The sequence below is a fragment of the Adhaeribacter rhizoryzae genome (assembly GCF_008629685.1).
GTDB lineage: Bacteria > Bacteroidota > Bacteroidia > Cytophagales > Hymenobacteraceae > Adhaeribacter > Adhaeribacter rhizoryzae.
Window position 1 is genome coordinate 346,030 of record NZ_VWSF01000001.1, and the last position, 57,671, is coordinate 403,700.

Annotated in this window: 54 protein-coding genes and 1 pseudogene; 28 read left to right on the plus strand and 27 right to left on the minus strand. The window is 45.4% G+C overall.

Annotation, left to right across the window (positions count from 1 at the left end):
* Positions 1-33 precede the first annotated feature (33 nt).
* Both F0145_RS01250 and rpmB read left to right on the plus strand, forming a co-directional pair.
* The gene (locus F0145_RS01250) at positions 34-258 is read left to right on the plus strand and encodes a DUF5522 domain-containing protein (RefSeq protein ID WP_190277460.1); all 225 of its coding nucleotides are present in this window, start codon (positions 34-36) and stop codon (positions 256-258) included.
* 80 nt (positions 259-338) lie between these two features.
* Positions 339-578, plus strand: coding sequence for a 50S ribosomal protein L28 (rpmB, locus tag F0145_RS01255; protein WP_150086246.1), 240 nt, complete (start codon positions 339-341; stop codon positions 576-578).
* Between the two features lie 354 nt (positions 579-932).
* Here rpmB and F0145_RS01260 read toward each other — a convergent pair whose 3' ends face one another.
* Positions 933-1,697 carry a glycosyltransferase family 2 protein gene (locus tag F0145_RS01260; RefSeq protein WP_150086247.1) on the minus strand — a complete coding sequence of 255 codons (765 nt, stop codon included), beginning with the start codon at positions 1,695-1,697 and terminating at the stop codon, positions 933-935.
* Positions 1,698-2,008: 311 nt separating this feature from the next.
* Between F0145_RS01260 and rpmG the strand changes: the two genes are divergently transcribed.
* From rpmG to F0145_RS01280, 4 genes are all read left to right on the plus strand, one after another.
* Complete coding sequence (rpmG, locus tag F0145_RS01265; protein ID WP_146904124.1) at positions 2,009-2,191, plus strand: 50S ribosomal protein L33; 183 nt, start codon at positions 2,009-2,011, stop codon at positions 2,189-2,191.
* Between the two features lie 2 nt (positions 2,192-2,193).
* A complete protein-coding gene (locus tag F0145_RS01270; protein WP_146904121.1) occupies positions 2,194-2,349 on the plus strand; it encodes a DUF4295 domain-containing protein in 156 nt (51 codons plus the stop codon).
* A 112-nt stretch (positions 2,350-2,461) separates the two neighbouring features.
* The gene (ftsY, locus tag F0145_RS01275; RefSeq protein ID WP_150086248.1) at positions 2,462-3,418 is read left to right on the plus strand and encodes a signal recognition particle-docking protein FtsY; all 957 of its coding nucleotides are present in this window, start codon (positions 2,462-2,464) and stop codon (positions 3,416-3,418) included.
* A 23-nt stretch (positions 3,419-3,441) separates the two neighbouring features.
* A complete protein-coding gene (locus F0145_RS01280) occupies positions 3,442-3,912 on the plus strand; it encodes a carboxypeptidase regulatory-like domain-containing protein (protein ID WP_150086249.1) in 471 nt (156 codons plus the stop codon).
* Between the two features lie 70 nt (positions 3,913-3,982).
* On the opposite strand, the pseudogene F0145_RS26955 reads toward F0145_RS01280, so the two are convergent.
* Positions 3,983-5,088: pseudogene (locus F0145_RS26955) on the minus strand (ISAs1 family transposase).
* A 337-nt stretch (positions 5,089-5,425) separates the two neighbouring features.
* Here F0145_RS26955 and F0145_RS01295 point away from each other — a divergent pair.
* From F0145_RS01295 to F0145_RS01320, 6 genes are all read left to right on the plus strand, one after another.
* Entirely contained in the window at positions 5,426-5,962 is a 537-nt protein-coding gene (locus F0145_RS01295) for a pyridoxamine 5'-phosphate oxidase family protein (protein WP_150086252.1), read from the plus strand.
* A gap of 436 nt (positions 5,963-6,398) precedes the next feature.
* Positions 6,399-7,709 carry a 30S ribosomal protein S12 methylthiotransferase RimO gene (rimO, locus tag F0145_RS01300; protein ID WP_150086253.1) on the plus strand — a complete coding sequence of 437 codons (1,311 nt, stop codon included), beginning with the start codon at positions 6,399-6,401 and terminating at the stop codon, positions 7,707-7,709.
* Positions 7,710-7,897: 188 nt separating this feature from the next.
* Positions 7,898-8,446, plus strand: coding sequence for an REP-associated tyrosine transposase (locus F0145_RS01305; RefSeq protein WP_150086254.1), 549 nt, complete (start codon positions 7,898-7,900; stop codon positions 8,444-8,446).
* 257 nt (positions 8,447-8,703) lie between these two features.
* A complete protein-coding gene (locus F0145_RS01310) occupies positions 8,704-9,507 on the plus strand; it encodes a hypothetical protein (protein WP_150086255.1) in 804 nt (267 codons plus the stop codon).
* A 338-nt stretch (positions 9,508-9,845) separates the two neighbouring features.
* Entirely contained in the window at positions 9,846-11,405 is a 1,560-nt protein-coding gene (bshC, locus tag F0145_RS01315; protein ID WP_150086256.1) for a bacillithiol biosynthesis cysteine-adding enzyme BshC, read from the plus strand.
* Between the two features lies 1 nt (position 11,406).
* Entirely contained in the window at positions 11,407-11,985 is a 579-nt protein-coding gene (locus F0145_RS01320; RefSeq protein WP_150086257.1) for a 5-formyltetrahydrofolate cyclo-ligase, read from the plus strand.
* Between the two features lie 429 nt (positions 11,986-12,414).
* Here the strand turns inward: F0145_RS01320 and mnmD are convergent, their stop codons facing one another.
* Positions 12,415-13,083 (minus strand): tRNA (5-methylaminomethyl-2-thiouridine)(34)-methyltransferase MnmD, encoded by a 669-nt coding sequence (gene mnmD / locus F0145_RS01325; RefSeq protein WP_150086258.1) that lies wholly within the window; start codon positions 13,081-13,083, stop codon positions 12,415-12,417.
* A gap of 252 nt (positions 13,084-13,335) precedes the next feature.
* Between mnmD and F0145_RS01330 the strand changes: the two genes are divergently transcribed.
* From F0145_RS01330 to rlmN, 3 genes are all read left to right on the plus strand, one after another.
* Positions 13,336-13,773, plus strand: a complete 438-nt coding sequence (locus F0145_RS01330; RefSeq protein ID WP_150086259.1) for a thioesterase family protein — start codon at positions 13,336-13,338, stop codon at positions 13,771-13,773.
* A gap of 148 nt (positions 13,774-13,921) precedes the next feature.
* Positions 13,922-14,113, plus strand: a complete 192-nt coding sequence (locus F0145_RS01335; RefSeq protein WP_150086260.1) for a DUF1682 domain-containing protein — start codon at positions 13,922-13,924, stop codon at positions 14,111-14,113.
* Positions 14,114-14,313: 200 nt separating this feature from the next.
* Positions 14,314-15,375, plus strand: a complete 1,062-nt coding sequence (gene rlmN, locus F0145_RS01340) for a 23S rRNA (adenine(2503)-C(2))-methyltransferase RlmN (protein WP_150086261.1) — start codon at positions 14,314-14,316, stop codon at positions 15,373-15,375.
* A 345-nt stretch (positions 15,376-15,720) separates the two neighbouring features.
* On the opposite strand, the gene F0145_RS01345 is transcribed toward rlmN, so the two are convergent.
* From F0145_RS01345 to F0145_RS01365, 5 genes are all read right to left on the minus strand, one after another.
* Positions 15,721-16,473 (minus strand): hypothetical protein, encoded by a 753-nt coding sequence (locus F0145_RS01345; RefSeq protein ID WP_223815760.1) that lies wholly within the window; start codon positions 16,471-16,473, stop codon positions 15,721-15,723.
* Positions 16,474-16,512: 39 nt separating this feature from the next.
* Positions 16,513-17,853, minus strand: a complete 1,341-nt coding sequence (locus tag F0145_RS01350) for an LVIVD repeat-containing protein (protein WP_150086263.1) — start codon at positions 17,851-17,853, stop codon at positions 16,513-16,515.
* Between the two features lie 130 nt (positions 17,854-17,983).
* Complete coding sequence (locus F0145_RS01355) at positions 17,984-18,391, minus strand: hypothetical protein (protein WP_150086264.1); 408 nt, start codon at positions 18,389-18,391, stop codon at positions 17,984-17,986.
* A gap of 421 nt (positions 18,392-18,812) precedes the next feature.
* Positions 18,813-19,217 (minus strand): hypothetical protein, encoded by a 405-nt coding sequence (locus tag F0145_RS01360; RefSeq protein ID WP_150086265.1) that lies wholly within the window; start codon positions 19,215-19,217, stop codon positions 18,813-18,815.
* A gap of 58 nt (positions 19,218-19,275) precedes the next feature.
* Positions 19,276-20,244, minus strand: a complete 969-nt coding sequence (locus F0145_RS01365) for a YihY/virulence factor BrkB family protein (protein WP_150086266.1) — start codon at positions 20,242-20,244, stop codon at positions 19,276-19,278.
* A gap of 209 nt (positions 20,245-20,453) precedes the next feature.
* Here F0145_RS01365 and F0145_RS01370 point away from each other — a divergent pair, with 209 nt between their 5' ends.
* Positions 20,454-21,251, plus strand: a complete 798-nt coding sequence (locus F0145_RS01370; RefSeq protein WP_150086267.1) for a hypothetical protein — start codon at positions 20,454-20,456, stop codon at positions 21,249-21,251.
* Positions 21,252-21,441: 190 nt separating this feature from the next.
* Here F0145_RS01370 and F0145_RS01375 read toward each other — a convergent pair whose 3' ends face one another.
* The 4 genes from F0145_RS01375 to F0145_RS01390 all read right to left on the minus strand — a co-directional run bounded on the left by F0145_RS01375 (position 21,442) and on the right by F0145_RS01390 (position 25,563).
* Positions 21,442-22,899 carry a DUF4403 family protein gene (locus tag F0145_RS01375; RefSeq protein WP_190277441.1) on the minus strand — a complete coding sequence of 486 codons (1,458 nt, stop codon included), beginning with the start codon at positions 22,897-22,899 and terminating at the stop codon, positions 21,442-21,444.
* A 156-nt stretch (positions 22,900-23,055) separates the two neighbouring features.
* The gene (locus F0145_RS01380; protein ID WP_150086269.1) at positions 23,056-23,757 is read right to left on the minus strand and encodes an outer membrane beta-barrel protein; all 702 of its coding nucleotides are present in this window, start codon (positions 23,755-23,757) and stop codon (positions 23,056-23,058) included.
* 111 nt (positions 23,758-23,868) lie between these two features.
* A complete protein-coding gene (locus F0145_RS01385) occupies positions 23,869-24,594 on the minus strand; it encodes a DUF3891 family protein (protein WP_150086270.1) in 726 nt (241 codons plus the stop codon).
* Between the two features lie 3 nt (positions 24,595-24,597).
* Positions 24,598-25,563: an NAD-dependent epimerase/dehydratase family protein gene (locus F0145_RS01390; protein ID WP_150086271.1), complete on the minus strand. Its 966-nt coding sequence runs from the start codon at positions 25,561-25,563 to the stop codon at positions 24,598-24,600.
* A 173-nt stretch (positions 25,564-25,736) separates the two neighbouring features.
* On the opposite strand from F0145_RS01390, the gene F0145_RS01395 reads away from it, so the two are divergent.
* From F0145_RS01395 to F0145_RS01405, 3 genes are all read left to right on the plus strand, one after another.
* Positions 25,737-26,936: a hypothetical protein gene (locus F0145_RS01395; protein ID WP_150086272.1), complete on the plus strand. Its 1,200-nt coding sequence runs from the start codon at positions 25,737-25,739 to the stop codon at positions 26,934-26,936.
* 78 nt (positions 26,937-27,014) lie between these two features.
* Positions 27,015-28,205 carry a glycine C-acetyltransferase gene (kbl, locus tag F0145_RS01400; RefSeq protein WP_150086273.1) on the plus strand — a complete coding sequence of 397 codons (1,191 nt, stop codon included), beginning with the start codon at positions 27,015-27,017 and terminating at the stop codon, positions 28,203-28,205.
* Between the two features lie 125 nt (positions 28,206-28,330).
* Positions 28,331-30,142 carry a glycoside hydrolase family 9 protein gene (locus F0145_RS01405; RefSeq protein ID WP_150086274.1) on the plus strand — a complete coding sequence of 604 codons (1,812 nt, stop codon included), beginning with the start codon at positions 28,331-28,333 and terminating at the stop codon, positions 30,140-30,142.
* A gap of 54 nt (positions 30,143-30,196) precedes the next feature.
* Here the strand turns inward: F0145_RS01405 and F0145_RS01410 are convergent, their stop codons facing one another.
* Positions 30,197-33,751: a DEAD/DEAH box helicase gene (locus F0145_RS01410; protein WP_190277442.1), complete on the minus strand. Its 3,555-nt coding sequence runs from the start codon at positions 33,749-33,751 to the stop codon at positions 30,197-30,199.
* A 152-nt stretch (positions 33,752-33,903) separates the two neighbouring features.
* Here F0145_RS01410 and F0145_RS01415 point away from each other — a divergent pair, with 152 nt between their 5' ends.
* On the plus strand, positions 33,904-34,281 hold the full coding sequence (locus F0145_RS01415) for a hypothetical protein (RefSeq protein ID WP_150086276.1): 378 nt from the start codon (positions 33,904-33,906) through the stop codon (positions 34,279-34,281).
* Between the two features lie 232 nt (positions 34,282-34,513).
* Here the strand turns inward: F0145_RS01415 and cdaA are convergent, their stop codons facing one another.
* Positions 34,514-35,350, minus strand: coding sequence for a diadenylate cyclase CdaA (gene cdaA / locus F0145_RS01420; RefSeq protein ID WP_150086277.1), 837 nt, complete (start codon positions 35,348-35,350; stop codon positions 34,514-34,516).
* Entirely contained in the window at positions 35,347-36,207 is an 861-nt protein-coding gene (gene folP / locus F0145_RS01425) for a dihydropteroate synthase (RefSeq protein WP_150086278.1), read from the minus strand. The genes cdaA and folP overlap by 4 nt, the downstream gene beginning before the upstream one ends.
* Before the next feature lie 44 nt (positions 36,208-36,251).
* On the opposite strand from folP, the gene F0145_RS01430 reads away from it, so the two are divergent.
* From F0145_RS01430 to F0145_RS01450, 5 genes are all read left to right on the plus strand, one after another.
* On the plus strand, positions 36,252-36,809 hold the full coding sequence (locus tag F0145_RS01430) for a DUF1599 domain-containing protein (RefSeq protein WP_150086279.1): 558 nt from the start codon (positions 36,252-36,254) through the stop codon (positions 36,807-36,809).
* Positions 36,796-37,896: a BT_3928 family protein gene (locus tag F0145_RS01435; RefSeq protein WP_150086280.1), complete on the plus strand. Its 1,101-nt coding sequence runs from the start codon at positions 36,796-36,798 to the stop codon at positions 37,894-37,896. Before F0145_RS01430 ends, F0145_RS01435 begins: the two co-directional genes overlap by 14 nt.
* Positions 37,893-38,951 (plus strand): ABC transporter permease, encoded by a 1,059-nt coding sequence (locus tag F0145_RS01440; protein ID WP_317133162.1) that lies wholly within the window; start codon positions 37,893-37,895, stop codon positions 38,949-38,951. Before F0145_RS01435 ends, F0145_RS01440 begins: the two co-directional genes overlap by 4 nt.
* Positions 38,952-39,102: 151 nt before the next feature.
* Positions 39,103-39,636 carry a shikimate kinase gene (locus F0145_RS01445; RefSeq protein ID WP_150086281.1) on the plus strand — a complete coding sequence of 178 codons (534 nt, stop codon included), beginning with the start codon at positions 39,103-39,105 and terminating at the stop codon, positions 39,634-39,636.
* A 108-nt stretch (positions 39,637-39,744) separates the two neighbouring features.
* Positions 39,745-40,353, plus strand: a complete 609-nt coding sequence (locus F0145_RS01450) for a sterol desaturase family protein (protein WP_150086282.1) — start codon at positions 39,745-39,747, stop codon at positions 40,351-40,353.
* Between the two features lie 86 nt (positions 40,354-40,439).
* On the opposite strand, the gene F0145_RS01455 is transcribed toward F0145_RS01450, so the two are convergent.
* On the minus strand, positions 40,440-40,625 hold the full coding sequence (locus F0145_RS01455; protein WP_150086283.1) for a hypothetical protein: 186 nt from the start codon (positions 40,623-40,625) through the stop codon (positions 40,440-40,442).
* Positions 40,626-40,796: 171 nt separating this feature from the next.
* Here F0145_RS01455 and F0145_RS01460 point away from each other — a divergent pair, with 171 nt between their 5' ends.
* The 3 genes from F0145_RS01460 to F0145_RS01470 all read left to right on the plus strand — a co-directional run bounded on the left by F0145_RS01460 (position 40,797) and on the right by F0145_RS01470 (position 43,515).
* Positions 40,797-41,981: a hypothetical protein gene (locus F0145_RS01460; RefSeq protein ID WP_223815761.1), complete on the plus strand. Its 1,185-nt coding sequence runs from the start codon at positions 40,797-40,799 to the stop codon at positions 41,979-41,981.
* 491 nt (positions 41,982-42,472) lie between these two features.
* Positions 42,473-42,925, plus strand: coding sequence for a dual specificity protein phosphatase family protein (locus F0145_RS01465; RefSeq protein ID WP_150086284.1), 453 nt, complete (start codon positions 42,473-42,475; stop codon positions 42,923-42,925).
* Positions 42,926-43,326: 401 nt separating this feature from the next.
* Positions 43,327-43,515, plus strand: a complete 189-nt coding sequence (locus tag F0145_RS01470; RefSeq protein ID WP_150086285.1) for a hypothetical protein — start codon at positions 43,327-43,329, stop codon at positions 43,513-43,515.
* 227 nt (positions 43,516-43,742) lie between these two features.
* On the opposite strand, the gene F0145_RS01475 is transcribed toward F0145_RS01470, so the two are convergent.
* The 11 genes from F0145_RS01475 to nuoC form a co-directional block, all read right to left on the minus strand.
* Positions 43,743-45,167, minus strand: a complete 1,425-nt coding sequence (locus tag F0145_RS01475) for an NADH-quinone oxidoreductase subunit N (RefSeq protein WP_262719537.1) — start codon at positions 45,165-45,167, stop codon at positions 43,743-43,745.
* A gap of 13 nt (positions 45,168-45,180) precedes the next feature.
* Positions 45,181-46,758: an NADH-quinone oxidoreductase subunit M gene (nuoM, locus tag F0145_RS01480; RefSeq protein ID WP_150086287.1), complete on the minus strand. Its 1,578-nt coding sequence runs from the start codon at positions 46,756-46,758 to the stop codon at positions 45,181-45,183.
* Positions 46,755-48,647 carry an NADH-quinone oxidoreductase subunit L gene (gene nuoL / locus F0145_RS01485; protein WP_150086288.1) on the minus strand — a complete coding sequence of 631 codons (1,893 nt, stop codon included), beginning with the start codon at positions 48,645-48,647 and terminating at the stop codon, positions 46,755-46,757. Before nuoL ends, nuoM begins: the two co-directional genes overlap by 4 nt.
* Positions 48,648-48,649: 2 nt before the next feature.
* Positions 48,650-48,958 (minus strand): NADH-quinone oxidoreductase subunit NuoK, encoded by a 309-nt coding sequence (gene nuoK, locus F0145_RS01490; RefSeq protein ID WP_150086289.1) that lies wholly within the window; start codon positions 48,956-48,958, stop codon positions 48,650-48,652.
* Entirely contained in the window at positions 48,955-49,482 is a 528-nt protein-coding gene (nuoJ, locus tag F0145_RS01495; RefSeq protein WP_150086290.1) for an NADH-quinone oxidoreductase subunit J, read from the minus strand. The genes nuoK and nuoJ overlap by 4 nt, the downstream gene beginning before the upstream one ends.
* Before the next feature lie 4 nt (positions 49,483-49,486).
* Positions 49,487-50,002: an NADH-quinone oxidoreductase subunit NuoI gene (gene nuoI, locus F0145_RS01500; protein WP_150086291.1), complete on the minus strand. Its 516-nt coding sequence runs from the start codon at positions 50,000-50,002 to the stop codon at positions 49,487-49,489.
* Between the two features lie 122 nt (positions 50,003-50,124).
* Entirely contained in the window at positions 50,125-51,093 is a 969-nt protein-coding gene (nuoH, locus tag F0145_RS01505; protein WP_150086292.1) for an NADH-quinone oxidoreductase subunit NuoH, read from the minus strand.
* The gene (gene nuoG / locus F0145_RS01510; RefSeq protein WP_150086293.1) at positions 51,063-53,798 is read right to left on the minus strand and encodes an NADH-quinone oxidoreductase subunit NuoG; all 2,736 of its coding nucleotides are present in this window, start codon (positions 53,796-53,798) and stop codon (positions 51,063-51,065) included. Before nuoG ends, nuoH begins: the two co-directional genes overlap by 31 nt.
* 3 nt (positions 53,799-53,801) lie before the next feature.
* The gene (gene nuoF / locus F0145_RS01515; RefSeq protein WP_150086294.1) at positions 53,802-55,076 is read right to left on the minus strand and encodes an NADH-quinone oxidoreductase subunit NuoF; all 1,275 of its coding nucleotides are present in this window, start codon (positions 55,074-55,076) and stop codon (positions 53,802-53,804) included.
* 33 nt (positions 55,077-55,109) lie between these two features.
* Positions 55,110-55,574: an NADH-quinone oxidoreductase subunit NuoE gene (gene nuoE / locus F0145_RS01520; protein ID WP_150086295.1), complete on the minus strand. Its 465-nt coding sequence runs from the start codon at positions 55,572-55,574 to the stop codon at positions 55,110-55,112.
* Positions 55,575-55,642: 68 nt separating this feature from the next.
* Complete coding sequence (gene nuoC / locus F0145_RS01525) at positions 55,643-57,394, minus strand: NADH-quinone oxidoreductase subunit C/D (RefSeq protein ID WP_150086296.1); 1,752 nt, start codon at positions 57,392-57,394, stop codon at positions 55,643-55,645.
* Positions 57,395-57,671 lie beyond the last annotated feature (277 nt).

Consider the following 57,671-nt stretch of genomic DNA (forward strand, 5'->3'; position numbering starts at 1 on the left):
GGCATCCGGGCAAGGTTGGTGTTACCCGAAAATATGGCTTACTTTTGCCTCCAAATAACCCTGATAGAAAACCTAAGCTGCCCCAGATTGAGTAAGTCTAAACAACCGCCTTTAGCGCCCGAAGATTATTATTTTAACGAACAGGGCCTGCTGGTTTTTACAGAAAATTATCTTCGGAAACGCGGTTATTGCTGTAAAAACGGCTGTAAACACTGCCCGTATGGGTTTACAAAACCGCAACCATCCGGGGCAGATTAGAAAAATATTTAACCTGCTATTGGGTTTTACCGGATAAATTCCGATATTTGCGTCCCTTTAGATAAACTGACAATATTACAATGGCACGAGTTTGTGATTTAACCGGAAAAAGACCACAGGTAGGTAACAATGTTTCGCACGCGAACAATAAAACAAAACGCAAGTTTTATCCTAACCTGCAAAAAAAGAGATTTTATGTTCCTGAAGAAGATGCCTGGATTACTTTAAAAGTATCTACTTCTGCAATCAGAACTATCAATAAAAACGGTATTTCTGCTGTTTTGAAAAAAGCAGTAGCAGACGGTTACATCGTATATTAATACGAAAAGGCAGTGCCGGTAATAATCGGTCTGATGCTGCGCACCTGCCTGTTTCTGTAGCCTGTGTCCGGTAAGTCGGGCAAGCCTGCCGTTTTTTGATAAAATATTATCCGGCAACGGAGAAAACAAGCTGTTTTATTAGCTGTTTTCTCCGTTGCTTTTTTGTTTTAGGCAAGTGGCGTTGGGTTAAATAAAATTTGCTTGCAGGGTATTTAAACTGATCTTGTAACCGGGAAGTAATATAAAGTAGGCGGTTCGATTGGTAAATATTACTCAATGTTTGGCTTGTGACTTTTAGTAGTTAGTGTTCATTTCGGCCTTCCAGAAGAAAGAAATGAAAAAACAAATGCCCGGTTAGTGGCCGGGCATTTGTTTTAGTATTGTTGAAAAGCTGGGTTTGTGTTGTAAGCTTCTTTTCTTGTGGTTTTCTTCTGATTCTACTTCTTTGGTGGCAAAGAAGGTTATTTGTTTAAAAATGTTTTTGAGGCCGGCATACAGCACAATGTCCTTAAACATCTCAAATTCTTTTTTATAGCCTTCTACTATTCCTATTTTTTTAGATTTATAGGTATTCGTAGCCGACCAGGGCATCCAGCGAACAGCCCGTTTATGCTTTTGCATGTATAAATTAATAGCTAGCTCCAGTTGATAACCGTTTACCTGCTGATTCAGGATTTTAGCCAGATCTTTCTTCTTTACAATGCGCTCGCCGGACAATAGAATATCGCCCCGATCGAACTTAACAAACCAGGGCGCGTTAATGCGCCGCAGTATAAGCATATCCAGGTTGTGGCAGGCAATGGCCTGAATAGCATTTTCTACTTCTTCTTTATTAATAGATTGCAAATCGGCATCCATTAATAAAATATGCTCGTTTTGTGCTTTTTGTACGCCGTGCCGGATAGCGGCGGCTTTGCCTTTATTTTCGGGTAACCTGTATAATTCTACGGTTGGCCAGTTATCCTGAATCAGTTCGGCTGTGTTATCGGAAGAACCATCGTCGATACAAATAACCTGGGTAATGCTCTTAATCTGCGTTACAACTTCCAGCACCTCAAAAACCCGGTATCCTTCGTTGTAAAACGGAATTATACATGATACCTGTGTATTTATTATCATAGTTTGTTACCAGTAGACAAAGGGGTAATTCATAATTAAGCGGCAAGCGCTGCCAGAAAATAACCTACAAAACTAGTTATATTCCTAAGCAATGCAAAGGCTTATTATATTACCGAAAAACTGTCAGAAAGTTTTTGCACTAAGGTAATATTAGCCAATATAGTGCCAAATGTTTTTTTAGGGCCAGAATGCTATTGCCGGAGGTAGTATTTATGCCAATATTAGCTATGAAAGTTTTTAAACCAAGATGGTTGCTATTACCAATTTAATCAATTATATTTGCAGTCCCAAAATAAAAATATCTAGTTGAGATGGCTAAAAAAGGAAACCGCGTACAGGTAATAATGGAGTGTACGGAGCAGAAAAATTCCGGTGTACCGGGTACATCCAGATACATCACTACCAAAAACCGGAAAAATACTCCGGAGCGTTTGGAGATGAAGAAATATAATTCAAATCTGAAAAAAGTAACTGTACATAAAGAAATTAAATAACCATGGCTAAGAAAGTAGTTGCGACCCTGAAAACCGCCACCGGTAAAGATTGGGCAAAAGTAATTAAAGCAGTGAAGTCCGAAAAAACCGGTGCTTACACCTTTAGAGAAGAAATGGTGCCTGTAGATAAAGTACAGGAGTTTTTGGCTGCCAAATAATAGCATCCGGTATCTTATAAAAATATCAGGAAGTCCCGCTTTTACCGGGACTTTTTTGGTTTATAGATTTTTTTAACGATTTTACATTTTATTCGCGCACAGCAGAGCATTTATGGGAATTTTTGATTTCTTCAATAAAGAGAAAAAGGAGTCGCTGGACAAAGGACTGGAAAAAACCAAAACCAGTTTTTTCGACCAGTTAAGCAAAGCCGTTATTGGTAAATCCAAAGTAGATGAGGAAGTGCTCGATGACCTGGAAGAAATGCTGGTGCACGCTGATGTGGGAGCCGAAACAACCATCCGGATTATCCGGCGCATAGAAGACCGCGTAGCCCGCGATAAATACGTGAGCACCAACGAACTGGACCGGATATTGCGCGAAGAAATAGCTGCTTTACTCGAAGAAAATAATTCCGGCAAAAATACCGAAGAGTTTGTTCTGCCTGCCAATATTAAGCCATACGTAATTATGGTAGTAGGGGTAAACGGCGTAGGTAAAACCACCACCATTGGCAAACTGGCCGCGCAGTTTCATAAAGCCGGCAAAAAAGTAGTATTGGGTGCTGCCGATACCTTCCGGGCTGCCGCCGTAGACCAATTGATTATTTGGGGCGATAGGGTAGGCGTCCCGGTAATTTCGCACGGCATGAACACCGATCCCGCTTCGGTGGCTTTTGACGCCGTAAAAAAAGGCGTAGAAATGGAGGCTGACGTAGTAATAATTGATACAGCCGGTCGCTTGCACAACAAAGTAGGCCTCATGAACGAACTCTCGAAAATAAAGCGGGTAATGCAAAAGTTTATTGATGCCGCACCGCACGAAGTTTTGTTGGTATTGGATGGCAGCACCGGCCAAAATGCGGTACAGCAAGCCCGCGAATTTACCAAAGCTACCGATGTTACCGCCCTGGCCATTACCAAACTAGATGGTACTGCCAAAGGTGGCGTGGTGATTGGTATTTCTGATGAATTTAAAATTCCTGTAAAATATATTGGTGTTGGCGAAAAAATTGATGATTTACAGGTGTTTAATAAGCACGAATTCGTAGATTCACTTTTTACCAAATAAAAATAACTTTAGTAAGCAGTAGCATGAATATGTTAGCCCAATTATTTATAAGCCTGCTACTACTGGCTTTTGCCGCCACCAACCAACAAACCCCTGCTGGTAACCAAGGTATATTGGGTACCATAACCGTGCGCGAAGGTAATTTTATGCCGGGTCCAGACCGCAAAGATAAAATGCAGCCGGTAGCCGCTCCGGCCGGTAAAGTTGCTCCCCGCGAAATTTACGTTTACGAACTAACCAACTTAAAACAGGTAAAGGCCAGCGGTCCGTTTTACAGCGAATTTAAAACCAACCTGGTAGCCAAAGTAACTTCTGGCCTCGATGGCTTATTTCGGGTAGAGTTAAAACCCGGCAAATATTCGGTTTTCTCGAAAGAACCCAATGGCTTTTTTGCCAACCGCCTGGATGGTGATGGCAATATTTACCCCGTAGAAGTAACCGAAAGCCGCCTCACCCTGATTGATTTTATTATTGATTACAATGCCAGTTATTAAAACTAGCTGATTAGGCATAATTGCTACTTGCTTTCCGCTAATTTTTTGTCCCCCTTCGGAGGCAGGGCTGTTAAGTTCTAATTAGCTTAGCCATGATTTTAATTTTATTAGCAAAAGCTATAATAGCCTCTTTGATAGAATTATACCCACTTTTACGCGCAAGGTTAATCGCCATATTCTTTAATAAAGACAGGTTCTCCGGTGCTTGACCCTTTCGAATCCCGTTGCGGTCTTCCTTTAGGGTTACATCTTTCTCCCAATGCAGGCGGTTTTCAATGCCCCAGTGCCCCCGGATAGCTGCTGCTAACATGGCAGCATTAGCTTTTTGATAACTGCAAATGTAATAGCTGACCCGTTCAAAGGCTTGTCCCTGCCGCTTTCCTTTGCGCACCAGGCGGATAAACCACTCCAAACCCGGCCACTCCGCTTTAGCTGCTTGACTAGCCTTGAACAGCTCCAACACCCGCTCTAACTGCCGCCCGCGGCTTTGTTCGCTTGTCTGACAATATTGGACGGCTACACTGCTAGCAGCAGTCTGCCTGATGGCTGCTAAAAGCTTTGGCTGATTAGCTTTCACCTTTATCAGATAATGCTGCCGCTGCTTGATAATGAGGGAGACTGTTTTTTTTGGCAGTGCAAAGCATCCAACGTCAGCAGCAGACCCCGTTCTTGAAGCCGTCCCAGCAACTCCCAGACACTACTTATTTCACTTTGCTTGCCATTCTCAAACCGTGCTACTGCTTCTACCATCCCGGTCTGTTGGCAGAAAGCACTCACCAGCACAACAAAATTCTGCTGCGCCTTGTCATACTCGCTTACTGTGGACTTGAGGCTCTTGCCATCTATACTCAACCACCGCCCGGTCAATCCTGCGCCCATTGCCGCTACCCAACACCGGAAGGCGGCTGATAAGGCTGTAAAATCCACGTGCATGAGCACCTGTCGGATGGTCACATAACTGGGTAGTTGTTGCCGCTGTAGTTTCAGGAAAGTAACTAAATCCTGTTGGTTGTACCGGATAAAGCGGCCTATCTCCCGGTAGCCACAATACCCGCTCATAATCCCCATTACCACCATACATAAAGTCTCGGCCAAAGGATAACGACGGCCTTGTGCCCGCCGAAAATCAGGTACTGTCCGTAAATAATCCAGTAAACTCGCTCTCCCTCTTGCCATTCTTCGCCTCCTTGTGCTTTTTATTTTAGTCTACGATTTTTAGAACTTAACAGCCCTGCCCCTTCGGAGGGGGTAGGGGGAGGAAAATATTCATCTGATTTTTATTAAAAAATTATATTCTGAAAAATCCTCCCCCTGCCCCCTCCGAAAGGGGACGTTCAATAACTTTACAAAAATCTGATGTATGTTCACTAGGCTAGGCATCAGCAATAGCAACCTTGGGCTTTGGTTTAAGTAACGGCAATATTTTGGTGTCTCCCCAAATAATTTAGGTTACGCCATAACATTTAGGAATATTTAAGGTTTTTACCATTGTACACCTATTAAGCCTAGAACAATGGACAGCATAAACCAACAACAACCAGAAAAAAACCATGAAGATTTGCAGGGCCAATTGGCGGGCAAAAAAATAAAAGAATTAGCCAGTAAAGCCGATACTTGTTTTTTCTGTACCAAAATAATTTCCGGGCAGCCGCTGAAAGTACGTCCTATGGCCATCCGGAAAGTAGATGAAGAAGGAAATTTTTGGTTTTTAAGTGCTTCCGACAGCCATAAAAATGCCGATATTCAGACCGACCGGCTGGTACATCTGTTGTTTCAGGGTTCTACGCACAGCGATTTCCTAAGTATATCGGGCATAGCTTCTATCAGCACCGACAAACAAAAAATAAAAGAACTTTGGAGTCCTATTTTAAAAACCTGGTTTACCGAAGGCTTGGATGACCCTCGCATTACTGTAATAAAAGTAGATGCCCGGGAAGGATATTATTGGGATAACAAGCACGGCAACACAGTAGCTTTTGCCAAAATGCTGGTAGGAGCCGCCATTGGTAAAACCCTAGACGATTCTATTGAAGGCAAGCTTAAAGTGTAAGCGCTTTTACAATAGCCAATATTTATTCCAGTAAAAGGCTTAAAATTATAGGCGTGAAAAGAATCTGCCGATTAAAAAGTTACGGCCAAAAAGGTTTTAGCCTAGTTATATCCGGCTGTTTCTAAATTGTATAAGACTTTTGCTAAATTATTGAAAGTCCCCCTTTGGAGGGGGGAGGGGGAGGATTTTCAAGGTTAAAAAACTACTATGCAAAAGCGCTCCTATATTTTAATTCGATTTTGCCCAATGCTGCCGGTTAATATTGATTTAGAATTTAGCCAAAAGATTCTAAAATAACTGCGGTCCTGAAGAGTAGCGGTTATGCTGATTTTACCCAAACAAATCGTACCTTTGCAAATTATTTGCCAAGCGAACCATTCTGGAACCCAGGGGGTTTAGAAATGAGCTTGATAGTGCCAATTTTGCCAAAAGATACGTGAAAGTAAGAAGTTTAAAAAAAGATAAAGTAAACGTTATTACCTTAGGTTGCTCTAAAAACCTGGTAGATTCCGAAGTGCTGATGGGGCAGTTACGCGCCAACGATATGGCCGTGGTGCATGAGTCGGAGAAAGACGATGCCAATATTATTATTATAAATACCTGCGGCTTTATAGATAATGCCAAGCAGGAATCTATTGATACCATTCTGCAATACGCCGACGAGAAAGAAGCCGGCAATATTGATAAGTTATACGTAACGGGTTGCTTGTCGCAGCGCTACAAAGATTCTTTAGAAACCGAAATTCCGCAGGTAGATGCTTTTTTTGGTACCCTGGAATTGCCGCAACTTCTCAAAACCTTAGAAGCTGATTACAAACACGAATTAATTGGCGAGCGGTTGCTGACCACGCCCAAACATTACGCCTACTTTAAAATTGCCGAAGGCTGCAACCGGCCTTGTTCGTTTTGCGCCATTCCGCTGATGCGCGGCAAGCACGTAGACCGCCCTATAGAAGATTTGGTGAAAGAGGCCACGCGCCTGGCCCAGATGGGTACCAAAGAATTAATATTAATTGCCCAGGATTTAACGTATTACGGTCTCGAAAAATACGGCGAGCGCAAGTTAGCCGAATTAATGAGCCGGCTTTCGGATGTAAACGGCATCGACTGGATTCGTTTGCAGTATGCTTATCCGTCGCAGTTCCCGATGGACGCGTTGAAAGTAATGGCCGAGCGGGAGAATATTTGTAAATATTTAGATATGCCGCTGCAGCATATTTCGGATAACATGCTCAAAACCATGCGCCGGGGCATCAGCAAACGCCGCACCATAGAGTTGGTAGATTCTATTCGCCAACAAGTACCGGATATTGCCCTGCGTACTACGCTTATTGCCGGCCACCCCGGCGAAACCCAGCAGGATTTTGAAGAACTCTACCATTTTGTGGAACAAACCCGTTTCGACCGGTTAGGCATTTTTACCTACTCGCACGAAGAAAGCACCCACGCCTTTACCTTACCCGACGATGTGCCGGCCGAAGTAAAACAAGAACGCGCCGATGCTATTATGGAATTGCAGCAAGGTATTTCGTTAGAACTGAACGAAGCCCGCGTAGGCCAGACCTATAAAGTATTATTCGACCGGAAAGAAAGCGGTTATTACGTGGGCCGCACCCAATACGACTCGCCAGAAGTAGACAACGAAGTGCTGGTGCCCGCTAAAAACGCTTACCTGCGCATCGGCGATTTTGCTAACGTGCGTATTACCGACTCTACTGATTTTGATTTGTACGGCGAGTTAGTTTAGTCGGAATATTTTGAATAAAAGAAAATCCTCTTCGGAAACGGAGAGGATTTTTTGTTTTTAAGTATTTTCAGAATAAGCAGTACAGTTATTTTTTGTTTAATTTATTTCTCTTACTAACCTTATCGCTAGTTTACGCGCAGTGTTTATTGGTGGTAAAAATACCGGTAAGTTTGTAAATTGCTTTTACCATGAGCCGCCACTACAAAATCCGGGACCAGTCTAAATTATACTTCCTGTCGTTTGCTACCGTAAACTGGATAGATGTGTTTATCCGGCCTTTGTACCGCGATATAGTAGTAGATAGCCTGAACTATTGCATTAGTCAGAAAGGTCTGGAAGTATATGCCTGGTGCATTATGAGCAGCCACGTGCACCTGATAATTGGTTCGCAGGGAAACCCAATGGAAGATATTATCCGGGATTTGAAAAGGCATACCGCTAAAGCAATTTTAAAAGCTATTGCGGAAAACGGACAGGAGAGCCGGCGCGAATGGATGTTGTGGTTATTCGAAAGAGCCGGTAAACGCAATAGCAACAACCAGCAATATCAGTTCTGGCAGCAACATAACCATCCTATTGAGCTCAACTCAAATTACCTGCTGAACCAGAAACTACATTATATTCATCAGAACCCCGTAGAAGCCGGGTTTGTACGCGAACCCGAAGATTACCCCTACAGCAGCGCCGCCGATTATGCCGGCCAAAAAGGTTTGGTTAATTTAAGCTTATTAGAATAAAAACCACCATACACCACCATACTTCAAGTTTGAGCGCAGCGGTAACTTGGAGTAGAAACATTGGCAGGTTTTCAACCTGCGCCAGTTGAAAACTGGCTGTTAAAAAAGCCACAAGTTACCGCTCCGCTCAAACTTGCGGCATGTGAGTAAAAAATAACGATACGCTTATACTTGTAGCGTGAGACAAATTTGGAAGGCAGAAATTTAAATTAACTATTTTTTTATTAAACGATTGTATTAATAAATTCTAGAAAGATATGTTAACAAGGCTAGCGCATGTAAAGAGTAATGAGATAAATGCTTTTAAAGAAATTTCAGATAAAGAAAATAATAAAATTATATCAAATTTTAACCTTGTCAAATCATTCTATAAGCTTAATACTAATTACGATACTATTTATAACATTTATCAGGAAATTCTAAATACTATAAATAATAACGATGCTTTTAATTTAAGCAGGTTATTAAACGAATTTTTTTCTGCTTTCAAACCCTTTCTCGAACATTGGAACAAATATTTAAATAATGAATTTGAAACATTAGACAACTTTAATATATTTAACGAAGCCACTAATATTGAATACGATAGTTTTTTTGCCTACCGCTTTATTTATAATTTTAGGAATTACCTTCAGCATTGCAGTTTTCCTAGGATTTCAATCACAGCAAAAATTTCAGAAAATGGGGAAACCCAATATTCTCTATTTTTAGATAAAAATGAGTTATTAACTCAATACAATAGATGGCAGCGGATAGTAAAAATTGACTTAATCAGTCAACCAGGCCGAATTGACCTATATCCGTTAATTGTTACATTCATGGATTGTTTGCATAGAATAAATTCTACAGCCCTAAATGCTTGTTTGAATTTTAAAGAATTACTGCTTGTTAGTAAAGAAATCATGGTTTACAAGAAATTAATTAAAAGTAGTGAGTATGATCTGGCATTACTTGAATACAAAGAATTTTATGCATCTGGAACACCTAAAAGCTTTTCAATACATGTGTTTCCTTTTGAAATAGCAGAACATTTAATTAAAAATATTTCAGTTGTCCTATAAATTATTGATTAATTATTATACTATTAATTTTTAAGTTTAGAACAGTAAATACAAAATTTATACTTTTTTAATAAACTTAGACCCTACACACTTTGGAGTTTCCCAATGGAAGATGCCAAACTTTTGATAAAATTGGAGGAACTCTGTTCCGGTAAATAGCGGCTTGTATGGTTAAGTGCTGGAAGTGGTTTTTATATCCAATCTGAATGTGCGTAGAAAGAATAAAATCAAAAGCGCAGATACTTTAAATATTTCCCTAGCCCCTAACACTGCTAATTAAATTTTTAGCCGTTACTTTGTGCTTTTCGTTAGTACACCCGATGCTAGCTCCCTTTAGGATGAAAATATTCAAAACTGACTATAGCGCTACCGGCGCCTTTTCTTCGCTTATTACCGATTACCTGGCCCAGAATCCGAAGTTGCAGCCGTTTTACAACCGTTTTCCGGCACTGGAAAACTTTGGCGAGCAGCTACAGGAAAAACAACAAGCGCCCATAAACCGCGAATTGCTTTGTCGGGTGTTGCAGGAACAATACGCCCATTTGGCGGAGGTGCAGCCCCTAGTGGAGCAAAATATTAAATTACTGGGGCAGCCCAATACTTTTACCGTTACTACCGGCCACCAGCTTAATATTTTTACCGGTCCGCTTTACTTTGTTTACAAAATAATTTCGGCCATTAATACCTGCCGGGTTTTAAATAAAACTTACCCCGATTATAATTTTGTGCCGGTTTATTGGATGGCCACCGAAGACCACGATTTTGCCGAGGTAAACCATTTTAATTTGTTCGGTAAAAAATATACCTGGGAGAGCAACCAGACCGGCGCCGTAGGCCGGTTTTCTACTTCGGATATGCCTGGTTTACTTACCGAACTACCCGAAGCTTGCCCCACATTTACCGAAGCTTATCAGCAATGCCATAACCTAACGGATGCTACCCGCGCCATTACCCACGCTTTGTTTGGGCAATACGGCCTGGTAAGTTTAGACGGTGACCATCCGGCTTTAAAGCAGGTAATGCAACCGGTGGTGCAGGAGGAGCTAACCCAACATACGGCGCATCAACTGGTAACCGAAGTAAGCGAAAAGCTGGCCGAACAATACAAAGCCCAGGTAATGTCCCGGGAAATAAACTTTTTTTACCTCGATGCCAGTCGACGGGAGCGAATTGTGCGGGAAGGCGACAGCTACAAAGTACTAAATACCGACCTCGTCTTTTCGGAAGCTGAAATATTGCGGTTAGCGGCGGAAGAACCGGAAAAGTTTAGCCCCAACGTAATATTAAGGCCGTTGTACCAGGAAATGGTGCTGCCCAATCTGGCTTATATTGGCGGTGGGGCAGAGGTAAATTATTGGTTTCAGTTAAAACCGGTATTCGAAAAATATGGCGTGCCTTACCCCATGGTGATGCTGCGGAATTCGGCTTTGTATATTAACAAAGCCAGCGCCAACCGCCGGCATAAACTTAATTTGCAGCCCGAAGATTTGTTTAAAGAAACCAATGTGCTGAAAAAGCAGATTACCGCGCAGTTTGAGCAGGATGGCTTATCGTTAACAGAAGAGAAGGCCCAAATAGAAAGCGTATTTCAGCGGATAACCCAACTGGCGGCCAGCATCGATCCGACTTTAGAAAAAACGGTGGCGGCCGAGCGGCAGAAAACTCATAACGCGCTGGAAGTGCTGGAGAAAAAAATTATTAAAGCCAACGATACCAAGTACGAAACCCACTTTAACCAGCTCTCCAACTTAAAAGAAAAATTGTTTCCGGGCGGTACTTTACAGGAGCGCACCGATAATATATTAAGCTACTGTACCAATAATCCGGATTTTATTCAGCAATTGCTGGAGGCTTTCGACCCGCTGGAGAATAAGTTTACGATACTGGAAGAAGAATAATATGCGGAAGGCCCAATTGCGGAAAGAAATGCTGCAAAAACGGCTAGGGTACGATGCAGCGGAAATTGCCCTCAAAAGCAAGCTAATTGCGGCTAATTTTTTCCAGCATTTTTCTTTCGAAAATATTAAGGCTATTCATATTTTCTTGCCGATTCAGCTTAAAAATGAAATAGATACCTGGCTCATTATTCAAAAACTGCACACCGAATATTCGCAGATACAGGTAGTGGCTTCGGTGTCGGATTTACAGGAATTAACATTAACGCACCACTGGCTGCTGCCCGAAACCGAGTTGGTGCAAAACAAGTGGGGCATTCCGGAACCCCAGGGAGCCGAAGTTGTAGCCATCGAGCAAATTGACATGGTACTGGTACCGCTGCTCGCTTTCGATATTCAGGGCCACCGGGTAGGTTACGGCAAAGGCTTCTACGACCGCTTTTTAGAACGCTGCCGCCCCGATACCATAAAAGTTGGCTTATCACTGGAAGAACCTATTACCGCCATTACCGATATCCACACCGGCGATACTCCCCTGGATTTTGCGCTTACGCCCACCAATATTTATAAATTCAACAATTAAGTTTTTACAACCTAAGTCTTTAATTCCCGAACACATAAACCTTAATTTCCGGAGCATAAACTTTAATTTTCACAGCATAATCCTTATTTCCCAAAGGCATATACCATAAATCCTGAACGGCTGCTGCTCTGGGTCATCCCGAGCCTGTCGAGGGATCTAATACAACTAAAGAGAAATTCATCTTTTATTAACAGCATACAAAAGTAGTTTAGTAACGAAAGTAAAGTTGTGTAGGCTCTCTTATTATTGTGGTAATAGATCCCTCGACAGGCTCGGGATGACCCAGAGCAGCGGCCGTTCCGGTACGTAACCGAATATCATCGCTACCAGCAGGCTATCAACATTTAGCTTATTTATTAAACCTTAATACTATTCACCCTCTCTCTCATTCACCCAATCACCCAATCACACATTCAAGCATCCGCTCATTTACTTCACTGCCCGCGTCATTTCGCGTTTGCCGGCGGGGCCAGGTAAAGCTTCTACCACAAAACCAGCATTTTTGAGACTTCGTTTAAAACTACCTTTGGCGCAGTAACTTACCAGCATGCCACCTTCTTCCAGCGAATCGTAAAGTTTTTGAAATATTTCGTCGGTCCAGAGTTCGGGTTGTTTTTCCGGGGCGAAAGCATCAAAGTAAATCAGGTTGTAGTAATTGGTAGGAAAGGTATAAGTCTCCAGGTCGTTCTGGATTTTCCGAAGCTCAAAATTGGGTAATACCGGCACGGGTTCATGCCAGGGAGCCGTGTGCAACTGCGGCAAATAATCGAGCAGTTCGGGGTTCAGAATAAATTTATCGAAACGCATTTGGTTAACCAGTTCTACCGAAACCGGGAATTTTTCGATGGCTTCGTACACCACCTGGTAAGGTTTGCTCAATACGTGTTGCAAGGTAAGCAAGGCGTTTAAGCCGGTGCCAAAACCAATTTCCAGCAGTTTTACCGGGTGGTGGTAAGTTAAGGCATACGCCAGGCCATTTTGTATAAAAACGTGCAGCGATTCCTGCAAAGCCCCGTTTACGGAGTGGTAATGTTCGTTTAGCTCGGGTACGTAAAGCGTTGTAGAACCGTCTTTGGTTTCTCTGATTTCAGTTTTCATACGCAACTAGTTAGGGTAGATGTTCAAATATGTAAATATATTCTTAAACTTGCCGGTTATAGCCCAGGGTTTTTCTGGTTGCTTTACCATACACGCTATTTTTGAAACGCGGCGAAAAATCCGTAAGAAAGCCCAGAATTGTTGATTATCAGGTAGCGTACGGAAGTTAAGTAGCTGGGCGAGCGGAGTATTTTTTGCGAATATTGGCAGGTTTATGCCTGTTAACCATATTTTAAATTTATTTAAAACTACATGGCCCGGATTAAGTTTGCCTTGCCCGAAAAATTTACCTTCAGTACTACCCTTGCCATTCGGATTACCGATATTAACTACGGTGGCCATTTGGGTAATGATGCCTTATTATCGTTGCTGCACGAAGCCCGGGTGCAATATTTGCAGCACTATGGTTACGCCGAGCTGGATTTAGCCGGTAAAAGCCTGATTATGGCCGATGTGGCAATCGAGTACAAAGGCGAAGGTTTCCGGGGCGATGTGCTGACCATTGAAGTAACCGCGCATGATTTTACCAAATACGGCTTTGATATTGTTTACCGGGTTACTAACCAGGAGCAATTACTCATTGCCCTGGCTAAAACCGGTATGCTCTGCTTCGATTATGAAAGTCGTAAAGTAGTATCGCTACCGACCGGAGTAACTGCTCGGTTAGCCGAAAATCAGGGGAACGAATAATTGCCTGAATTATTAAATAATACTTTTCTAATATAATTTATTTCAGAAAATTGCCCCTTTTAGGAAATAATGTTATTGATAATGAATCTATTAGCTGCTAAAGTAGTTTAAGGATAGCATATTTAAGTATTATAAAATATTGTGGCTTATGACTAGCGAAAGATTCAAGCAGAAAATGGCCGCGCTGGAAAAAGATCGGGAGGATTTTATTTCCCGGTTAACTCCCGAAGATCAACAAAAGTTTAAACATAAAGAAAGAGAACTTAACGAGCGCGCCGATACAGATAATATGAATACCACCTTAACCTGGAGCAATAAAGGTTCTGCTAAAAATAATTAATGTTTTTATATTTTTAGTAGGGAATACCTACTCTTAGTGCCCCATATTAAGCCGGAAATAACCTTAGTTGTTTCCGGCTTATTTTTTTGTAAGTAGCTTATTTTCACGCTGATTTTGAAAAATTAATAAAAGCTGAAAATGGAGAGAACCTAAATATTCTATTTGAAACTCTTACCTCTTATTTTTTGTACCTTTGTAGTATGATTGCGACAGAAATTAAAAAAGATATACGTAAACTTTCGCTCGACGACCTAAAAGCCTGGTTTGTGGAGAACGGGGAAAAACCTTTTCGGACCAAACAGGTGTACGAGTGGCTTTGGAAACATGCGGCTAAGTCTTTTGCCGAAATGAACAACGTTTCGTTGCCGCTCCGCGAAAAACTAGACGCGCATTTTGCCATAAACCGGGTAACAGTAGCTAACCAGCAAATCAGCAAAGACCGCACGATTAAATCGGCATTCCGGTTGTTTGATGGCAATATTGTAGAAGGCGTGCTTATTCCGCACGAAGAACGCATGACGGCGTGTGTGTCGAGCCAGGTAGGCTGCTCGTTAACCTGTAAGTTTTGCGCTACCGGCTACATGGAACGCAAACGCAACCTCGACGCCGCCGAAATTTATGACCAGGTAGTTTTAATTAACGAGCAATGTTTAGCCAACTATGGTACTCCGCTTACCAATATTGTGTATATGGGCATGGGCGAACCTTTGCTGAACTACGCCAACGTGGTAAAAAGTGTGGAGCGCATTACCGCGCCCGATGGCCTGAACATGGCCGCTCGCCGCATTACCATTAGTACCGCAGGTATTGCCAAAATGATTAAAAAACTGGCCGACGATGGTGTAAAAGCCAATTTGGCTTTATCGTTGCACGCCGCTAACGATACCAAGCGGAACGAAATAATGCCGATTAACGAAACCAATTCGCAGGAAACGTTAACCGAAGCTTTAAAATATTACCACCAGCTTACCGGCCGTAAAGTTACCTATGAATATATTGTATTCGAGAATTTTAACGATACCCTGCTGGATGCCGAGGAATTATTGAAGTTTACCAAAATAATTCCGTGTAAGGTAAACCTAATTGAATATAACCCAATTGCGGCGGCGCTTTTCCGGAACACCGACGAAGACCACTTATCTAAATTTGTGTATTACCTGGCCGATAGGGGTGTGCAGGTGAATGTGCGCCGGAGCCGAGGGAAAGATATTGATGCCGCTTGCGGACAGCTGGCTACCAAAGAAAAAAAACAGCTTGCCTAAGGCAAGCTGTTTTCTAAGTTTTTAATTATCCACCACAAATAATTAAAATCACCCAAACTTAATCAGGAGCTCTTTATATATTGCTGGTTGGTTAACCTTTTCAAGGGCCGAACCTAATGCCAGCATTAAATTTATTATAACCTTTTTTATATCTGGTCAGTTTATAGCTAAAGCACTTCTTGCCTCACTTTCTACTTTCCCTAACCTATAACAACAATCTTTTAATATTATTATATTGCCAATAGATATTATTAATTGTTTCGATACAAATATACGTATATTTTCAATAAAGTTGCAAATTCGTTGTAAAATTTTAAATAAATTTTTTTATAGGATTTGGCTGGCTTAAAAACTTATTCCTGCCCGAAACAGAATACGTTGATAATGATTATGTTGCGTAATAGTCATATTACCCGATCGGGTTTCGGCAGTAGCCTTCTGATTGCGGTAGCCCAGGTTTAAAATGAAGGCGTGAGTCTTCTGCGAATTAAATTTTAAACCCAAGGTAGGGCTCCATAGAAAGCCGCCATCCTGGTTAACCGCTGCATGCGGGTTGCTTAACCAATCTAAGGCATAGCCTGCATCTAAGCCATAATAAGGCCGTACTTTGGTTTTAGTAATGTCGCCCCGAATGCCTAAAGCCACGGGTAATAAAGTAAGGCTGCCGTAAGTATCAATGGCAGTAGTAAGGCCTACGGCCAGCGCCGGCATAAACTGGTAGCCGTTGAACGTTTGCAAAGTAACATCTACGCTGCGGCCCGGGTCAGAAAAATCGTTTGCTCTCGACTTATAACCCACACTTATACCCACATCGGTAATATTCTGGTAGCCTCGCGTGTATGGGTATTTAAAGTCTGTTTTCGCAAATTCCCGCGCTACGCGCTCCACGTCCTCCTGCTTAAAAACAAATAAATTCTGGCCAGCCGTTTCAATCCGGACTAAAGTGGGTGAGGGACTTTCTTGTAATTGGCCCCGGATAATACTGCCGTTTTTTAAATACACTACATCCTTCCAGCCCTTTTTCTGGGCCAGCAAGGATGCAGGTATAAACAAAAACAGGAAAACAGGTAAAAAAAAGGAACGGATAAACGGCATCAAAGAAGTTTATAAGCTTATAAAGCGGTTGGTCTGAGATATTTATTGTTGGTTTTTGGTAACCGGAATTTTGCTTAATAATTTAATCTGCTTCGGATTGGAATAATCGTACTGGTAAAGGCCATCGTTGCCCACGGCCAGTAAAGTATTGCCCAACGGTATTACATCAAAAGCGTGAATATCTTTAAAATGGGCTAATTTGTTCTCGTCTATTTTAAGCACATTCTGCGCGTTAAAAACTTTTAAACCGTAATCGCCTTCGCACAAAAATAAGGTTTCTCTATCAATGCCCAGGCCATGCGGGTTTTGCATGGCGTAAGTTTTTATGCGCCGCGGGTTCTGAATGGTAGAAATATCGATTATCTCTAATTGGTTAATGTTGTTGCCAGTGCGGCATTCGGTACCGTTGCGGACGGTTACATAAGCAAAATTACCGTCTACTACCACCGGGTCGCAGCCAAAGAAATGGCTGATAGCCGAAATAAACTTGGGTTGTTGCGGCTGGCTGTTGTCGTAAATGAGCATGCCGGAACTGGTGCCTAAAAATAACTTGTCCTGGTAAGGGAAAATAGTTTCGGTGTTCCAGGAGGTAGGAACATTGGTGCCCCGCACCGGGCTGGCCGGCTGGGTAATATCTACCACCTGGATGCTGGAAGGATTAACCGCATACAAATAATCGCCGGTAATGGTAAACCGGGCCATAGAACCACCAACACCCGTAGAACCAGTGCTATTATTCATGCTGGCCGCATTCAAGAATTGGGATCTATCGTTCATGAAAACCCCACCACCACCAGTACCTGAACCGGAACTACCACAATCGGCTGGCCGGCTTTCGGTTACAATGCGGGTGGTATAGCCAACGGTTAATAAATCGGAGGCCTGCGGGTTGCTAGCTGCGCCCGTAAAGGTATAGTTGGGAAACAGGTTAAGGGTATAATTTTTAACCGTTGCCTGGGCTGGGTTCGAAATATCAAGGGTAATTAAATCAGGACCGGCATCGGCATACAAAATATTACCCCGGATAGCCATATCTACGTTGCCCGGAATATTAATGAAGGCAATATTTTTGGGGGCCGCCGGGTTGCTGTTATCTATAACATGAATGCCTTTGTACAATTCATTTACAAAAACATAGCGGTCTTTGGCGTAAATTTTACCGGTAGTATGCAGGCTCTGCGCCGGCTCAGATTTTATAGCTTGTACTAAATCGCTGCGCTTTAATAATATTGGTTCCTGGGTAGTGTACGTTACTGTGGTTTCGCAGTCGTCGGTGCAGGAAGCCAGGGAAAGCATTGCTAGTAAGTAAAGAATAAGGGTAATTACATGCAGGTGCCCGGTCTTGAAAACTGGTTCTTGGTTGGGTAAAAGTTTGCTTTCCATAAATTAATTTAATTGTTACATGCAGTATAAATTCAGTTCAGGTAATGAAGGTTAAATATTTTACTCTTGCTGCAACCAGTTTTTTTAGCAAAGGGCAATCAGGCAATTAGTTTTTTACCCAGCAAAATATTCAGGTATTTTCAGATGGTGCGGCCACGGTTTCGATGCAGGTAATTTCTACAATAGTGCCCACCATGCAATAAGAACCAATATCCTGGCGTACCTGGTAACTAACAGACACCCGCTGCCCATCGGTTAGCGGAAAATTTTGCAAAGGCGATGTTTGCCCGTTTGTGTTTTGCGCCGGAATATAGGATTCGAGCCGGGTGCCGTTATCTAACTCCAACACAAAGCCGCAGCCATCTAAGCCGGTTAAGTTTTTTACGGTAGCCAAGGTACCGCAATCGGCTTCGGGTAGTTCTTCGGCTTGGGCACACGAGTTCAGGGTTAACAATAAAATAATAAAAATTGCTAAGTGTAAAAGCAGGTTCGATACGGAATAGAATTCGCGTTTTTGCCTGGCAGATAGTTTTAACATAAGCGTAAACTTTAAAGGTATGGTATATTAGGGTTTTCAATCAATAGACCCGCGCCCTACCAGGATGGTTGCATAGCCCAAAATATTTTCCCAAAAAGAAGCCAGCGCTTAAAAGAGAAGCTTAACCCGTTATAAGCCCAATTATAGCTGGGTAAGAAAGGTATAGGTTAGAGATGGCGTAGATGCTGTTCCCAAATAAATAAAACCACCAAACTATCTGGCAGCCCAGAAGGGGCGTTATAACCTAGCGATGGGTGAAGCCCATTGTTAAGAATAGGTAGAAGTATACAGGCTCTGAAAGAGCGAAATTTAGATGAGGAGAATTGAATATTGCGCCCTTTCTGGGCTTTGTTAATGGGTAATGCATTTGCCCAGGGCTATACCCTGGGCTAAGTTATTGCGCCCTTTCAGGGCTGTAAGGTTATTGCTGGATGTTTTGAATTTTGCCGGTTTTAAAATTATAATCCAGTGCCTTGTAAGCGGTGGTACTGCCGGCTTTTACCTGCACATTTGCGCTGAAATGGCCAATCTCTTTTCGTTCGTCGTAGGTAAACGAATCGGCCGAAATAACCTGGCCCGGACCGGTTTTAAGCACCACAAATTCTTCGGCCAGCAAGGTTCTGTTTTTGATGTAAAAGGCAATATGGCTGCTCAGCTCTTTTTCTTTTATTTTAAAAGTAACGCCTTCGCTAAATTTTATAGCTTTCTGGCCGTTCAGTTCAGATTCTTCTTGCAAGCCGGCACCGGTTAGTTTTATATCAGACGATAAATCGGTAAAAGCACTGCAAAAAACAAACACCAGCACGGCCAACACTATTCTTTTCATGGTAAGCTTAAGGTTTAAAATAATGCCAAAAGATACTCAAAAATAATGGTACGCGCAATTAAGCCGGCCGAAAACGGCCTTCGGCTGGTGGGCGGCCGGCTTTGGAATCATCGGTTTTTTCGTAAGGTACTTCCCGGATTTCGATTATTACAGCATGCGATTTCGGCCGGATGGGCTCGCCAAAGGTATTGGCATATTGCTGCGTAAACTCCGAACCAAAGAAAATAATCAGGGAGGAATAATATATCCAAACCAGGATAATAATAATTGAACCCGCCGCGCCGTAAGCCGAGCCAATATCGCCCTGGCCCAGATACCAGCTAATGAGGGAGCGGCCCAATACAAACAGCAAAGCCGTTAAAAAAGAACCCACCCACACATCTTTCCAGCGAATAATGGCATCGGGTAAATATTTATAAATCAGGGCAAATAGTAAAGTAATAAATGCCAGCGAAACAGATATATTAAGAATATGAATAAACACCACGGCACCGGCGGGAAAAATACTCTCCAGGTAACCGGTAAAAAAAGAAAGTACCGCGCTAATTACAAAAGAAATAAGCATCAGAAAGGCAATACTTAATATCAGGCCAAAGGAGAGAAAGCGGTCTTTGGCTACCTTTATAATATTATTCTTGGGCTTGGCTTTTACGTTCCAGATGCTGTTCAGAGAATCCTGCAGGGTAACAAAAAAAGTGGTAGCCGCAAAAACCAAGGTCGCAATACCAATGGCCGAAGCTATGCCGCCAGCCTGCGTTTTATTAACATTTTTGATCATTTCCTGAATAGATAAGGCGGCCTCTTTGCCCACCATGCCTTCCAATTCGTGGGCTAAGCTATTCGTAGCCGCATCTTCGCCCCAGATAGCGCCGGCCGCCGCAATAACAATAAGCAGGAGCGGCGGCAGGGAAAATATAGTATTATAAGCCAGGGCCGCCGCTAACCGGAAAGAATTATTCTCCATAAATTGCCCAAAGGTGTTCTTGGAAAGCGTAAGCACGTCTTTAGTCGAAACTTTTATCTTCATGATGTTCTCTCAGCCTGTTTGCTAATATTTTCAAAGCTGACTTAGTTACGGCTAAATTTTACGTTTGGTTAATCTATTGTGTGATTTGATAGGTTTGTAAAGCTCTTAATAGAAGTCGAAAGAATAAAAACTGCAATAATTCTTAGAATTTATTACATTTATAAACTTAGCTTCGGCAATTAAACCGAACCATAATCTAACTTAAAACTATGCAACTCAGAAGAGAAGCCCAAAACCGCTACCTCTTGCTATTTACCTGGGCTTTGTGCCTGCTGCCATTATTTAGTGTGGCGCAGAAAAAAAGTAAAGCCGCGGCCGATGGTTTTAATGCCGCCGGTTCCGATGCCAAGGCCATAGCCCTGGCCGATCAGGTTATTAAAAACATGGGCGGTTACGAGGCCTGGAATAAAACCCGCTACATTGCCTGGACCTGGCGCAACCAATACCACATTTGGGATAAGGTCCAGAACCGCTACCGCCTGGAGCGCGGCGATACCTTGGTGGTAATAGCCGATTTAAACACAAAAGAAGGAGTAGCCTACCGCAACGGCGAAGAAATAAAGGACCCTGCCCGCCGACAAAAATTACTGACGGGCATGTACCCGTCCTGGGCCAACGATTCTTACTGGCTGGCCATGCCTTTTAAGTTAAAAGACAGCGGGGTTACCTTAAAATATAAAGGCGAAGGCAAAACCCAAACCGGCGCCGACGCCGATTTAATAGAACTTACGTTTAAAGGTGTAGGCGTTACGCCCGATAACCGGTATATATTGGCTATTGATAAAGCCTCCGGCTTAATTACCGAATGGTCTTTCTTTCGGAATTATGCCGATGAAAAACCTTCTTTTACCCGCACCTGGACCGATTATCAGCAGTATGGTAAAATAAAACTGGCTTCTAGTCGCGGCGATGCGGCTGTGAACATGAGCAATATTGCCGTAACGCAAAATATTCCGGCCGAAGTGTTTAACAGCCCAAAGCCGGTTAATAAAGCATTGATAAAATAATATTTAATTGTAGGAGGATTGATCCTTAATTTATAATACAATTATCAATTGGTTAATGCGCTTACGTTATTGCCGTCATGTTGAGCTTGTCGAAACATCTATTAACTACTTTTATATAGTTGTAATAGATCCTTCGGCAAGCTCATGATGACCTTTAAGCGTAGTTCCTGGTTTATAAGGGTAAGCAGGCTTATAAACGGCTGAAACCAATAATCTGGGCGCTTAGGTTGCCTTTGGCATTTACCACGGCTTTAATGGAAGTAGGTGTCAGGTAGATAGCATCCGGTACTATTTCGGTAATTTGCCCGGTAAGCTTAATAGATTCGTTCAGGCGGCTGGCATTATCCAGGTTTTGTTGCAAGAGCTTATGGCCTTCTTCCAGTTGAGTTTTAAAAGGTAAACTTACCTGCTCTTCAATGGTTTGGGCAAACCGGTTTTTGGCCAGCCAACTGGCAGCCTTTAGTAATTGGTCTTTGGTATCAAGCGTAAAATCTACGTCCCGCACCCGGACGCTGCTGGTTTCGGCATCGAGGTAAGGTACAGCTTGCAGAAATATTTTACCCGCAATATTTTTGGTAAACAAGCCGGCTTTGGTATGGCCAGTTACATCCAGCATTACCACTAATTTATCACCGTTACCCGAGAGCGCTACATCGTGCACGGTTACCTGGTCTTTGCCATCCGCGAAAGAAAATTGTTTATTCGTGAGCTGTTGTTTCAGAATTGTAGTAGCGTGGCTGTAAGATATTTCGCCCATCACCCCAATCTGGATATTATTTTTTAACTGGTTATCGGTTACCAGCGGGGGCAAAATTAAATTGGGCTTAACCTGGGGTTTGCCGTTGGTTACCGTTTGCAGGTAAGAGCTTAAACCAATTTGTAACAGAAAATCGCCGTTGCTGGCGGTTAGCGGCGATACTTTAATAGCTTGCGGCGTAATGATTAGCCAGGCATCCAGTTCTTTGTTCAGCGGAATGGGTTGTTGTACCTGGTTCCAGGCTTGCTGTACGTACTCTTTAATTTTTATCCGGTTCTGCACTTCGCGGTCGAGTTGCGCCGCTAAGGTTTGCATCTGGGCCCGGAGCGATGGCTCAATAAAACTGGCCAATCCAATTTTAAGCGGTCCCAATGTGAGCACCGGTTTGGTACTGCCCCATTCAAAATCGCTGGTGCTGGTAGATTTAACCTGGTAATTTTCGGTAAGGGTAAGCTGGCTTTCGTTTTTAACGATTACATCAAACGTGGTGCTTTCGGTTTTTTCGAGCCGGGGGCACATTTTACAAGCTTCCCAGCGCCAACGGCCGGTAGCCGATACGCGCAGCGGCATGGTTAAATATATTTTATCGCCATTGGCTTGCATGGCCAGGTTGCCGGCTTTTACCACGGTTACCTTCAGGTTATCGTCTTCTAAGTTATCATCTTGGTATAAAATGCCGGTAATCTGCTGATTCAGTTTTTCTTCCAGGGCACTAACTTTAAAAGATACCGGAACAGTAATGGTAGAAAGTTTAGGGGCAAAAACCGCCGGAGCCGTAACTATTGCCGTAGGTGCCTGCGGGTTTAACTGGCTGAATTTCGTACAGCCTTGCGCGAAAACCAGCAAGGTGGCTAAAACCGTTTTGATAAAAAGTTTAAATATTGCCTTCACGGTATAAGCTATAATCTGGTTAGCATTATTTTACATTCGTTATTTTGCTAACAGGCTTTAATTTAGCATAGTTCAGTAAAGGTAAAATGCCTTGGCTACCTATAAAAAACAAAAAAAGCCGGATTAACCGGCTTCCAAAAAATTCTCACTTTAATTTTAAAAAACAAACCCAATCCGGATGCCATTATTAGCGTAAGCACCCAGACTAAAACTTTTGTCACCTTCTATTTTGGAAACAGAAACATTATTTATAAGCATTTCCGCATCTTTATATTTTGTAATGGCCAATCCGTAGCCAACCTCTAATCCGGCATAAAAGTGCTCTGCAAAATAATAATCTGCTCCGGCAACGGCGTTTAAGCCAGTTCTGGTGTGGGCTCTGTAACTAACACCGCCACCATCATGTATTCTGCCATTTTTATACTCTATTTTGTTCGGATTACTACTATCTCTTTCTTGCGTTTCCTTAAAGCTGTTAGTTACAAAAGCCACTTCAGCTCCAATATAAGGCGAGAGCCTACTTGTACCCGCAAAATGCTTCTCTATACCCGGACTAATATTAAAGTTGGTGGTTCTGGATGTAGTATTAGAATTGTTGTTATTCTGATTCGGTTCATTTTCCCAGGAATCAAGGTTGGCGTTTACGCCTAAACGTACCGCCATTGTTGGAGATAGAAAGTAGCGGCCTCTAAGTTGGTTGAGAATATTGTTTAGCGTAATACCGTTATTAAACAAACCTAGGTTTACTTCGGTGGTAATATCGCCAGCTTCCGGTTTTCTGGATTCAGGAGTGTCTTGTGCATTAGCTGCAATGGTAAAGAAAGCAGGAAAGGCGAGCAAAAGGAAAAATTTCTTCATTAAGTTAAGTTTAATTTTTAGAGGTGAAAGAGTATTCCTTTCTGGAGCAATATTTAAGCCAGATATAGCCCTAAAATGTCATAATATATAGTAAACCCTGCTCGATTAATTTTATTTAGAAATTTCCCAACTTTTGCTGCGTATTGGCGCTGTTTGTAAAGCCTCGGTTAATTCGTTTTCATCTTTATACTGCAACTGGGTCAGGTACGAAGCTTCTACCGATACTGTAAAAATTTTGGGTTCGAAGGGCCAGGGAGTTACCCTTATCAAGCCATCTTTTTGCTGAATAACGTGGTATTGCACGCCATCAGGACCCTTGCTTACCTCCAATGTGCGCTCGGCTTCGGGTAACTGGCTGCGGCATAATATTAACGAGAAGCGGTCGCACCACTGCATGAGGTCGTAAGCCTGCTGGGCTTGCTTTTTATTTACTTTTAACGCTTTACGCCAGCGTTTTTGGTTTTCTAACTGTTCATTTAAAAAAGCATCTGTTTTGGGGTTTTGGCCTCGTAGTTCCTCGTACAAAAAAGATAGGTGCATAGAGGTAAGCAAACAACGCCAGCGGCCCTGGTAGCGGGCTTCGGTCATTACTTGGGTGGCCTGTTCCAGCGAAAAAGGCAGCATGGTAAAGTTGGCCGGGGCTCCGGCCGGCGTCAGGCCAATGCTGCCGGCCCAGAATCGCTGGCCATCGTCGTGCTGGGCAATGGCAGCTAAGGTGTCAACCCAGCGTTCAGGTCGGTCGGCGGTGCGCCAGGCAAAAGCTACCTGCATGGCCAGCAAAGCATGAGCCTGCTGGTAAATTATTTCCCAACCTTCGGGTACCATATTCACAATCATAAACTACAAGCCTTTCAGCCGGCGTAAATTCACCAGCATATCTGCGGTCATACTGTCGAGGTCGTATTGGGGTTGCCAGTGCCAGTCCTGGCGGGCCGGCGTATCGTCTATGCTCTGCGGCCACGAGTCGGCAATTTGCTGCCGGAAATCTGGCGCGTAAGTAACCTGAAAATCCGGAACATGTTTTTGGATGGAAGCGGTTATTTCGGCGGGGGAGAAGCTCATGGCGGCCAGGTTATAAGACGACCGGACTGTAATATTTTCGGCGGGTGCATGCATCAAATCCAGGGTAGCTTTTAGGGCATCGGGCATATACATCATGGGCATATAGGCATCTTCCTGTAAGTAGCAGGTAAAAAATTTGCCTTCCACGGCTTTGTGGTAAATATCTACGGCGTAATCGGTGGTGCCGCCGCCCGGCATGGCTTTGTAACCAATCAGGCCCGGGTAACGCAGGCTGCGCACATCCAGTTTATACCGCCGGGCATAATATTCGCAAAAGCGCTCACCGGTTTGTTTACTAATGCCATATACCGTATTCGGGTCCATGATGGTATGCTGCGGTGTATTTTGGCGTGGCGTGTTGGGTCCGAACACGGCAATGGAACTGGGCCAGTAAACTTTAGCAACACCTTTATCCAGTGCCAAATCCAGCATATTTTCCAACCCTTTCATGTTTACTTTCCAGGTAAATTTAGGTCGGCTTTCGCCGGTGGCCGAAAGTACCGCTGCCAAATGGTAAATTTGCGTGATATGATGCCGGTAAGCCTTTTCGGCGATGTTATGACGATTTAAAACGTCCAGTACTTCAAACGGACCAGATTCGGATAATTCGCCTTTGGGCGGCATGGCAATATCGGAAGCAATAACGTTGGCCTCGCCGTAAATTTTACGCAGTTCCAACGTTAATTCTGAACCTAACTGCCCGCAGGCACCGGTTACAAGTATTTTTTCGGGGATGGAGGTCATAAATAATTTTTTTACAAATTAAGCCAAATACACTGCATATTCTAAATATGCCATTAAAGCCGGGTGGGTTTCGTATCTTTGCCCCAATCCAGCCCGAACTCTTTATAAGAAATTATTTGCGGGCAACGTACGGAATATTTACCCGTTCTTAAACCGAGCAGCCACGTTCAAAAATGACCTTTGAGGAAGACCTGACCAAACGAAGAATAGATGTAGCCGCATTTGCCGCCGGCGACCCCAACCGCTTTGCCGAGTGGCAGCAGATGTACGCCCAAATGCACCCCAACAGCTTTTATATGTTGGTAAAAATGGTGTTAAACGATGTGCGTCGCCGGTTTTGGTTAGCCGAGGCCGTGAAACCAATTGCAGCTCCTATTACCGAAGCACCAGCCAAGCCAGCCGTGCGGCGAGCAGCTATACCAGGTGCTCCAAAACCAACTGCTGCCCCAACGCCCGAATCAACTTCAACTGAACCAACTGCGGAAACCCCAACCAGCACCCCGGCTCCGCCAAAAGCCCGGCCTGTAATTCGTCGGCCGGTTATTACCGCTAGCACCGAAACGCCGCCGGTAGTACCAGAAACTAATATTCCGGCTGCAGCACCGGCTACTCCGCCCGAAGCGCCTGCAGAAGCTCCCAAGGCACCGCGCCCGCGTCCGGTTTTCCGGAAACCAGCAGCGCCAGCGGATAATGCGGCAGAACCTGTCGCCGATACAACTCAAGTTGCACAAGCGGGTACTAACTCTGAGTTGCCTTTTCATACGAACCCTGATCCAGCGGCAGCGGCACCGAAAGCACCGCGCCCGCGTCCGGTAATTAAGCGGCCAACGGCGCTGCAAAATCCAAGTAATCAGCCGGGAACCCAAACCCCGGTGGAGCCCGCTGCTACTGAAGAAACCAAGGCTACTCCGGTTCAGCCGGAAACTACTGGTACAGACGCAACCCCAAGTGCACCAAAACCCCCGCGGCCCCGGCCAATATTTAAGCGGCCTGCCACTGCTTTAACAGAAGAAAAAAATGAAGAAAGCAATGAGGCCGTAAGTAATCCTGCACCAGTAGCACCGGTTAGCGAAATAGTACCTCCCGTGGAACTATCCGGTGAGGCAGCTACCCCAACGGAACAGATGTTGGAACCAGTAGCAGCAAAGCCACCGCGCCCGCGACCCATTATACGCCGGCCTACGCCGCCCGCCGCGGAATCAACGGTACCGGCAGAGCCAACTTCAGAAGTTCCGGTAACACCAGCGCCTGAAACGCCTCCAACCATAGAACCAATAGCCCCGGAACCAATCGAAGAGCCCCGGAAGCCGCCACGGCCGCGGCCTATTTTTAAGCGCCCAACCAAACCGGAAGAACCAGGCGAATTGATTTAGTTTAAAAAATCTTAAGTAATCATAAATAATTTTAGGCGGAAAGCGTTGGCTTAAAACTGCCTCCTTAAAATCTGAAAGATGTACGATACTTTAAAACCTGACCTAGAAAAACAACTGGCCGAAATACAGGAAGCCGGTCTTTTTAAGCGTGAGCGCATAATTACTACCCCACAGGGAGCCGAAATAAAGACTACCGAAGGCAAAGAAGTGCTCAACTTTTGCGCAAATAATTATTTAGGTTTATCGTCGCACCCGCGGGTAATTGAGGCGGCCAAACGCACCATCGATAGCCACGGCTTTGGCATGTCGTCGGTGCGATTTATTTGCGGTACGCAGGATATTCACAAAGAACTGGAGCGGAAATTAGCCCAATTTTTAGGTACCGAAGACACCATTTTGTACGCGGCCGCTTTTGATGCGAACGGCGGCGTTTTTGAACCGCTTTTGGGCGAAGATTCGGGTATTATTTCGGATGCGTTGAACCACGCTTCAATTATTGACGGTGTGCGGTTGAGCAAAGCCAAGCGGTTTCGTTACAACCACAACGACATGGCCGATTTGGAAGCAAAACTGCAGGAAGCCCAAGAATTAAAGCACCGCATTATTGTTACCGATGGTTCTTTCTCGATGGATGGCACCATTGCCCAATTAGATAAAATCTGCGACCTCGCCGATAAATACCGGGCCTTGGTCTTGGTCGACGAAAGTCATTCGTCAGGATTTATTGGCAAAACCGGCCGCGGCACCCACGAATACCGCAACGTAATGGGCCGCATCGATATTATTACGGGTACCTTGGGCAAAGCCTTAGGTGGCGCGATGGGTGGTTTTACATCGGGCCGGAAAGAAATTATTGAAATGCTGCGCCAGCGTTCTCGCCCGTATTTGTTTTCTAACTCGCTGGCTCCGGCCATTGTGGGCGCTTCTATAGCGGTGCTGGATATGCTATCGGAAACGACCGAACTCCGCGACCAACTGGAGTGGAATACCAAATATTTCCGCGAGCACATGACCGCTGCCGGTTTTCAGATTACCCCCGGCGAACACCCGATTGTCCCCATTATGCTTTACGAGGCTAAACTTTCGCAGGACTTTGCGGCTAAATTATTAGAAAAAGGAATCTATGTAATTGGCTTTTATTACCCGGTAGTACCACAAGGCAAAGCCCGCATTCGGGTACAACTTTCAGCTTTCCATACCCAAGAACATTTAGATAAAGCTATCCAGGCATTTACCGAAGTTGGGAAAGAGTTAGGCGTGTTACAATAAAAGCTTTTAAATATTTATTCCGGAAAGCCATTCCAAAACGGAGTGGCTTTTTCTTTTAGCTTAAGTTTTATCCGGAACAGAATTTTACTAAATTTTAGAGGCTTTACTTAAACTTAACCAACCGCATGGGCATTATCAGAAACTGCTGGCTTTTGCTAATATTCTTGTTGTTTATGACCAAAAGTGCAGCAGCCCAAAACAGTTGGATTAGAATTAACCAGATAGGATATTTACCAAATGCAACGAAAGTGGCCGTATGGGTAAGTAAAGAAGATAACAATCCGGCGAAACGTTTTGAGTTGCGCGAAGCCAGGACGAACAAGATTGTTTTTAAAAGCAACAAAACCGAAAAGTTTGATGCTTATGCCGCTTTCAAAAAGGGTTCTCGCCTCGATTTTTCGAAGTTTAACCAGGAAGGCGAATATTACCTGCAAAGCGGAAGTACGAAATCACCAGTATTCCGGATTAATGCGGCGGTTTACGATAATACCGCCGACCATATTTTGCAATACATGCGGCAGCAACGGTGCGGGTATAATCCTTTTCTGCAAGATTCCTGCCATACCCAAGATGGTTTCCGGGTGTTTCATCCCAGCGGCGATTCGGCGCATATTAATACTGTAGGCGGCTGGCACGATGCCACCGATTACCTGCAATACGTTACTACTTCGGCCAATGCTACCTTCCAGATGCTGTTTGCGTACGAGCACCACCCCGAAGCCTTCGGCGATGATTTTGATGCCAACGGTAATCCGGGTAAAAACAATATTCCGGATATTCTGGACGAGGCAAAATGGGGCCTGGACTGGCTGCTGCGCATGAACCCGGCTAAAACCGAAATGTATAACCAGCTCGCCGATGACCGCGACCACGTGGGCTACCGCCTTCCCAACCACGATAAAGTTAGTTACGGCAAAGGTCTGGAGCGGCCGGTTTATTTTGCCACCGGTAAACCCCAGGGTTCTTTTGCTTATAAAAACCGGGCAACCGGTATTGCCTATACGGCCGGCAAATACGCCTCGGCTTATAGCTTAGGAGCTCAACTGTTAGCTAAATATTACCCCAATTATGCGCAAAACTTAGAAATTAAAGCCCAGGAAGCGTACGCGCACGGCTTAGCCAATCCGGGTGTTTGCCAAACGGCACCCGGCCGTGCGCCTTATTTCTACGAAGAAGATAATTGGGTAGACGATATGGAGCTGGCCGCCATACAACTGAGTAAAATCACCAACCGTCCGGAATATTTAGAACAGGCCCGCCGTTTTGGGCAGCAGGAACCAGTTACGCCCTGGATGGGGGCTGATACCGCCCGCCATTACCAATGGTACCCTTTTCTCAACCTGGGGCATTATTATCTGGCAACGCAGAGCGAAGCTGATAAGCAAATATTTGCGGGCTACCTGAAAAAAGGTTTAGAAGGCGTTTACAACCGGGGTAAACATAATCCTTTTCTGATGGGCGTGCCTTTTATCTGGTGCTCAAATAATTTGGTGACTGCCTTGGTAACCCAATGCTACCTGTACCGGCAACTAACCCAGGATAACCAATTTGCTGCCATGGAAGCCAGCCTCCGCGATTGGCTTTTTGGCTGCAATCCCTGGGGTACCAGCATGATTATTGGCCTGCCCGACAAAGGAATTTACCCCAAAGCGCCTCATTCTTCGCTAACTAAACTAAACGGCTATGTGCTAAACGGCGGTTTGGTTGATGGCCCGGTTTACGGCAGCATTTACAATAACCTGAAAGGTATTGCCCTGGAAGAACCCGATGAATTCAGCCCGTTCCAGTCGCGGCTGGTAGTTTACCACGACGACTTTGGCGATTATTCTACCAATGAACCCACGATGGATGGAACGGCTAGCTTGAGCTTTTATTTATCGGCCATGCAAAAAGAAGGGCAGCAGCCGGTTTTGAAAAAGAGTAAAAAGAAAAAGTAAGCCCCGGTAAAAGAACGCCTGCAGCAGGATAAGTTAACGGAGCTTTCCCGCAATTTATACAGCTTCGCCCTCTACCCGCGCTGATAATTTAACCAAATCCCGCAGTTCCTTATTATTTAGTTCGCCCAACCATTTTTCGCCGGTACCCACGGTAAGGTCGGCCAGTTCTTTTTTTGCGCGGATCATATCGTCTATTTTTTCTTCGAGGGTGCCTTTGCTCAGGAGGCGGTAAAGCATTACGTTCTGTTTTTGCCCGATGCGGTAAGCGCGGTCGGTGGCCTGAGCTTCTACGGCCGGGTTCCACCACAAATCGTAATGCACCACGTTTTGGGCTGCGGTAAGGTTAAGCCCGGTGCCGCCAGCTTTTAAAGACAAAATAAATATTCGGTGATGGCGGAAGTTCTGAAAGGCATTTACCAATTCGTCGCGCTGTTGCCGCGTTTGGGAACCGTGCAGGAACAGGGGAGCAGCTCCAAATTCCTGCTCCAGAAAAGCCACCAGCAACTCGCCCATTTTTTTGTACTGGGTAAAAATTAAAGTTTTTTCCCCATTTTCCTGAATAGGCCGGAGAATATCCAATAATAGTTGCAACTTGCCCGAGTGCGTTGGGTCGCGTTTACCTTCTTTTAAATACTGGTAAGGGTGGTTGCAAATTTGTTTCAGGGCCGTCATCATTTTTAACACCAGACCTTTGCGTTCTATGCCTTCACTGTCTTCTACCTGCTGCATCGCCTGGTCTACCACATTTTCGTAAACGGCGGCCTGCTCTTTGGCCAGCGAACAATACAGGGTGTTTTCTATTTTATCCGGCAAATCCGAAATAATAGTTTTGTCGGTTTTAAGGCGACGCAGCACAAAAGGCTCGGTTAGTTTCCGGAAAGCGGCTAATTTCTGGTGATCGTGATCAAGGGAGATGGGTCGGGCAAAGTACTCCTGGAAAAAATGAGCCGTGCCCAGAAAGCCTTTGTTTGTAAAATCAAAAATACTCCAGTACTCACTCAACCGGTTTTCGACGGGGGTGCCGCTCAAAGCTATTTTCAGGTTGGCTTTTAGGCTTTTAATAGCTTTGGTTTGGGCCGTATCCGGGTTTTTAATATTCTGAGCTTCATCAATTATGAGTACCTGCCATTTATATCCGTTCAGTTTTTCGACATCGGAGCGAATGGTGCCGTAAGAAGTAAGCAAAACATCCTGCCCGTCCATATTTTTCAGGTTGCGGTTAGGCCCATGGTAAATACTGTAGGTTAAATTAGGCGCAAATTTTTCCAGTTCACGGCTCCAGTTGGTAAGCAGGGTAGTGGGAGCCACTATTAACGCCTTGGCTTTAGTCAGTTGGTCATCGTCTTTAAGTTTTAGCAGCAAAGTAATGGTTTGCAACGTTTTACCCAGGCCCATGTCGTCGGCCAAAATACTGCCAAAGCCTACACGACTGTTTTTATACAACCACTCGTAACCCCGCTGCTGGTAAGGGCGCCGCGTGGCCTGCAAAGTAGCTGGCGGGGCAATGGCTTTTACCGAAGTTAATTCTTTTAATATTTTCCGCAATTCGTCGGTTACCTGAATGGGAACGCCCTGGTATTCTTCGGCAAACAGCACCCGCATGGCCTCCTGTTTCGACAGGGTGGGCGGTTTCTGCAGTTGCTTCATTAGTTTTTCCAGGTCTTCGGGTGTCAGGTGAATAAAGCGGTCGCGCAGTTTTACAATGCCGCTAGCATCTTTTACCAGTTTCAGGAATTCCTTTGCCTCCAATGCTTCCTCGCCCAAGGCCACTTGCCAGTCAAAATCGAGCAGGTTTTGCAAATCGAGCCAGCTACGCACTTTATCTTTGGCCGAGGAAGAAAGGCGCAGCGCAGCTTGCGGTTTTACCAGGTGGCGCAGCGATTTAGGCAGCAATATTTCCATGCCCAGTAAACCCAGCAAAGGCAATATTTTCAGCAACACATCGGCAAAATTTTCCGGGTCGTAGCGTAGGTGCAATTCGTGTTCGGTATTTACGACCCTGGCTATGTCGGGGAAATGCTCCTGCAACAGCATTAAATCTTTTATTACCGGTAATTTTTGCTGCTGGTATTTTTCTTCTGTTTTAAACCGATGTAGCGGTACCGGCGCTTGCAGTGTTTGGCTTTCGTGCTGGCGCACTGCTACAGACAGCCGGAATTCCGGAAAATCTTCTTCTACCTGAATAACCGGAACCCAATCGCGTTGTGAGAGGTGCAGCATCCGGAGCCACAACTGCAAAGCCGGAAATACCTGGTCGGGCTTTAAAGTACGGGGTAGCGGCAACGTTTCGCCAAAGAAAAGCTGCTGAAAATAATCGTTCTGGTCGAAACGGCTGCTTTGCCAGGTAACTTCTTTTAAGATTTCCCCAATAAAAACACTGGTCAGCCGCACGGCGGTTTCTGCTTGGGGGAAAATAGAATATTTATTTTTATTTGTTTCTACCTGAAGCAGTTCGGCGGGGCTAAGAAAAATAAACGGCTGTAAAGCATTGTTAACGGCCTCGTTTTGCAGCAGCGGCTCCCATTGCACCAAGTGTGTATTATTCGCCCGAAATAATTTAGGCAATATTGCACTCTGAACTAATAATTTAAGAGCCAGACGCAGGTAAGCATGCAATAATTGTAAGGTGGGCGGCCAATCAGTTACCAAATTGGCATCTTCTTTCAAGTCTTTTAACGTTTCGCTAAGCCATTCTATTAACCCTATTTCTTTGGTGTGGTGCTCATAAATCAGGCGCAGCCGGGCTTGTTGCCAGTTTGAGTCTATCAACACAAAGCCTTCTATACAAGTATTTAAACCAAAATTAGCTTTTTTGCGCCATACCTGGGTCAGGTTAATTTCGGCTTTGCGCACGTATTTCAGATGGGCCAGCAGCAAACTTTTAAAATCGCTCGCATGAAACGGGGTAGCTGCCGGTAATAAATTTAGAAAGCTGTCGCCGATAAATGGTATTGGGGCTAAGTCGAGTTGCGTGAATATTTCCTCGTTAATGACCAAAGGCCGGGGCTGGTAATATTGCAGATGAGCGAATAAATCTTCTACTGGTTCGGTCAGGCTTTCGGTAATATTTATTTGGCGGCTTTGCAGGGCCGCCACCGCATCGTAGCCATGCAACTGCAGCTCCAACATCGGATTTAAATCTATTTCGTTGGCCAATATATACACCACAGCCGCCAGGTGTTTGCAAGGCACCGCAAAATCGGGGCAGGAGCAACTCATTTCTAAATCGCTCCACTGTTTCGGGAAAATATAAATACCCTGCTGGCGCGAAAGGCTGAGTAATTCCGGCGGTAGTTGCCGGTTAAGCAAGCTAGCCAACCAAGCCGGGTTACCGGCCAGCAAATCGGTTAATGTTTCTTGTTGCTTGGGTGTAAATTCCGGCACGCTTATCAAAACTTTATAAGGCCGGGGCCGGGAGCCTTGTACTTTGGCATCAATATTATGATGGTTAATAATAACCGAAGTAATAGCGCCTTTAGACGCATAGCTGCTGCCCCGCGGTAAGCGGTTGCCAAAATCAATGTTGTTAAGGGCATTCAGCCATTCTTTTCCCCAGAAAGTTTTACCGTACTTTGCCATGTCAGCCGCATCAGAAAAAAATATAAACAAGCTACTGAATATCAGCGCAGGTAGTTACTATTATAAGCGCGTTTTGTAATTATTTTTATAATAATTTATTAAATATTTTAGATTTTTCTGCTAAAACATACGTAAATAATAATCTTTCTATACTATTATTGTATCTACATAAAGTCGGGAAAATGGAAGAAACCAATTACGTAGATCAGCAACTGGGCGCTTTAGTAGCAGTCTTCGACGACTTTATGAAACCCGCAGAATTTAAGCGGCGCTGCTTTAGAACTTTGGAACTGGTAAAAGAAACCAATATTACCAAAGCCCTGATTGATACCCGCGGATTAAAAGTTATGGTGCAGGAAAATCAGCGCTGGATTGATGAAGTATGGTACCCCGAAGCGAAAAGAGTAGGTTTGCGGCACATGGCTTTTTTAATGCCGGAAGATTTTTTTGGCAGAATGAGCGTAGAAACCTCTAACCGCCGGGTATTGCGCGAAGGCATTATTGAGGTCCATTATTTCGACGAAGAGAAGCTGGCGCACGACTGGCTTAAATCTATCTAACTAAAATATTATACCGCATAGTATTTACTATCTACCATAATAATTTTTCCTATTTGTCATCTTGAAAAGATCTATTGGATAAACTGTGTAACAGGTAAAGCCGGTAAAGCGGTAATCACCTACTTTACTTTCTAAAAAATAGATGCTTTCAGCATGACAATCAGGAGATTTTATATTATGGTAAGTAATGAATTACTGTTTGGTATTACTCCTGAAATTTGCCTGCAAAATATTAAGCGGCCGAAACTGATTTTTCAGCGTGGACTTTAGGCTCTATGTCGAAGAGGAAATGGTTAAGCCGCGAGCGCAAATCGGCTGCTGCCAAATTCCGGAAAACCTGGCCATTCCGGACCAGTGATATTTGCCCGGTTTCTTCTGATACTACCAATACTACACTATCGGTTACTTCGGTTAAGCCAATAGCCGCGCGGTGCCGCAAACCCATCGAAGCCGGAATTTCTTTATTATCGCTAACGGGTAAAATACAACGGGCCGCTTTAATCCGGCCATCCGCAATAATTACGGCACCATCGTGCAACGGACTGGTTTTGTTAAAAATAGAAAGTAACAAGCGCTTGGAAATAGCCGCATCAATTAAATCTCCCGATTCGGCGTAAAATTTTAATTCGGAGCTGAGCGCAAAAACAATAAGCGCCCCGGTGTTTTTACCGGCCAGCGATTTAGCCGCTTCAATAAAAGGCGTTAAGTTAAGGCGGTTGCCATTATCGTTTTTACGCCACGGAAAACCTTTAAAAAATTTATCGTTGTCGAAGGCCGTGGTTTTGCCAATCATGAGCAAAAACCGCCTGATTTCTTGCTGAAACAAAATAATGGCCGCCAGCACACCCACGCCCATAAATTGCCCCAGAATAATGGTAAGCAGCTCCATGCCCAGGGCTTTTACCACCAGGTAGAGCAAGTAAATAGAAAGAAACCCAACAAATATTTTAAGCGCAACGCTGCCGGTTAAAACCTTGTAAAGTTGATACAATAGGATAGTTACCAGCAAAACGTCTACAACGTCCAGCCAGTTAATATCTAAAAATCCTATGGTAAACAGCAGTTTCAATGGGTTACACTTTTATTAAATAATTTAATGGTTTGCACAGCTTCCTTAACGTCGTGTACCCGCAAAATATTGGCACCGTGCATTAAAGCAATTGTATTTAAAGCAATGGTGCCGGCCAAAGCTTCCGAGGCGGGTATATCCAGCATTTTATAAGTCATCGACTTCCGCGATAAACCTGCCAACAGAGGCAAGCCCATTATTTTCAGGTCATCCAACCGGCGCAGTATCTCGTAATTCTGGTCTAAGGTTTTGGCAAAGCCAAAGCCCGGGTCAATAATTATATCGGTCAGGCCCAGGGCATACAGGGCCGCTGTTTTTTCTTCGAAATAATTAATTAAATCCAGTATAATATCTTCATACTGCGTAAGCCGGTTCATGGTTTGCGGATTTCCGCGCATGTGCATCAAAATATACGGTACCCGCAACCGGCCAACAGTTTTAAACATTTCCGGATCTAATTCGCCGCCCGAAATATCGTTTATCATATCTGCCCCGGCATTTATGGCCGCTTCGGCTACCTTTGCCCGGAAAGTATCAATCGAAATCAGGCAATCCGGAAAGGCTTGGCGAATGGCTTTGATGGCCGGTATAACCCGCTTCAGTTCTTCATCCGGCGAAATATTAACGGCTCCCGGCCGACTCGAATAACCGCCAATATCCAGGATAGCAGCGCCTTCCTGCAGCATTTTTTCGGCCTGCGCCATAAAGGCTGCGGAGGTGTTATAGCGACTGCCTTCATAAAAAGAATCGGGGGTAATATTTAATATTCCCATTACCACCGGGCTGGCTAGCGAAACTATTTTTCCGCGGGCATTAAGCGTACTCTTTTTATAAAAAACTGTATCTTTCGCTTTCAAAACTGGGTACAAATCGCAATTTCCTTTAAAATAACGCCAAAAAATTGATTAATCAAACTCTCCAGGAATATAATAGGGTTATAAAAGCTTGCAAGAATATTTTCCTGAAAAAAACCCGCGACTACGGAACGGCCTGGCGTATTTTACGCCTGCCCTCTATTACCGACCAAATATTTATCAAGGCCCAGCGCATCCGATCTATCCAGGAAAAGGGCGTGCAAAAGGTAGACGAAGACATTACTTCGGAGTTTGTGGGCATTATAAATTACTGCGTAATTGCTTTAATGCAACTAAAATTGCAGGATCGGGCCGAGTTGGAAATTCCGGCTTCGGAAGTAGAAAACAGGTACGACCAGGAAATTGCCGAAAATATAGAACTGCTGCTGAACAAAAACCACGATTACGGCGAGGCCTGGCGCGACATGCGCATTAGCTCGATAACCGATATTATTTTAATGAAACTGTACCGGACCAAACAGATAGAAGATAACCAGGGGCAAACCCTGATTTCGGAAGGCGTGGAAGCCAATTACCGCGACATGATAAACTACGCTGTTTTTGTTTTGATTAAATTAAATTTCGCTATACATGAAACTCATTAGCAGAATCTGCTGGCTGTTGGTAGGTGGCCTGTTTATTTTTTCGGGCCTGATAAAAATTAACGACCCGGTGGGTACGGCCATTAAACTCGAAGAATATTTTGAGGTTTTCGCCACCGATTTTTCCTCGCTATTTCTGGCCCTGGAGCCTTATGCCTTGTACTTATCTATTATTTTAAGTGCGCTGGAAATTATTTTGGGCGTGGCCTTGCTGCTGCGGTGGCGTCTGCGGCAGATACTGGTGAGTTTGCTGCTAATGATCGTATTCTTTACGTTCCTCACGTTTTACTCGGCTTATTTTAACAAGGTAACCGATTGCGGTTGCTTCGGCGATGCCATTAAACTTACGCCGTGGCAATCGTTTACCAAAGACGTGGTACTGCTGGTGATGATTATTATTTTGCTGGCTACCCAAAAATATTTGCCTCGTCCGCCGCGCGAAAACACTACCACTTGGGCCGTGGCCATTACGGCCGTTATCTCGTTTGGCATTGGCATTTATGCTTATTTACACGAGCCTTTCATCGATTTTAGGGCTTACAAAGTAGGTAATAATATTCCGGCGCTCATGAAACCATCTGAGCAACTGAAGTACAAGTACATTATGGAGAAAAACGGCGAAACGCAGGAGTTTACCGATTACCCCAAGGATACTACTTTTAAGTTTAAGCAAATGGTAGCCCTGAACCCGGAAGCCGGACCCAAAATAACCGATTTTAACGTTTGGAACGACAGCGGCGATTTTACGCAACAGGTTTTTCAGGGAAATAAGTTGCTCATTATTGTGCAGGATGTGCGCAAATCGCACCCCGAGAGCTTTAGCGAGATTAATAATTTAATTAGCGGCGCAGAAAAAGCAACGGCCAAAAATATAGAACCCATGGTGCTTACTTCCAGCAGCAGTCAGGATTTTGATATTTTTAGGCACGAAGTAAATCTGGCCGCGCCGTATTATTTTGCCGATGGCACCGTGCTGAAAACCATGATTAGAGCCAACCCCGGCATTATGTTGCTGCAAAATGGCGTGGTAGTAGGTAAGTGGCATTACAACGATGTGCCCGACCTGCAAACCGTTCAGGAGTTGCTATGAAAATAATTGGCTTTCTGCTTAACCGGCTGGGGCACGGCGTGCTGATAATGCTGGGCGTAGTAGTAGCCATTTTTTTTCTGTTTAACGTATTGCCCGGCGACCCGGTAGCCTTACTCGCCGGCCAGCGCAGCGATTTAGCTACCCGCGAAGCCATCTCTACTGAACTGGGCCTGGATAAACCCTTACCCGAGCAATTGCTTTTTTACCTGAACGATATTTCGCCGATCTCGGTGCACGCAGCAGCTGCCGCAAACCAGGAGAAATACGAGTACACGCCGCTACTTTCTTTTGGCCAAAATGTACTGGTGCTGAAAACCCCTTATTTGCGGCGCTCCTTCCAGAGTAATAAAAAAGTAACCGCTATTTTATTAGACCACTTAACCGGTACACTTTGGCTGGCCGGAGCGGCTATGCTTCTGGCTACGGTGTTGGGCATTTCGTTTGGCATTATAGCGGCGCTAAAGCCCCATAGCTGGCTCGATCATCTGCTTATTTCTACTTCGGTGCTGGGTATTTCGGTGCCTTCGTTTGTAGCCGCTATTTTAATTGCCATTACCTTTGGTTTTTACTGGAGCCACGTAACCGGCCTGAGTTTAACCGGGCAGTTGTACGAAATAGATGCTTTTACGGGCAAACATTTGGTGCTGCGTAATTTAATATTGCCGGCTTTTGCGTTGGGCATTCGGCCGCTTGCGGTAATTACCCAACTTACCCGTAGTTCCATGATAGAGGTACTTTCGCAGGATTATATGCGTACGGCGCGGGCCAAAGGCTTGCCCAGTTACCGGGTAGTAGTGGGACACGGCCTTAAAAATGCTTTAAATCCGGTAATAACGGCAGTGTCGGGTTGGCTGGCTTCATTAATGGCCGGCGCTTTTTTTATCGAATATATTTTTAACTGGAAAGGAATTGGTGCGGTTACCATTCATGCCGTCGAGAACTTAGATTTTCCGGTAGTAATGGGCGCAACTTTGTTTATTGCATTTTTATTTGTGCTGATAAATATTCTGGTAGATGTGCTTTACGCCCTCATCGATCCGCGGGTAAAACTTTAAAAGTGGCTTGGCCAATACCTGTGCAAGCATCCTTTCTGCAAGCGGACTAAATAATTTTCCTTCCGCATAAATACTTAGTAACCAGTGAGTCTTACTTAAATGATAATTTTTAGAATCTAAATACTACCTTAATCCGTTTAATGGTGTAAAAATGAGTCGACCAATTTTTTTTGTGGGAATGCCGGGAGCCGGAAAATCAACCATAGGCCGCAAACTGGCCGCTACCTTACACGTTCCCTTTTTTGATTTAGATGAATATTTAGAAGAAAAAGAAGGTTCGGCCATACGGCAAATATTCTCCAGCCACGGCGAAGTTTACTTTCGGGAGATTGAGGCACGCTCTTTGCGGGCATTAGCAACGCAGGCACCCGGCAGCGTAATTGCCACCGGCGGCGGAGCTCCCTGTTTTCATAATAGCATGGCTTATATGAACCAGCACGGTACTACCGTATACCTGAAAGCACCTATAACGGTGTTGCTGGAGCGCCTGACCGGACATGGCCGGGAGCAGCGCCCCCTGGTGGCTGGTAAAAGTACCGAAGAAATAAAGCAGTTTTTAACCGAAACCCTGGCTAAGCGAAAGCAATTTTATGAAACGGCTCATATAACGTATCAGAACCTTACCCGGGAGCGGGATGTAACCGACCTTTGCCATTTAATAGCGCGGTTGGAAACCACGTGTTAAAACCTGAATAAACACGGGTACGGTTTGTTTAAAAGCACGCTGGAGCGCAATTTTATTTAAATGTTTTAATTTTACCGAAAATTTTATTGACCCTAAATACAATTAACTATGAAACCTAATCACAAAGGCACCGCCCAACTGTTTCAGAATCCATTTCTGGAAAAACTGACGCGTACGCACATTGCTGTACCTATTTCTATATTTATAATTATTGCCATTGGCCTTATTGCTTATGGCTTTACACACGGCTTTATAACTGTACTATCGGCTATTGGGTTGTTTTTTAGCGGCTGGTTTATATTTACATTTATCGAGTACATAGCGCACCGCTTCCTGTTTCACATGGATACCGATACGGATGTGAAGAAAAATATTCAGTACACGTTCCATGGCAACCACCACGAATATCCGAAAGACAAAGAACGTTTGGCTATGCCCCCCATTATGAGCTTATTTATCTCCTCGTTGTTCTTTTTTGTTTTTAAATTAATATTTGGGCAGTTCGTGTTTGGCATTGTTTCGGGGCTTTTGTTTGGGTATGCCGTTTACCTGTTTGTGCATTATGCGGTACACGCTTATGCGCCGCCCAAAAACTTCTTAAAAATTCTTTGGGTGCATCATAGCATTCATCATTACAAAGACGATGAACGGGCCTTTGGGGTATCATCGCCGTTGTGGGATTGGCTGCTGGGTACCATGCCCGAACGAAACAAATAGCGTAAAAAAGTAGCATATAACAAGCAATAAAAAAGGGTAGCTTATTCAGAGCTACCCTTTTTTATTGCTTTAAAAATAGTGCGGCATTAATAACGCCTCCGTGGGCCTCGTATTTTCCGCACAATCCACATAATCAGCAATATTACAATACCTACCACAATCAGGGTAGTCCACATGGTAAATTCCATTACATCGCCGAGCAGTTCGCAACCGCCTAAAGTAAAGGAAATTAAAATTATCAGAAGCGATAAAAAAGGTTTGATATTTTTCATAGTTTTATTAATATAAGTAAAACAAAGGCAACTATAATATTTAACAATATTTAACCGCCAGGTCTATTTTAAAACCTGAATATATTGATTTAATACTGGTATGAAACAAAAAGGTTGGCCCAAAGCCGAGTAGGTTATTAAAATAATTTGAGTAATGCTATGTAAAGGCTTATGTTTAGATCCAGCCAAACCCAAATTACAAATACCGTATTCCTTAAAAATAAACAACGGGTAATATTTGCCAGGTGGTTAATGCGGGCACTAATATTAGGTGCGGTAGCTGGTAGCAGTTTTGCTTTCTGTCAGGCAGCAATATTTAGTCAGCGGGCACGGGTAGGCCGCACGGTAGTAAGCATTAAAGACGATGCTTTTTACCTGAACGGCCGCCGGACCTACGAGAACCGCACCTGGCAAGGCTACAAAATTCAGGGTTTGTTAATGAACGGCCGTATGGTGCAGGGAATATTTGATGACCATAACCCCGAAACCCGCCAACGCTGGAAATACCCCGATACCGGCACCTGGGACCCGGAACGAAATACAAACGAATTTATAGCCGCTATGCCGGCCTGGCGGCAAAAAGGGTTACTCAACTTTACCATAAACCTGCAAGGCGGCTCACCGGAAGGCTACTCGAAAGAACAGCCCTGGGAAAATAATGCTTTTGCACCGGATGGCGCTTTGAAACCGGCGTATCTAAATCGCCTGAAGCGAATATTGGATAAAGCCGATGCGTTGGGCATGACGGTAATGGTAGGCTTTTATTATTTTGGTCAGGATGAACGGCTGCAAGATGAAGCGGCGGTAATACGCGGCGTTGACAATGCTACCAACTGGCTGCTGAAGCAGGGCTACCGCCACGTAATGGTAGAAATTAACAACGAATGCAATCATAATACCTATAACCACGCAATTCTGCGGCCCGAACGCGTACCCGAACTAATTAAACGGGTAAAACAGAAAACCCGGCAAGGCCGGCGCTTGCTGGTTAGTACTTCTTTTACCGGCGGCGCTTTGCCCACCGATGCCGTTATTCAAAATTCGGATTTTGTTTTACTGCACGGCAACGGCGTTTCTGATCCAGCGAGAATTACAGACTTGGTGCGGCAAGTACGGCAGCGCCCGGTGTATTCGCCTAAACCCATTCTTTATAACGAAGATGATCATTTTAACTTCGACCAACCTCAGAATAATTGCCGGGCGGCCATCAGCGAATATTGCTCCTGGGGCTATTTCGACCCCGGTAAAAATAATTACCAGGATGGCTACCAAAGCATGCCCGTAGATTGGCACATTAACACACCGCTGAAAACGGCCTTTTTTAATTACGTAGCAGAAATTACAGGAACCCGGTAAGCAGGGCATGTGCACGTGCTTAAATATTATTTTGTGCCGAAATATATTACCTAAGCTTATTTTATTTTCAGTGCCAATGGTTTCTACCGCCAACTTGCCATATTATACCAAATAGTAAAAAGCAGTTTGCATAGCAGTCTGGCAAATGGTTTTCCATACTCGTCATTCTATAGAATTCGAAGAATTCCAAAAGAATCTTCTGCATGAGTTGGATAAACAGGTAATAAACCTAGTCTGGAATTTACCTGTAACGCCTTCTAAGCAGAAGATTCCTCCGGAATGACAGGAATGGGTACAATGATTTAAGTCCTCGCTATGGAAAGTTTTTTATTCTCTTTGGTATTATTTATCCTGCAACTTATAAGAATGTTGGCTGTGTTGCGGATTATATTTTATTCGCAGTTATTCCTGACGAAAAATAGCGTTTGAAATTAAGCAAGCTTAACTGATTCGGTTTTATTAACTTACCTTAGTTTTAAAACAGTAAGTATATGATTGCCATCCGGCCTTGGCTATTTCTGGGAAAATACCGCGATACCTTCGAACTCCCGCCATTGCAAGCCCAGCAGATTGGGGCCATGCTCCAGTTTGCCGGCCGGGTAGAGTATCCCGAAATTCAAACACTTTATATTCCCATTGAAGATGGCGTACCTGTTCAGCGAGAAATATTAGAAAAAGGTGTTCAATTTATTTTAAGCCAGCAGCAGGAAGGAAAAAAGGTAATGGTTTCTTGTGGAGCAGGCATTAGCCGATCGGTTACATTTATTATTGCGGCGCTGAAAGAAACTGAAGATATTCCTTTACTGGAGGCATACCAGGTGGTCTTGAATGCCCATGTAGGCGCTTTGCCACACCCGGCTTTGTGGCAGTCGTTGTGTAACTACTATCAGGAAGAAGTGCCTTATTGGCAATTATTAAAGAAATATAACCGCCGTGGTAATTAATTCAAGTCTGATATTTTAACCCGTAAAAAGATTAATTTAACTGTTTCTTTGGAGCTGCCATTCTCTCAACAATTGCCATTATTAAGCTAAAATATTTCCTGTTGTTTCTAACAGCCCGAACCCACAAAATAGCCAACCCGAGGCACCAGTTTTAGTCGTGATTTCCAACATCAAAACTTTATAAATCTAGTTCTTTATTTAAAATAACAGATAACAAAGGGTGCTTAGTTAAGTGCTAGAAATTATATGAATTACTACGTAATATAGTTGTAATTACGTATGAAAATAATTTAAGTACTACTTAATCTCACTCGTTCAATACTGATTTAGAAGCTCTACAGGCACTATTTACGGGTTAATTTTATTAAATTTATAGGATAAAATTAAGGAGAATAGGAGCTATGAAGAAAGAAAAAGAAACCCCGAAATTTCCTATCAGAATCGAGAATTTTGATCAGTATGAAATAACCGATTGCTCAGCAATTTTAAGACGCTTAGAATTAGCAGAAGCTAATAAAGGAAAAGGACAGGACTACAAAAAATTTGCTGAGCGGGCTGAAAGCCGCATTAATTACATGATGTTTGAATAATAAATTGGCTTGTTCCGGGGAATATTTATTTCCTGAATATTTTGGGTAGATATACCCGGAGCAAGCATTATTCTCTTTTCCCTAAATTCCATTTAGTTTTGGTTGAGAGCAGAATAGCCAGGAATATTTTATAAACTAGAAAAATGCTTTTAAAGAATTCTTTCAACTAAAACAGCTTGGCTAAAAGCATCTGTAAACAGCTACTAATTCTTAAACTGCTGAGCCAGCTAAAAAGTAGTCATAAAAGTAGCCAGCAAGCCTCTGATTAATTGTACCAGGCTGGTGGGATAAACACCAATCCAGATCAGGAGCAGCCCCAGGATGGCCATCGCCCCCCCGCTGGCAAACGATAAAGCCGGGTGCAGCACTTTACGCCGTTCCTGTACCGATTTGGTTTGGGCAAACATAGCCGCAATTACTTTTATGTAATAATACAGCCCGATTACGCTGTTTAGGACCAGCATTAAAACCAATAACCATTGTTGGGTATTTACGCCGGAAGCCAGAATATAAAATTTGCCGACGAAACCAGCTGTGAGCGGAATGCCGGCCAGCGACAGAAGCATGGCCGTAAAAACTGCTGCAGTGGCGGGTCTTCGCCAGAAAAGTCCCCGGTAATCTTCTAATTGGTCGGCGTCTCGTTCGGTATCCGATAGCAAGGCTACCACGCCAAAAGCGCCCAGACTCGTAATAAAATAAGCTACCAAATAAAAACTGACTGCTTCTACGCCCAACCGGTTGCCGGCTAAAAAGGCCACTAAAATATAGCCCAGGTGCGCAATAGAGGAATAAGCCAGTAGCCGTTTAATATTTTTCTGCCGGAGGGCTAACAGGTTGCCGGCCAACATGGAGGCAATGGCAATAATGGTAAATATCAGCATGAGGTTAGCGTAGCGGTAAGCATCGGCCTGGGAGAAAAACCGGATGAGTAAGCCCATCATGCCGCCTTTGGAAACGGTGGCAATAAATGCGGTTACAGGTGCCGGTGCGCCTTCGTACACATCGGGTGCCCACATGTGAAAAGGTACAATGCCCAGCTTAAAGCCAATTCCCACTATCATCAGCCCAAAACCGGTTAAGAGTAATAGCGGCAATTCCGAAACCGATTGCAGGTAAACGCCAATTTCGGGAAAAGACATGGTGCCGGTAACGGCATAAACCAACGCCATTCCGAATAATAAAAACGCCGAAGACAAGGCTGCCAAAATTAAATATTTAATGCCGGCTTCGTCAGAACGTTCGCGGGTACGCAGGTAAGCAATGAGCGAATACAGGGCTACGCTTAATATTTCCAGGCCCAGGAAAAGCGCCATAAAATGCTGACTGATAACTAATACACAAGCGCCAAGGGTAGCTAGAATTAGTAGCAGGTAATATTCTTCTTTGCGTTCCTCGCGTTGCTCAAAATAGGCATACGACAGCAGCGTTACGAATAAGGAGGTAAGTAATATCAGACCTAAATTAAATATTCCCCAGCCATCCATTACAAAGAAAGGCGGAATCTGGTATGAACTACCGTTAAGCTGCAAAAGCGTAAACACTGCTACCAAGTGGGCCACGATGGTAATACCAAAAATAACTTTGTGGTTTCGTTTTACGGCCACTACCAGCATATTCAGAGTGGCGGCTCCGACCAGAATTAGTAGCGGCATTAGAAAATATAAATCACTTAAGCGCATGAATTCCTCCTTTCGTATTTAGTAGACGTACTGTATCAGCGGGTAGGGTTTGCAGGGTAACTTGGGCCGGTATTTCGGGTTTTATAGTTGGTTTTTTGTAAGCTTCCAGTTGCTCATCCACCGAAGGTTTTGCCCGGTCCAGAACAGGTTGGGGATATAAACCCAGCCAGAGAATAGCTACTACCAAAGGCAAAGCGATGCTCATTTCGCGGAGCGATAAATCAGTTAATGGGTGCTCCGCCTTATTTTTGCCCAGAAATACCTTTTGCAGAATCCGGAGCGAATAAGCCGTAGCGGCTACTAAGCCAATCGTAGCAAATATGGTCAGGAGGTTATTGGCTTGCCAGCTACCTACCAGCGTTAAAAACTCGGCAATAAAATTACCTAAACCGGGTAAGCCCAGGGAAGCCATGGCAAAGATGGAGGCAAACACGCCCATTCTGGGAATAGCGGGCCAGAAGCCACCCATCTGCCGGATGTCGCGGGTGTGCAGGCGCTCGTAGAGGAAGCCAGCCATTATAAACAAGGCACCCGTACTGATACCGTGGGTAATCATTTGCATCACCACTCCCTGGAAAGCCCATTCATTAAAAGAGAATACACCCAGTATTACAAAACCCATGTGACTCACGCTGGTATAGGCAATCAGTCGTTTTAGGTCGGTTTGGGAGAACGCCAGGATAGCCCCGTATAAAATACCCACCACACCCAGCAACATGGCCCAAGGAGCAAAAGCCTGGGCGGCCTCCGGAAATAATGGAATGACAAAGCGCAGCAACCCGTAAGCCCCGGTTTTTAACAGCAAACCCGCCAGAATAACACTGCCGGCGGTAGGCGCTTCGGAGTGGGCATCGGGTAACCACGAATGAAACGGTACCACGGGTAACTTAACCAGAAAAGCCATCAGGAAACCCGCCATCAACCACGGACCAATAGCCGGAGGAAAAGTAGTGCCTAATAAATCGAAATAATTGAAAGTGTAAGAGCCGGTATTAGACCCATGAATAAAGTACAGGCCCAAAATGGAGAGCAGCATTAAAAGCCCGCTGGCCTGTGTGAATATAAAAAACTTGTATGCCGCGTACATGCGGTTGGCGTGCCCCCAGATACCAATCAGGAAATACATGGGTATCAGCATTACTTCCCAGAAAAAGTAGAACAGAAATAAATCCATAGTGAGGAAAACGCCCGAAATACCCGCCAGCACCCACAAAATATTAAAATGGAAGAAGCCAACTTTGGTTTTAATTTCGCGCCACGATACTAATATGGACAGTAGCCCGAGGAAGAAGGTGAGGAGCAGCATGAGTAAACTCAAACCATCGAGTGCCAAGGAAAAACTAACACCCCATTGGGGCACCCAGGGCACCTCATAGCGCATCATCCAGTTCGTGGCTTTAACGGTGGTTGTTGGGTTGTTTAGCCAGAGCGAAATAGAAATTAAGAAACTGGCCAGCGTGGTGAGCAGGGCAATCCAACGGGCAAAGTTAGCGTTAAACCGGCCGGCTATCCAGGCTAATATTCCCCCAACCATCAGCAAAATAATAAGCCAGGCTAGTATCATGGCAATAAACTTAAAGTGATGATTAACAAAGCGCCCACGACTACGCCCATCATGTACCAGCGCAAAATGCCGCTTTGGGTTTGGGCTAAGCTGCGGTTAAGCACCTGCGCAATGGCCGCCAGGGCGGCGTAAATTTTATCGATGATATCATTTTTGTTAATCCTGGCCAGAAACACATACGGCCGTACAAACAGCGTATCGTATAGTTTATCGAAGCCCCAGCCGGAATACCAGAACCGGTGCACCGCCCTGAACAGGCTAGATTGTTCCATATTAGCTTGCAAGGCAGGCTTTTGGAGATAAAACACGTAGGCCAGGTAAACACCGCTCAGCGAAATAATTGCTGCCACTAACTGGAAGATCCATTCCGAAGTACCCAAGGCATCGTTGGCATGAATAGCCGGTAGCAAAGGCGTCAGGAAGTCGGAGAATAACACCACGTGTCCGAAATTGTGGGGCAACTCAATAAAGCCGCCAAGGAGGGAGAGAACCGCAAGAATTATTAGCGGCACCGTAATAATTGGGCCGGGCGGATGGGTGACGTGGGATTTGGGTGCACCGTAGAACGTAATAAAAACCATCCGGAAAGTATAAATGGCAGTAATAAAGGCACCGAGTAGCCCGGCCAGGTAAAGCCAGGTATTACCTCTTTCGCCAGCCATGGCATACCATAATATTTGATCTTTGCTGTAGAAGCCGGCCGTAATCAGGGGCAAAGCCGCCAGCGAAGCCGAACCAATCAGGAAAGTCCAGAACACGGCCGGTAATAATTTACGGAGGCCACCCATCCGGAACATATTTTGTTCGTGGTGCAGCGAAATAATAATGGCGCCGGCACTTAAGAAAAGTAGGGCTTTAAAAAAAGCATGAATCATGAAGTGAAATATTCCGGCTGACCAGGCACCTACGCCCAATGCCAGAAACATGTACCCAATCTGGCTGATGGTAGAGTAGGCCAAAACCCGTTTCAGGTCTGATTGAGCGAGAGCTGCGCAACCGGCTATTAATAAAGTTACAGCGCCAATTATCGCCACTGTTAGCATAGCTGTTGGGGCCAACTCAAATATTACGTGCATCCGGGTAATCAGGTAAACGCCGGCGGTAACCATGGTAGCAGCATGAATAAGCGCACTCACCGGCGTGGGGCCCGCCATGGCATCGGGCAGCCAGGTTTGCAGCGGTAACTGACCTGATTTACCTACCGCCCCGCCCAATAATAAAAACGCAATAATGGTAGCTGCCTGCGAACCAACTGCCCAGGTTTGCGGCGCTTCAGTAGCAATGGTCTGGATGTGCAGCGTACCAAATAGCTGAAAGAGCATAAATAGCCCAATAGCTAAAGCCGTATCGCCGACCCGGGTAATAATAAATGCCTTGCGGGCCGCATATCCATTAGCCGGCTCTTTGTACCAGAACCCAATCAGCAAATAACTGCACAAGCCTACGCCTTCCCAACCCAGGTACAGTAATACCAGGTTATCCGCCAATACGAGTACCAACATCGAGCCCACAAACAAATTTAAGTAGGCAAAAAAGCGGGCAAACCCATCGTCATCGGCCATGTAGGCGGTAGAGTACAAATGGATGAGAAAGCCCACGAAGGTGATGACAAAAATAAAAACCATCGAAAGGGCATCGAGGTGGAAAGCAATGCCCGGATTAAAACCCTCCACACTAAACCATTGCCAGACTACCTGCTGGTACACCGGTTCGGTGGGGCCGGCCGATAGAAACTGACTACCCAGGATTAAGGTGAGCAACGCGGATACGCCTACACTACCCACACCAATCAATGACACCAACGGCCGGGAAAGTCGGGTGCCAGTAATTATCAATATTAGGGCACCGGCAAAGGGCAAAGCAGGAACTAACCAGAGTAAATTTTCCATAATTATCCGTTCATTACATTAGCCGCATCGCTGTCGAGGGTTTTTAAATTATGATAGAGCTGTAAAATCAGGGCTAGGCCAACCGAAACCTCAGCGGCGGCCATCGTGATGATGAAAATGAACATAACCTGGCCTTCGGGTTGAACCCAGCGGGCACCGGCCACAATAAAGGCCAGTCCGGCCGCATTCAGCATTATTTCCACCGATATCAGCATGAAAATAATATTGCGTCGGATGAGCACACTCACCAACCCGATAATAAAAAGAATGCCGGCTAGTAACAAACCGTGTTCCATGGGGATGGTATTCATGCCTCAGTCCTTTCTAAAAAGCGGTGTACAATTTTTTTCTTTTGCCGGCCCAGGTGATAAGCTCCCACAATACCCGCCATTAAAAGCATACCGCTTAACTCAACCCCCAGCACATAAGGTCCGAAAAGAGCCATGCCCACGGCTTTGGCTTCTACTGGTTGTGTGGCAACTGCTGATGTTTCGGACGCCATAAAAATATAGGCCAGTTCGGCCAGCAATATCAACGATAGCAAAGCCGGCCCAATCCAGACGCTGGGCTTCAGCCATTCTTTTTCGTGCTGCACATCTTCGTGGGTCAGGTTCAGCATCATAATCACGAAGATGATGAGCACCACAATAGCCCCGGCGTAAATAATTATTTCGAGGGCAGCCATAAATGGAGCACCCAGGGTAAAGAACACGACGGCTATCGCCATAAAAGAAACCACCAGGTACAGCAGGGCATGTATCAGGTTGTATTGGGTTACCACCAGAATAGTAGCAATAATGGCAACCGCAGCGGCCAGGTAGAAAGTCAGTTCCATTGGGTTAAGGGATTAAGCTTTTTACATCTACCGGTGGATTCTCATTGATGGCTTCGCCTTTGCCTTTGCCGCCAATGGCCATGCCCGCTACTTTGTAATAATTGTAACCGAGATATTTGCCCTGGCTGTTGATGAGCAAGTCTTTTTTCTCGTACACCAGGTTCTGGCGGTTGTATTCGGCCATTTCGAAATCCGGGATGAGCTGAATGGCATAGGTAGGGCAGGCTTCTTCGCAGAAACCGCAGAAAATGCAGCGCGAAAAATTTATCCGGAAAAACTCGGGATAGCGGCGGCCGGTTTCGTCTTCGGTAGCTTGCAGCGAGATACAATCTACGGGGCAGGCCGCCGCACAAAGGTAGCAACCTACGCAGCGTTCGCCCATATCTGGGTCGCGGGTAAGTACAATGCGGCCCCGCCAGCGCGGAAATAATTTTGCTTTTTCCTCCGGGTACTGGATGGTATCGCGCTTGTGAAACGCGTGCAGAAACGTAAGCCCCATACTCCGTAAAATACTAAACATATCAGCTCCTTTCTTTTTATTTAGTATCAGGTATCTGGTAGTTGGTATCAGGTATCTGATATTTTTTGATTATTTCTTTTTTATTAAAGTCTTGTTACTAACTTCCTGCTACCAACTTCCAGTTAATAATTACCATTCTGCATTAACACAATAGCTGCCGTTACCAACAGGTTTACCAGGGTCAGGGGGAGTAATATTTTCCAGCCGAATTCCATTAACTGGTCGTAGCGGGGGCGGGGTAAAGAGGCCCGCAACAGAATAAATATGCTGATGAAAACAAACGTTTTTAAGGCAAACCAAACCACCGGCGGCAAGAAAGCCGGACCCAGCCAACCGCCAAAGTACAGGGCCACCACCATACACGAGATAAGCGTAATGCCCAAATATTCCCCTACAAAGAAAATTCCGAATTTCATGCCCGAATATTCGGAGTGAAAACCCGCAATCAGTTCGCTTTCGGCTTCGGGTATATCGAAGGGCAGACGATGGGTTTCGGCAACGCCGGCAATAAAGAAAATAACAAAACCAATTATTTGCGGTACCACAAACCACATGTTCCGCTGGGCCTCCACAATATCGCGCAGGTTAAATGAGCCCGTTAATAACACCACGCCCATTAAAGCCAAGCCCATAAATACTTCGTAAGAAATCATTTGAGCTGCCCCGCGCATGGCACCTAGTAAGGCATATTTATTATTCGAAGCCCAACCACCCAAAATAATGCTGTAAGCGCCCATCGACGACATAGCCAGGAAAAACAAAATGCCAATATTTAAATCGGCTACCACAATACCCGGCGCAAACGGAATAATCACGAAGCTCAGCAGCACCGTTACCATTACAATGGCCGGCGCCAGCACAAAAACTACTTTGTCGGCAAAGGGCGGAATCCAGTCTTCTTTAAACAGCAGCTTCAGCGTATCGGCGAGTACAATAAACAGTCCGAAGGGACCCGCCCGGTTGGGGCCGTAACGGTCCTGCCACAGCGCCAGCATGCGGCGCTCTACCCAGATGAGTCCGGCGGCTACGTTCATCATCACGAACAGTACACCACCTACAATCAGGAAATAATTTGGGGCTGATGCTTCCATGTTGTTTCTTGTTTTAGAATGATAGCCCAGGCGGGCAATTCGGCATAAGGCACGCCGGGCAAACCTTTGGGCAAACCAGCGGTACCTTTGGTTATATCGTTATTGATTTTAACTGGTAGGCGAATAATCTGGTGCTCTAAGCTGAAATCAAGGTTATTTCCTTCTTTTAATTGTAAAGCATGAGCATCAGCTTCGCAAATGGCTACGTAAGGTTCGGGTGCTCGTTGGGCAATGCCCGGCGCTAAAATGCTCTGCTCTTCCGAACCAAAAATATGGTACAGTGGCACCATAAATAAATGGTTTTGCAGGGGCGCAAAATCTTCCGGCACCTCGCTGAAATAATGCGTTAAATTGGTTTGTACCGGTTCTATCAGCCGGATGCCCGGGTCGCCGTGGTGCAAGTGCCCCCCTATCTCTTCCTGGTATTTATTCACCGATTGAATAGAGTTCCAACCCGGCGACCAGAAGAATGGAATAATTGATGAAGGCGGCTCGCCGCGGTAACCTTCCATGGTAAAAGTTAAAGGTGTATCCGGGTCTTCGGGTGGTTTGGGCTCGCTTACCGCGTGGTGCGCGTTCATGGCGGTACGGCCGCTAAAGCGGTGCGACTCGCGGGGTATTTTTTGGCCGGCAATCCGGAATTCGGCGGGTGGCGCTGCGGCCAATATTCCTTTAAATTGATTATCCGCCTCGGCCAGCGCCTGGTTTATATCATCCAGGTTTTTCCAATTGCTCAGAACCGGGTGGCGGAGCGATGTGCCAATATTTATTAACCACCGCCAGCTCTCCTGCAAATCTTCAGGGGTAGGATAAACCTGGTAGAAACGCTGAGCCCGCCCTTCGTTGTTTACCAGGGTGCCGTCAGCTTCAGCAAAGGTGCCGGCGGGTAGCACTATTCTGGCTTTTTCAGTGGTGGCATGGTGCAGGTGGTCCAGTACCAGCACTTCTTTGGCATGTCCTAAAAAGCTATCTACTGCCGTTTTATTCGCGCAACGGTATAAGTTATTTTCCAGGATGATGACGGAATCGGCGTAGCCATTCTGAATGGCTTCGAATGCCGATTCCAGTCGGTGGCCGCCCAGCATAGCCAAACCAAGGCTGTTGCATTCGGGTACGGTGAGCACAATGCCGGCTGTTTTAACTTGCTCGCACAAGGCTCCCGCAATATTGGCGGCGGCTTTCAGAACGGCTTCGCTGCCGCTGGCGCAACCCGAAATAATCAGCGGTTTCTTAGCCGTTTTCAAAGCATCCGCTATTTGCTGCGCCATTGTTTCTTCGGCTTCCGATAAGTGCGTAACCACCGGTGAATTTTCGCTGATAAGATTGGCCACCGCAAAGCCTAGCCGGGCAATGGCATCCGGCGAAGCATGCGCAGTGGCGGTGGCTATTTCGTCGAGTTTGGTAGCCGTGATAGAGGCAATAAATAAAGGCCCTTTCTTATCCTGTACCAATTCGCGGGCAGCGGCATCCTGCCAAAAAGGTATACTGGCCTGGGCTACCTGTGCCAGCGGTTGTTGCCGCACCGACTGCCGAACCGCTAAGGCCAGCATGGGCGCCGTATTGGTTAAATCTTCGCCCAGAATAAATACCGCATCGGCGGTTTCTACTTCGCGCAGACTAAAATTCCGGGCGGGGCCTTTGCGTAATATTTTCAGGCTGAGGTCTACCAGATCTTGATCGTTTTCGTCTACCCCCAGGTGAAAATTATTTTCGCCCACCAAAGCTTTCAGGGCAAAATTCGATTCGAGGGAAGCTCGCGGGGAACCAATGCCAATTAGGCGGGCCTGCCGCAATTCTCCCCATATTTCCTGTAGCGCAACTTCTTTGGTAACGGCTTCGGGCAGATGAGTGCGCACCAGCGCTTTTCGGATGCGGGCCGGACTGTTTACAAATTCATAACCAAAACGCCCGCGGTCGCAAATAAAATACCCGTTTACTTCGCCGTTGTATCGGCTGGTTATTTGCCGCAACGACCCGTAACGCTCACCGGCCGAAATATTACAACCCAGGCTGCAATGCTGGCACACCGACGGGGCCATGGTTAAATCCCACTTGCGGGTATAATGTTGCTTTAGGGTTTTGTCGGTAAATACACCGGTGGGGCATACCTCGGCCAGGTTGCCGCTGAACTCATTTTCCAATACCCCGTTTTCGTGCCGGCCAAAGTACACGTGGTTGTGGGCAGCAAACACGTCCAGGTCGTGGCCGCCGGCATAATCTTTATAAAACCGCACGCACCGGTAACATTGGATGCAGCGGTTCATTTCGTGGTTGAGGAAAGGTCCTAAATATTGGTTTTGGTAAGTGCGTTTTTTATATTCGTAGCGCCGGTAGTTGTGGCCGCTCATCACGGTCATATCCTGCAAATGGCAGGCGCCGCCTTCGTCGCAGACGGCACAGTCGTGCGGGTGGTTGGTCATGAGCCACTCAATTACGTGCTCCCGGAACTCCTTCGCTTCGGGTTCATCTACCGAAAGCCGGATGTTATCCCGCACCGGTTCCATACACGACATAATCAACCGGCCTTTGGTATCGGCTTCATCTTTAAAAACTTTTACCGCGCACTGGCGGCAGGCCCCCACCGAGCCCATAGCCGGGTGCCAGCAGAAGTAGGGAAGATTAATGCCCAGCGTGAGACAGGCCTCTAATAAATTTTTGCCGGGTTTTACCTCGTAGGGTACATTATCAATATAAATAGTAGCCATTGCCTACTTCCAGGGACATTGTTTTTCGTGAATGTGGCGTTCAAAATCCTCCCCGAAATATTTCAGGGCGCTCTGCAGGGGTTCCATTGCTCCGGGGGCCAGCGCGCAGAACGTGTTGCCGGGGCCTAAAGCTTTGGTGTGAAAATTCAATAATTGCATATCTTCGGGTTTGCCTTCGCCGCGGTCCAGCGAAAGCAATATTTTTTCTACCCAGGGCAAACCTTCGCGGCACGGGGTGCAAAAGCCGCAGGATTCCTGCGCAAAAAAATGCTGCAGGTTATGCACAAAGCCCACGGGGCAGGTGTGGTCGTCGAGGATAATCATAGTGCCGGTACCCATGCGGCTGCCGGCGGCGGCAATGGACGGATAATCCATCGGCGTATTGAGGTGCTCTTCCACAAGGAAATCGGTGGAGGCCCCACCCGGTAAGGCACCTTTAAAACGGTAGCCATTCTTCATGCCGCCGGCATGTTCTTCTATCAATTCCCGCACCGTAACGCCCATTGGTAATTCCCAGGCACCGGGTTTATTTACTTTGCCACTAACGCCGTAAATTTTAGTGCCGGCATCGCCGGTGCGGCTTAAACCTTTAAACCAGGCCGCGCCGTTATTTACAATGTGGGGCAAACAGCAAAGGGTTTCTACATTATTTACAATAGTGGGTTTGCCAAATAAACCGCTTACCTGCGGAAAGGGTGGTTTGGCCCGGGGCGTGGCCCGTTTGCCTTCCAGGGCATTTAACAAAGCGGTTTCTTCGCCGCACATGTAACGGCCTACCCCGGTATGCAGGTGCATTTCCAGGCTGTAGCCCGATCCCAGAATATTCTGGCCCAGGTAACCGGCCGCGTAAGCTTCGGTTATGGCTTTCGTAATTTCCTGGGCAGCCTTTTTGTAGGCCCAGCGCAGAAAAACGTAGGAAATATCGGCCTGAATGGCATAAGATGCTACAATCATGCCCTCGATTAACTGGTGCGGATTGCCTTCTAATAAAATGCGGTCTTTAAAGGTGCCGGGCTCCATCTCGTCGGCGTTGGCCACTAAATATTTCGGTCGCGGCACATCGGGCCCCATGGGCACAAAGCTCCATTTTAACCCGGTATTAAAGCCAGCCCCACCACGCCCCCGCAAATTAGATTCCTTCACCAGGTTGGTTACGCCCTCCGGGGTTAGTTCTTTTAATATTTTATGCACCGCCTGGTAACCGCCCACCTGCTCGTACTCTTTTAAGCTGAGCGGTTTTCGGTCGGGAGTAATATGTTGGGTCAGGGGCTTTTCCATAGGCCAGGAGCCGGAGCTTTATTTATTCTCGTTCTAGTTATATCGGCTTAATATTTCGTCTAATTCTTCGGGCGTAACATTCTGGTACAAATCGGGGCCTATCATCAGGGCCGGGGCGCAATCGCAGGTGCCCAGGCATACATTGGGCAGCAGCGTAAAGCGACCGTCGGGGGTAGTCTGGCCGTATTTAATGTCCAGCTTCTGCATTAGGTGCTCCCGTATTTTTTCGTAGCCCATTACCCAGCAGCTAATGCTATCGCAGAGCAGAATTACATGCCGGCCCACCGGTTGCCGGAAAATAAGGTTATAAAAGGTTGCCACGCTGTCCAGTTCCTCCGCCGAAACACCCAGGAAAGCGGCAGTATCTTTCAAGGACTCGTCGGATACCCAGCCCCGGTGCTGCTGCACAATTTTCAGGGCTTCAATACCAGCTGCCTTCCGGACCGGCACCAAACTGATTTCATGCTCTATCTGGGATACTTCTTCGGCGGTTAACATTTTTTTATTGTTGAATTGTTGAATTGTTTCTTCTTAGATGCTCTTAGTTATTTTATGTTTCATTTATCTTACCGGTCGATGTCAGCCAGCACGTAATCCATGGCACCTAGGATGGATAGTAAATCGGCCACGGTATAGCCGCGGGTGATGTAGGGCAGCATTTGCATGTGCGGGAAGGATGGGGTGCGAATCCGGGCCCGGTATGGTGAGGTATTGCCGTCGCTGATTAAATAGTAACTATTAGCCCCTTTGGTGGCTTCGATGCAGCTCATGGCCTCACCGGCCGGAATAACCGGTCCCCAGCTCACATTTAAAAAGTGGGTAATCAGGGTTTCGATATCCTGCATGGTGTGCTTTTTAAGGGGCGGGGTGGTAAGCGGATGGTCGGCTTTATAAGAACCTTCGGGCATGTGTTTCAGGCATTGTTCGATGATGCGCAGGCTTTGCCGCATTTCTTCTACCCGCACCAAAGCCCGGTCGTAGCAATCGCCGTTCTGGCCGGTAGGTATATCAAAATCGAAAAATTCGTAGCCGGAATAAGGCCGTTTTTTACGGAAATCCCAGTCAGAACCGCAGGCCCGCAGGTTAGCGCCGGTTACGCCCCATTCAATGGCTTCTTCCAGGGTAAAAATGCCAATGCCTTTAGTCCGGGCTTTAAACAAGCTGTTTTTAAGCACCATGGCGTCGTACTCTTTCAACCGTTTCGGAAAATAATCCAGGAAATTTTGTACCAGGGTTTCCCAGCCTTTGGGTAAATCCTGCGACAGGCCGCCAATCCTGAACCAGTTGGGGTGCATGCGCCCGCCGCAAACCGCTTCTACTACCTGAAATACTTTTTCGCGGTCTGAGAACATGTAGAAAACGGGGGAGAGCTGACCCAAATCCTGCGCAAATGTACCGTACCAAACCAGGTGACTGGCAATCCGGAAGAATTCGCACATCATTACCCTTATTACTTTTACCCGTTCCGGCACTTCAATGCCGGCCAGTTTCTCCACGGCCAATAAATAAGCCAGGTTGTTCATTACCCCGCCTAGGTAATCTACCCGGTCGGTGTAAGGAATGTAGGTATGCCACGATTGGCGTTCGCCCATTTTTTCGGCCCCTCGGTGGTGGAAGCCAATTTCCGGTACCGCATCCACAATATCTTCACCGTCGAGTTGCAGAATAATGCGCAGTACGCCGTGGGTGCCGGGGTGCTGCGGACCAATATTCATGAACATGAAATCGCTGTCTTCGCTCTGACGTTCCAAGCCCCATTCTTCCGGCCGAAATAATAAAGCTTCCTGTTCGCGGTCTTCTTTTTCGTCCCACAACCGGAAAGGTCCCATTTCGGTGGCCCGGGCCGGGTGTTCTTTGCGGAGCGGATGTCCTTCCCAGGTGCGGGGCATCAGGATACGGGCCAGGTGCGGATGCCCTTCGAATTTAATCCCGAATAAATCAAAGACCTCGCGCTCGTACCAGTTGGCGTTGGCCCATAAGCTGGTGATGCTGGGAGCCGACGGATATTCTCCGAACAAACCAACTTTGATGCGGATAAAGCAATTACCGGTGTAAGAAAAAAGGTGATAGACTAAGGTGAAATCCGCGTGCGGTACGTGGTTGGTGCTCCGGTTGCGGGTTCTTTCATCGACGGCGGTTAAATCGTAGAGAAAAGTAAAAGGACTTTGTATTTCGTATTTCAGGTACCGCAGGATTTTTTGCACCTGGTCCAAAGGGATCCAGAGGGTGAAGATTTCATCCTTTGTCGTTTGTTCAGTGAAAGTAGCATCACTAAAACGCGACTGCAATTGCTCCAATATAACACGGTTGCTTTTCATGTTCCGGAGTCCTTTCGGGCTTTACCTTTTCTCTACTAATCTAAAATGGCATGTGGCAGTATTTTCGTTGGTTCCAATAGCTTGTTGCGGCTATATTTTTCTTTATGTTGATGAGAGATTTTAATCTCCTATTCTGATTTTCATATTATAGTGTACTATCGCAAGCGTCCCGCTTGTGATTTCTTTTTCCGGCCTCCGGCCGAAATATTCAGCGGCCAGAGGCCGGAGAATAACCATCACGAGCGGGACGCTCGCGATAGCCGGTAAAAACTAAAAT

Bases quoted from the DNA above. Each gene is read 5' to 3' on its own strand.
- F0145_RS01250 (WP_190277460.1), top strand. From the start codon at position 34: ATGGCTTACTTTTGCCTCCAAATAACCCTGATAGAAAACCTAAGCTGC.
- rpmB (WP_150086246.1), top strand. From the start codon at position 339: ATGGCACGAGTTTGTGATTTAACCGGAAAAAGACCACAGGTAGGTAAC.
- F0145_RS01260 (WP_150086247.1), bottom strand. From the start codon at position 1,697: ATGATAATAAATACACAGGTATCATGTATAATTCCGTTTTACAACGAA.
- rpmG (WP_146904124.1), top strand. From the start codon at position 2,009: ATGGCTAAAAAAGGAAACCGCGTACAGGTAATAATGGAGTGTACGGAG.
- F0145_RS01270 (WP_146904121.1), top strand. From the start codon at position 2,194: ATGGCTAAGAAAGTAGTTGCGACCCTGAAAACCGCCACCGGTAAAGAT.
- ftsY (WP_150086248.1), top strand. From the start codon at position 2,462: ATGGGAATTTTTGATTTCTTCAATAAAGAGAAAAAGGAGTCGCTGGAC.
- F0145_RS01280 (WP_150086249.1), top strand. From the start codon at position 3,442: ATGAATATGTTAGCCCAATTATTTATAAGCCTGCTACTACTGGCTTTT.
- F0145_RS01295 (WP_150086252.1), top strand. From the start codon at position 5,426: ATGGACAGCATAAACCAACAACAACCAGAAAAAAACCATGAAGATTTG.
- F0145_RS01305 (WP_150086254.1), top strand. From the start codon at position 7,898: ATGAGCCGCCACTACAAAATCCGGGACCAGTCTAAATTATACTTCCTG.
- F0145_RS01310 (WP_150086255.1), top strand. From the start codon at position 8,704: ATGTTAACAAGGCTAGCGCATGTAAAGAGTAATGAGATAAATGCTTTT.
- bshC (WP_150086256.1), top strand. From the start codon at position 9,846: ATGAAAATATTCAAAACTGACTATAGCGCTACCGGCGCCTTTTCTTCG.
- F0145_RS01320 (WP_150086257.1), top strand. From the start codon at position 11,407: ATGCGGAAGGCCCAATTGCGGAAAGAAATGCTGCAAAAACGGCTAGGG.
- mnmD (WP_150086258.1), bottom strand. From the start codon at position 13,083: ATGAAAACTGAAATCAGAGAAACCAAAGACGGTTCTACAACGCTTTAC.
- F0145_RS01330 (WP_150086259.1), top strand. From the start codon at position 13,336: ATGGCCCGGATTAAGTTTGCCTTGCCCGAAAAATTTACCTTCAGTACT.
- F0145_RS01335 (WP_150086260.1), top strand. From the start codon at position 13,922: ATGACTAGCGAAAGATTCAAGCAGAAAATGGCCGCGCTGGAAAAAGAT.
- rlmN (WP_150086261.1), top strand. From the start codon at position 14,314: ATGATTGCGACAGAAATTAAAAAAGATATACGTAAACTTTCGCTCGAC.
- F0145_RS01350 (WP_150086263.1), bottom strand. From the start codon at position 17,853: ATGGAAAGCAAACTTTTACCCAACCAAGAACCAGTTTTCAAGACCGGG.
- F0145_RS01355 (WP_150086264.1), bottom strand. From the start codon at position 18,391: ATGTTAAAACTATCTGCCAGGCAAAAACGCGAATTCTATTCCGTATCG.
- F0145_RS01360 (WP_150086265.1), bottom strand. From the start codon at position 19,217: ATGAAAAGAATAGTGTTGGCCGTGCTGGTGTTTGTTTTTTGCAGTGCT.
- F0145_RS01365 (WP_150086266.1), bottom strand. From the start codon at position 20,244: ATGAAGATAAAAGTTTCGACTAAAGACGTGCTTACGCTTTCCAAGAAC.
- F0145_RS01370 (WP_150086267.1), top strand. From the start codon at position 20,454: ATGCAACTCAGAAGAGAAGCCCAAAACCGCTACCTCTTGCTATTTACC.
- F0145_RS01380 (WP_150086269.1), bottom strand. From the start codon at position 23,757: ATGAAGAAATTTTTCCTTTTGCTCGCCTTTCCTGCTTTCTTTACCATT.
- F0145_RS01385 (WP_150086270.1), bottom strand. From the start codon at position 24,594: ATGATTGTGAATATGGTACCCGAAGGTTGGGAAATAATTTACCAGCAG.
- F0145_RS01390 (WP_150086271.1), bottom strand. From the start codon at position 25,563: ATGACCTCCATCCCCGAAAAAATACTTGTAACCGGTGCCTGCGGGCAG.
- F0145_RS01395 (WP_150086272.1), top strand. From the start codon at position 25,737: ATGACCTTTGAGGAAGACCTGACCAAACGAAGAATAGATGTAGCCGCA.
- kbl (WP_150086273.1), top strand. From the start codon at position 27,015: ATGTACGATACTTTAAAACCTGACCTAGAAAAACAACTGGCCGAAATA.
- F0145_RS01405 (WP_150086274.1), top strand. From the start codon at position 28,331: ATGGGCATTATCAGAAACTGCTGGCTTTTGCTAATATTCTTGTTGTTT.
- F0145_RS01415 (WP_150086276.1), top strand. From the start codon at position 33,904: ATGGAAGAAACCAATTACGTAGATCAGCAACTGGGCGCTTTAGTAGCA.
- F0145_RS01435 (WP_150086280.1), top strand. From the start codon at position 36,796: ATGAAACTCATTAGCAGAATCTGCTGGCTGTTGGTAGGTGGCCTGTTT.
- F0145_RS01440 (WP_317133162.1), top strand. From the start codon at position 37,893: ATGAAAATAATTGGCTTTCTGCTTAACCGGCTGGGGCACGGCGTGCTG.
- F0145_RS01445 (WP_150086281.1), top strand. From the start codon at position 39,103: ATGAGTCGACCAATTTTTTTTGTGGGAATGCCGGGAGCCGGAAAATCA.
- F0145_RS01450 (WP_150086282.1), top strand. From the start codon at position 39,745: ATGAAACCTAATCACAAAGGCACCGCCCAACTGTTTCAGAATCCATTT.
- F0145_RS01455 (WP_150086283.1), bottom strand. From the start codon at position 40,625: ATGAAAAATATCAAACCTTTTTTATCGCTTCTGATAATTTTAATTTCC.
- F0145_RS01460 (WP_223815761.1), top strand. From the start codon at position 40,797: ATGTTTAGATCCAGCCAAACCCAAATTACAAATACCGTATTCCTTAAA.
- F0145_RS01465 (WP_150086284.1), top strand. From the start codon at position 42,473: ATGATTGCCATCCGGCCTTGGCTATTTCTGGGAAAATACCGCGATACC.
- F0145_RS01470 (WP_150086285.1), top strand. From the start codon at position 43,327: ATGAAGAAAGAAAAAGAAACCCCGAAATTTCCTATCAGAATCGAGAAT.
- F0145_RS01475 (WP_262719537.1), bottom strand. From the start codon at position 45,167: ATGCCGCTACTAATTCTGGTCGGAGCCGCCACTCTGAATATGCTGGTA.
- nuoM (WP_150086287.1), bottom strand. From the start codon at position 46,758: ATGATACTAGCCTGGCTTATTATTTTGCTGATGGTTGGGGGAATATTA.
- nuoL (WP_150086288.1), bottom strand. From the start codon at position 48,647: ATGGAAAATTTACTCTGGTTAGTTCCTGCTTTGCCCTTTGCCGGTGCC.
- nuoK (WP_150086289.1), bottom strand. From the start codon at position 48,958: ATGAATACCATCCCCATGGAACACGGTTTGTTACTAGCCGGCATTCTT.
- nuoJ (WP_150086290.1), bottom strand. From the start codon at position 49,482: ATGGAACTGACTTTCTACCTGGCCGCTGCGGTTGCCATTATTGCTACT.
- nuoI (WP_150086291.1), bottom strand. From the start codon at position 50,002: ATGTTTAGTATTTTACGGAGTATGGGGCTTACGTTTCTGCACGCGTTT.
- nuoH (WP_150086292.1), bottom strand. From the start codon at position 51,093: ATGGAAGCATCAGCCCCAAATTATTTCCTGATTGTAGGTGGTGTACTG.
- nuoG (WP_150086293.1), bottom strand. From the start codon at position 53,798: ATGGCTACTATTTATATTGATAATGTACCCTACGAGGTAAAACCCGGC.
- nuoF (WP_150086294.1), bottom strand. From the start codon at position 55,076: ATGGAAAAGCCCCTGACCCAACATATTACTCCCGACCGAAAACCGCTC.
- nuoE (WP_150086295.1), bottom strand. From the start codon at position 55,574: ATGTTAACCGCCGAAGAAGTATCCCAGATAGAGCATGAAATCAGTTTG.
- nuoC (WP_150086296.1), bottom strand. From the start codon at position 57,394: ATGAAAAGCAACCGTGTTATATTGGAGCAATTGCAGTCGCGTTTTAGT.